Genomic DNA, 57,671 nt, shown 5'->3' on the forward strand with positions numbered 1-57,671 from the left:
TATATGTTGCTGCGACAACTTCCGGCTGGTTACCTGGACTGTATGCGTTCCCATCAGACAGCGTGGATTCTGTACCGTAACGCGGCCAGTCATTGGCGAAATAAGCAAAGCCGAACTTGCGGCTCAGTTCTACATCGTCATGCATTTTACGCTGCTCATCGTTGGCGTAATAGAAGCGGCCCTTTTCATCTACGCTGTATGTTTGATCCTTGATACCCCACTGTACGAGGATCTGATTTTCTTCTTTGAGTAAATTATCAAAATACTTGATAATCCGTTCCGGATCTTTTGCATTCACGCTGATTCCGGTTGCGTAGTTGTTTACGAAGCCGGGAGGATCAATGTATTGATCCTTGATGCTTTTGTCAAAGACGATTGGCAGAGGCGCATAACGCTTCTCGTCAATTCCTGCCGCAAGTAGGTTATTGGTTGCATCTCCAACCTGCCATGCGTAGTTAAAATAACCGAGAACCCGACCCGAGGTCAATTTCGCCAAATACTGATCCTTGTTCATCGTGAATGATTCGGGATCAAGTAAACCTTTTGCGTTAATTTCATTCAGTTTTTTGATCCAGCGTTTCTGCTCTTCCGTGCCCGAAACCGTTCTTGCGACATGGGTTTTCATATCTACCATAACGCCGCCGTCGTTAGGATATCCTGCAAGATGCATGGCCGGATTCTGCAGAGTGAAGAAGTTATTGGCTACACCAGCAAGTGACACAAAACCGATGGTCTCTGCTCCGTCAACCTTCGGATGCTTCTCTTTGTAATCCTCGATCAGATCAAAATATTCATCCAGCGTCGTAATTTTAGGATAATTAAATTCCTTCAGTACAGAACGTTGAATCCAGAAAGCCCCCCCGCCAATGTTAGGGCTACCTGAGTACTCTCCTTGGTTAGCCGTATATGGTAAAGCATAGATTTTACCGTCTTCCGGGTTTCTCATTTTATCAAAGTACGGGCCATACACTTTCTTAATATTCGGACCGTATTTTTCAATCAAATCATCTAATGGAATGTAAGCTCCGGCATCCAGCAATTTGGACATCTCTCCGCTGGAGGCGATGACATCTGGATAGTCACCGCTGGCAATCATAACCCCTGCCTTTGTTGCACTGTCACCAACCAGATATTCCATTTTAAAGTCGACACCCGTCTGCTTCTGCAGCTCTTTACCAATCGCCGTTTCACTTGCCAAAATGTCTTTCTTGCCCGAAGAAAACATATAATACGAGAATGTGACAGGGCTGTTATCGTCTTCTTTTCCTGTAGATGAGGCCCCTGGAGATGAGCTGCCAGACGAGCACCCAGCCAACAGGGATGCCAGCAATACGGCTAGTCCTGTGGTTTTCAAAAGCGGTTTTAACATGTGTTTTGTTCCCCCTTTTTAGTTATACGATGTATGTAAGCATTTTCAATATATCAAGATAACGCTTTCATAGTTACCCATGAAACTGTACATTGTTCTTTAAAAAGTATATCGAACCATCATTTCCCTTCTTATTCCTCCTCATCCAGCGGAAGCCTGATTTGAATGCGTGTCCCCTTGTTTTCCTCTGAATGAATAGAGAAAGAGAATCGCTCGCCGTAGCAAAGTTTCAATCGACTGTAAGCGTTTTTCATGCCGACATGCTCGCCCATATCCATGTTCTGATCCAGATACCGCAGCAATTCTTCCAGTCTAGCCGTAGACATGCCAATACCATTATCCTCCAGCTGAATATGAAGCCCCTGTCCCTGCAATGCAACGAGCAATCGAATAATACCTTTACCTGGTGTCGATTCAACACCGTGAATGCTGGCATTTTCCACAAATGGCAAGATAACCATCTTCGGAATCCGATACTTTAACACGGCAGGATCTGCTTCAATGTAATATTGAAGCTTTTCTCCAAAGCGATATTTCTGGATTTGCAAAAAGCTGTCAATCAGTTCTAGCTCTTCCTTCACGGTCACTTCATGCTGATTCCAGCTAATAGATTTGCGGAACATTTTCGCCATATGATGTACGATCTTGGCGGTCTCCTTCTCTCCTTTGATCAGGCTGCGCATCCGCACGGATTCAAGCGTGTTAAACAGAAAATGCGGATTAATCTGACTATGTAATGCATGAAGCTGTGCCTGTTGCTGTTTAAGCTCCAGATCTTTTTTCTGAATGTCCGCAAGGTAAACTTCATCAATCAGGTTCCGAATCGTCTCGGTCATCCGGTTAAATTCGGTTGTCAATTGACCAATCTCATCCCTTGCATCTTCGGGAGGGATTGTCTGAAAATTTTGAGTTTTTACTTTTTTCATATGCTTGAGAATACGTACCAGTCTGACGTGAAGGGATCGGGACATCGCTGCAATAATAATCGAAGGCAGCACAAAATTAATGCATGCCAGCCAGATAACAAAAGAGCGTGATTTACGAACCTCCTGCAATACGATCTCCTCATCCATAACGCCTTGCAGGGACCACCCTTCCAAATAGTTAATGCCAGAATAGACGCGATCAAATCGAATCGTTTTGTTGGGAAACTCGATCTCGCTGTACCTCTCTCCAATGGGGGTATCCTCAGACTTTGCATCATTCGAAAAACGAATGTGACCCCTAGGATCAACCAAATATACTTTCCCATCAAAGCCACTATTTCGGAATTGCTCTTTAAGCAGATCCATATTAAAGTCTATTTTGAGTAACTGTTCAATCCCTCGTGTGTCCAGATTATTTAAGCGCTGAACGAGACTTAACATCTGATCTGTTGCAATCAAGGTAGGATAAGGGACAACATTATCCTGTAATTGTTTGTACCAGGTTGAGCTACGAACCGTTTCATTTAGATGTTCAATGTAACCTGATGACAAAATCGTTGGGTTATCGGTATACACCTGGTACCATCGAATTCCTTGACTCAGTTGACCGGAAAACTCCCCTTTGAGATAGGAGTTATATGCCCTTATATACTCCGAGTTACTTTCAAACGAACGAGATAACGTGTCATTAAATACAGGATCAGCATAGAGCGAATAAGACAGACCTACCCCTTGGTCAATCGTTACACGCAATTCGTTTTTCAGGTTGTTTAACGCCATTCCGGCATCACGCGTTTTCTGGCTACGGATATTAGCTGTAGTTACTTGATAGAAAACGACATTGGTTACAACAATCGGAATGAACACCGATAACACGTACATTAGCAACAGTTTGTCCCGAAGCTTCATGTAATTCCATTTCCATCTGATCATTGAGCACCTCGTTGTCCTTCCTCTTTCAGAAGATTRCGGTAGGCTGTTGGAGTCATATGGACGATTTTCTCAAACTGTGTCACAAAATAATCCGCATTCTGAAATCCGATTCGAGCTGCCACCTCATACATTCGCAGATCCGTCTGGCGGAGCAGCTTCTGAGCCTCCTGAATACGGAGATTGAGCAGATATTCATTGAAATACTGATTGTAACTTTTACGAAAGAGCCTACCAAGGTAGACCGGATTCATATAAAACTGGGCCGCAATACTTTTGAGACTGATATTCTCCGTGTAATGGGAATCAATATATCGTTTGATCTTGTTGATATCTCCTTTGGACTGTTCCGCGCGCAGCTTCGCAATATATCCCTCAGCTTCCTCCAGTGCATTCAAGAAAGCTTCTTTCAAGAGGCGCAAATTCCACCCCTCCTGACCATCCTCGGCTAACAACTTGAGTTGGTGTAATCCCGCATCCGTACCTCCCATTTCATGCACGACTGCAAGTATACCTGTAATACAACGCAATAGAGAACCTGTAACAGCCTGAGGAGAGAACCGTCGGGAATGAAACATGTTGAACATATCGTCGACAATCGCATGACAAGCCTCGCGATTTCGCTCTTCCAGGCTTAGGATCAAGGGTTCGACCTCTTCCTGATTTACGTTGAATACGTATAACGCTCTATCCTTCACTTCTGAATAATGCACAACACTTCCGGGTTCTGCGAATTTATGCCTGGATGCTTCCTCTGCTTCGGCGTAGGATCGAGGTGCATCAGACATGTCATGGACTAATGTACCTGCATACAAGCCTACATCTGCGCCTAGCTGATCGCTCAACATATTTTGAATCCATTGGATCTTATCTACTACACGGTGATGTGGAGAAGTTTCATTTAATAGAGCGATCAATGCAAATCTACCTAACTGCTCCTCAATAACATAGAGCTTGAAGTGATCATCTGCCAACGAATGAAGGAGATCACTAACCTGATGAAGTGTCACTTTTCTATGCTCCGAGCCTGTCTGTAGTTCAAATAGCACAATAATCATTGAAGTCTGACGTTTGATTCCAAGCATTTCTGCATACCGTATTTCGTCTTCTTTCCGAATCTGGCCTTTGATCATATCTTTTAACATAATACGACTAGCTTGTCCTTCTTCCAAAAATACATGTTTCCGCTTATTCTGGATCAGTTTTGCCGCCTTTTGCAGCGTTGTGGTCATTTCTTCGTCATCAATTGGCTTGAGGATGTAATCCTGGACACCGTACCTTATCGCTTGTTGTGCATACTTGAAATCATGGTAACCGCTAATGATAATAAATATAGGCTCTAGTGTGGGTGACTTATCAATTTCACGGATTAACTCCAATCCATCGAGAATAGGCATTCGGATATCCGTAATAATGATATCGGGACGAAGGCATTCCGCTTTATTCAGCGCCTCCAACCCATTTTCTGCTTCTCCTGCAATCTCCATGCCGAGACTGCGCCAATCAATCAGTTCATGCATTCCTTTACGGATGTACATCTCATCGTCGACGAGCAATACTTTCAACATCTAAACTTCCCCTTTCCTTCATACTAAAAATGAATCACCTACCGCTAATCAACAAAAAAACGGTATGCTCTAATTATAGTTAGAAACCGTTTACATTTCTGCAGCAATTTGCACAATTGTTTTCATTCTATAGTTTGCGATTAGCAAATTCATTGCACGAATCGTCAAATTTATTGCGCGAAAGTATTGTCTGAAGCTCCATAATATAAAAAAAGCGAAACCGAACCAGGTCTAAACCCGGATGTTTCGCTTAAGAAAGATGGACTTTACATTATTCCCCTATTAATAAGGTGTAACAAAAAAAGAAATACATGGACAAGAACATTGTAGTCGCCTTGCGCTGTTCTTTCTTACTTACGTTCATCTTTCTAATCGAGAGGTTTCTTTCAAGTCTTTCCCTTTTAAATCAATTGAATCTTGTTTCCTCTGGAAATTCAGTTCCATATGTTGATCCAGATAAGAAACGCTAACTTTACTTGTCTCGCTTGCACGTATGCTGGCATGAAGCAGCTTCCCTTCGTTCCATTCCATATCCACTTCAAATCCACCGCGCGCTCGCAGTCCTCGAACTGAACCTTTGGGCCATGCCTTTGGCAGCGCAGGAAGTAAACGAACCTCACCGCCATGACTCTGAAGCAACATTTCGGCTATGCCCGCCGTACCTCCAAAGTTACCATCAATCTGAAACGGAGGGTGATCACAGAATAAATTAGGCAGTGTCGAGGAGCGAAGCAACTCCATAACGTTATCATGTGCCTGTTCAGCCTGCTCCAATCTGGCCCACATGTTCAGAATCCAAGCCCGGCTCCAGCCCGTGTGTCCCCCGCCATGTTGCAGTCTGCGATCCAGCGTGATCCGGGCGGCATTTGCCAATTCAGGAGTCGTTTTCGGAGTAATCTGTGATCCCGGATGGAGCGCAAACAAGTGTGATATGTGTCTGTGACCTGGTTCAAGTTCATCATAATCCTTGCTCCATTCTTGAATCTGTCCGTGTTTTCCCACAGCGATATCCGGAATGCGAGTTAATGCTTCTTGCAACTTTGATGCAAATTCCGAATCTTGTTGCAGAATGTGTGCACTTTCGATACACCGCGTGAACAGCTCCCGAATAATCTGGTTATCCATCGATGCCCCGTAACAAAGTGCACCTGACTCCCCATTATCCAGGATGTAGATATTCTCCGGCGAGGATGAAGGACAAATCGTGAGATTCCCCTCCGGGTCTTGCACAAGAAAATCCAGAATAAATAAGGCTGCCTCTCTCATCGTTTCGTACACTTTTCCCAAAAAGTCCTTGTCTCTGCTGTATTCATAATGATCCCACAGGTGAAGAGACAACCATGCGCCGCCCATCGTCCAGAAGGTCGACGTTAGACATACATCCTGCGGAGCAGGATCTGCCCATATATCTGAATTGTGATGTGCTACGAATCCTTTGCAACCATACATCTTGCTTGCAGTTTCCCTTCCACGCACCTGTAATCGCTCGATAAAATCAAATAACGGGATGTGACACTCCGGTAGATTACAGCTCTCCGCTGGCCAGTAGTTCATTTCTGTATTGATATTAATGGTGTATTTACTGTCCCATACCGGAAGCATGTCTTTGTTCCATATGCCCTGTAGATTGGCAGGTAACGAACCGGGCCGACTGCTAGAGATTAGCAAGTATCGTCCAAACTGAAAGTACAGACTGACTAGTTCAGGGTCATCTTGACCTGCTCTAAGACGCTCGAGTCGTTGATTCATCGGCAGACTCATATAACGGGTATCTGTGATTCCCCCCTCCAGATGCAAGTCCATACGTTTAAAAAGCGCCTGATAGTCGGTGATATGATCCTGAAGCAACTGTTCATATGTCTTGGCAGAGGCCGTATCTATTCTTCGTAAGCATTCCGCCTCCAGGTCTTCCTTGGCATAACGAAAATCGGTGCATGCTGCGATAAGCACGGTGGCTGAATCAGCATTTAACAGAGATAGTTGACCACTCGAATACTGAATCTCTCCTTGTTCATGCATGACTCGAATCGCACAGCAGAAACGGATTCCCCCTTCTCCCCCGCTTCTTCCCCGGATGATCATATCGCCATTCCTGCGTTGTTCGATTCGATCAATCAAAGATTGGAATCCGACCGGATGTCTTAGCGGCCCCGATAACGGCGACCATTGTAACACGGAACCTCTGCCAAACAGCGCTGTGAATGATAATTCGCCTGGCACGCTACTAGAGAGACGGACTGCTATGACCTGATCAGGATAACTCGAAAAATATTCTCGTTTGTATTTTGTTTTGCCTGATGTATACTGAACGCCAACAATTCCTTGTTCCAAATCAAGATATCTCTCGTACTCCGTTGCTTCCTCGTCTCCATGATGCATGGCCACATAGAGATCACCAAGCGGCTCGTAATGCCGTTGTCCATCTGGCACTCCAACGAATGAAGTTAGTGCAAGCTCTTCTGCCTGCCGAATATGTCCACGAAACAGAAGTTCCCTTATGTTACCCAGTGATTCAAGTGCTTGCGGATTGTTCCGTTCCATCGGTCCGCCGTACCAAAGGCTATCTTCATTTAACTGCACTCTCTCTAGATGTGTTCTTCCAAATACCATACCACCGAGGGTTCCGTTTCCGATGGGCAAGGCTTCTTCCCACCGCTCCGCAGCATGATCAAACCACAATTGTTTTGAATTCATCATTATACCTCCACTAGAGATGCCAAAGTTCACTGCTGCCCAGCAACATGACAAACAGGACTCAATATGACCCGAAGTGCAGACCACATCATCAGTTTACTTTGTTTACCCAGCTACGTTGAATGAAGAAAACTAACCTAAACCTTCACAATGCTAACCTGTTTGGAGGCATGATCATATCTAATCATTCGCTGGAGGTGACTTGATCCCAGTAGTCACCAACGAGACCTTCGATGATGGAGCCGCTGGCCCACGGCATCAGACAGAACCAAGTGCTTGCCGGCGTACCATCGGCATAAGTCTCCGTAACGAGTCCTTGCGAGTGACAAAAGCGCTCGGACATCCATCCTTTTTTGCCATAACCATATTCACCATCAACACGATTATAGGTTTGACAGCCCCAAGCGACCGTATCATCCATACGCTGACGGATATAGTCATCCTCACGATGCTGAAGATAATATAAAAGCTCATCAACGAGATTGCTCGACATGGGATGAATGTGCGGATTAGCTACCGAAGTGACGCTTCCGCCCGAACTTGACCAGTTCAATGTACTCAGCGGCGGAATCTGCACTGGCGAGTTATAACAAAATTTAAAACTGAACTCGTAACTGATGGCGTCTCTCATATGATGGAGGAACTTCTCCTCACCGGAGAGTGCATGCAGGAAACGGAGAGCTTTGATATATGCCAGAATGCCTTCCGAATCTACTGCTTTGTCCGCATCAAGCGGAGCACCGTAACATTCCATCTGTTTCACATAGGCATTGTAATAATGTGTTTCACTGCGTCTCATTTCCTCCAAATCGGATAAATCATTGGTCAACCAGCTGTAATAAGCTTTCGCAGCGAGGCACCACGCCCCGCTAAAAGCGTCATACTCCAGGCCTGCACCCGTGCGCTCAGACAAGATCGTTGGATATTCGCCATCCGCATTTTTGCTCCGTTCCAGGCGTTTCAGTACTTGCTTCACATAAGCGAGCCAGTCATCATGTCTAATCTGCCTTATGCGGTATTCATAGTCGTAACATTTCAGGATATAATACATGGCTTGTGCAACGAGATAGGATGAGTGCCCTGGTGTACGCATACCGTCAAACCACCAGCCTTTAATGCTCCAATTCCCATCCTCATAAGCATCATACGGAAGTCCTGACTCCGAATTCATCGCATTTTCGATAATGTTGGTGATACAGGACAAAGCCTGCTGACGCATGGGTTCATCGTTCTGACGCAATGCTGCAATCAGCATGGGGGTTGCAATGGTCATGCCGTTGGTCCAACTGATCGAGATAATTTTGTTATATCGATACCCCCCGCTCTCTGCGTCTTCATACACAAAAGTAGAATAGTGACGGTCATCTGGAAGCCAGGCGTAGTCTCGAACAGCAGCGGACATGTCGGATACGGCTGTGCGGATGTCGCTTCCTTGTCTCGGGTGTTCATGATACTTTTGGTAGACATGCTCTAATACAGGATTAATACCCAAGGGCGAAGAGGATTCATAATCATATAGTTCAAGGGTGAACGTTACCGATTCTCCTGCTTCCAACACGAAGACGCTCTCTGCCAAGGCTGAGCGCTCATGCACAAGCCTTGATTTGATAAACATCAACGGTGCATTCTCATACCCTAAGGTGTAACCAACGGTGCCTTTCTCGATCGAACATGTGAAACCTCCATATTGTAGAAAAGTACCTGTTTGACCCGGATACCATGGCTGCTTCTGTCCACTATGCTTGCTTTCCACCCAATATGGGCTTGCGCTTAGCCCGACAATTCGGCCCGAATCATATACAAGTGCAGCCGGATGCGATAAACGATCACTTCGAACCATCCACCAAGGGGATGAAGGACGGGATGGTTTTCCGTCACGAATTCTTGGAAATTCGTTAGGTACATTTTGGGGTACTTCTCCCCGATTACGACCATACATAAAGGCAGGCAGAAAAAATCTGGGTTGCTGTTTGTCAAAAGCAAGCTCTAAATGAATCACTCCACTCCACCGTTGACTGTCTTCATTCTTAATGGTAATCTGTGCCTGCTTTGGATCATCTGCACTGCCCGTCCCGGCAGTCATATTTACGTCAGCCCGAAGATTATGCGTGCTCATACCAGTATAGGCTGTTCCTTCCTGCCATCTACTGCGTGCGGTAAAGATCAGTTCCATAAAACCCTCTCTTTCTGTTTTCCCTGTCACTTCAGAAAACGCTTGCAAATTTTAAACCAAGATGCTAGGATGGTACCATTTTATAGGTTCAGGTTCGCAATTTCATTGCTTAGATCGTGATATTTATTGCGCCAAACGATTAGGAGGCTTTCATGATATGAATGAATCGCTGGAGTACCTGTATGACCCCATTCAGATGGATCTGCTGTATCTGCATCGTGTCACGACCTACAATATGGGCACATTCTATCATCGTCATAATGGGTATGAGTTGTACATTTTTCTTCGTGGCAATGTGAATTTCTATATCGAGAATCGATGTTACCATCTGGAGCGAGGTGATCTTATTGTTTTAAGTCCAGAGGAAATGCACCGGTCCTTTGCACTCGACAAGAATGAATATGAACGGATCACAATTAATCTGCAAAAATCATATCTTAATCGATTATCCACATCATCTACCAACCTCTCTGCCTGTTTTGAACATCGGCCTAAAGGTAAGGGGAATATCATTCATTTGAATGAAGAGGAGTTAGAACAGTTTCTCAATCTTGCAACCCAAGTGGAGCAAATGTTGCTAATCTCAGACTACGGTGCGGATATTATGAGAAATATGCTGATCGCCCGACTGCTTCTCATGACCAATCTGGCTTTTAAACATACGGATTTTGTGCCCACCGACATTATGCCTGAACTGGTTCGTAATACGATGGACTATATCGAAACGAATCTGACCGAATCTCTAACACTTCAGCACTTATCAGAGAAACTATTTACCAACAGCAGTTATATCAGCCGTCAATTCAAAATACACACCGGACTTACAATTCGAAACCATATTCTTACTCGCCGGATTGAGCTCGCCAAAAGTTGCCTAACTGAAGGCATGAGTATTACCGAGGCTTGTTATCAGTCTGGATTCGGCGATTATGCCAATTTTATTCGTACCTTTACCAAGCTGGTCGGAACATCGCCCGGCAAGTTTGCACGTAACCCTTTAGATCCAGAACTTCAATGATAGTTATATAGTGAACATAAGTGTAGATTGAGCATAGTATCCAAGATTGGAGGAAAGAGATGGATATTATAAAAGGTACTTATGGTTTTCGATTTGCCGAAGATCGTGAACTTGACCTATGCAAGCTTTATGCAACGGGAACCGATATCATTACTGAGCCATCCTATTACTGGGATGGACTGGATCGAACGGATGGTCCTCTTCTATTATTTCAGTACACCCTTGCTGGAGAAGGTATTTATGAAAGTAAAGACCGTACATACCGTGTGACCTCCGGACAGGCTTTTCTTGCTGAGATCCCGAGCGCGCATCGATATTATTATCATCCTGAGTGTGCTGAGCCATGGCATTTCATCTTCCTACTCTTCCGTCCTGATCTTATTCAAGCTCATTGGCAGAAGTTTGTGCGAGAAGCAGGTGAGGTTGCTTCTCTCCCCATGGATTCGACTCCCATCCGTCTGCTGCGAATGATTGTAACGGATGCTGCGGCTGGGCGGATAACGGACCCTTTGATTGCCTCATCCAGTGTGTATCAGTTCATGACAGAGCTTGTTCGCTTACAGACGACTGCACGTCATAATCGAGAGAACTGGCCGGAACATATTCAGCAGGCTACGAAGTATATCGAGACCGATTACGCCAGTATGATCAGCGTGGATCAGCTTGCAGAACGTGTTGCTCTATCTAAATATCACTTTATTCGTAGATTCTCGGCCAGCACAGGTCTCACTCCAGGTGCCTATCTCACCCGTGTTCGAATCGAGAAAGCGATGGAATTCCTTCGGGGCACGACACTAAGCATTGAACAGATCGCAGTACAAGTGGGATACTCCAGTGGAAGTTATTTTATCAAAGCTTTTCGAGGATTAACTGGACTCACACCAGGGGAATTTCGAAGCGGTGGCGAGAGTCTGGTATATCGGAAATTATTTTTCGACTAACCGCAATATATTGCTATTGAAGACTTAACATTACTGTAGATTATTGTATTTCTGTTCATTATGATAAATGTGATTAGAGCAATAATTTAAATTACGTTCAGGTAAAGGAGCCTTTCAATGGATCATACTCATGTTGCACCAACACCTCCTCTTGGCTGGAACAGCTGGGACTGCTACGGCGCTGCTGTCACTGAAAAGGAAATTCGTGGCAATGCGGAGTACATGGCTACACATCTGAAAGAATATGGCTGGAGCTACATTACCGTTGATATTCAATGGTATGAACCTCTGGCAAACTCATCACAATACCGCCCGTTCGCTCCACTGATTATGGATGAGTACTCACGTCTGATGCCTGCAGAAAATCGCTTTCCTTCTGCTGCAGAAGGTCAGGGATTCAAACCACTTGCTGATTATGTTCACAGTTTGGGACTAAAATTCGGCATTCATATTATGCGCGGAATTCCAAGGCAAGCTGTTCATGCGAATACAGTTCTATTGGGGACCAACTCTACCGCCCGTGAGATCGCTCATACCAACTCCATCTGTCCTTGGAACACAGATATGTATGGCGTAGATTACAACAAAGAAGGCGCACAAGCCTATTATGATTCGCTATTTGAATTGTATGCTTCATGGGGTGTTGATCTGGTCAAAGTGGATGATATCGCTGCCTCGAGATTATATGACACACATCAGCCTGAGATTGAAATGATTTCGAAGGCGATCAAACGTGCCGGACGTCCCATGGTATTAAGTCTTTCTCCCGGTCCTGCCCCCGTGGAATACGCTGATTTTTTTGCGGAACAGGCTAACATGTGGCGGGTGACCGATGATTTCTGGGATCAATGGCCACTTTTGCTAGATATGTTCGACCGCTGTCGTAAGTGGCAGGGCCTTCCTAAGGAGGGATGTTGGCCGGATTGTGATATGTTGCCTCTGGGGCACATTGGTATTCGCTCTGTGGATGGGGGTGGAGCCGATCGATGGACAAGATTCACTAAGGACGAGCAATTGACAATGATGTCCCTGTGGAGTATCTTCCGTTCTCCTCTCATCTTTGGTGGCGAGTTACGGGATAACGATGACTGGACACTGTCCTTGCTGACGAACCGTGAGGTTCTGCGTATGCATCGTGAGAGCCATAGTGCAAGAGAAGTGTTACGTCAAGGCGATCTGATCGTATGGACCGCAGCTCATGTGGATGGCTCCACTTATATCGCTGTGTTTAATGTTGGTGAGCAGCAAGTGCTCCCGGTGGAACTTCATCTCATTACAGTTGGTTTATCTCCTTCCGTTGCAAGCCAGGGAATTGAATTATGGAGTGGCGATGTGACAGAAGTTAACGGAGATATAATACAAACCAATGTGCCTTCGCATGGTGTGCGCCTGTACCGTTTTACGTGAACCATTTCTCCTGAAACATTCCACTAAGAAGAGGCCTGTCGTTGAGGACAGACCTCTTCTTTTCAATTTTTTAAAAATCAACGGATAAGTAACCGTTTGGCTTGAGTAAACACGTTCAGCTTTTATCAGAACAATGCAGATGATTCATTCATTTCTCCTTGAGACTAACCTCCCTCCATTACCTTTTGAATCAATCTTTGTCAAGTACCTCAACACATTTCTGTTCCATCGCCTGCACAGCAAGTTGGAAAGCTCGAATTCTTCTCTCGAGCAAGGTATATTGAGGTGTTCCCGTTGCAGACTTCCCCATCATTCGTTCAATTGAAGGAAGGAGATTTAGTATAACTTGACGTGCCTCGGATATTTCCAAGCTGTCGTAATGTTGATCTTCTTTCCCATTCCATGTATGTTCCAGTATATCTAAACTGACGATAAACGCATGAAGCCGTTTCTCTATAACAGATGTGTTTGCTCCCTTCTCCACCATATTCTGCAGTGCATTTTTCGACTTGCGGATCACTGACTGAAAGGCTTTGATCGATTGTCTTTGTACAATCTCAGATAGGGATTCGGTCATAGATTAATACTCCTTTTCAGTGGTTTTTTCAAGGGTGTTATAAGGTTGTTAGATACAAATATTTACTGTTTTCAGGAATTCTATTATAGTCTTATATGCAATCAATGACAAAACAAAAAAGCCGCTTTCGCGACTTCTTTGTTCATCAACAATTTATATGAGATTAGAGCACCTTTTCCAAAAAGCTGATCGTCCGTTCATGCTGCGGTTTGCCAAAAATCTGTTCAGGATTACCTTCCTCAACAATATATCCGCCATCCATAAAAATCACCCGATCCGCAACTTCGCGGGCAAAGCCCATCTCATGCGTAACAATGATCATCGTCATACCTTCGCGCGCGAGGTCCTTCATCACACCAAGCACCTCTCCAACCATTTCCGGGTCAAGTGCCGAAGTAGGTTCATCGAATAACATGACGTCAGGATTCATCGCTAACGCACGTGCGATAGCTACACGCTGCTTCTGTCCACCGGAGAGCTGGCTTGGGAAACTGTCTGCTTTATCTGCCAGACCGACACGGTCAAGCAAGCGAAGAGCCGTGTCCCGTGCCTGTGCTTTATTTAATTTGCCAAGTTCCATTGGCGCGAACATTATATTTTTGAGCACACTGAAGTGTGGAAACAGATTAAAATGCTGGAATACCATGCCGATGTTTTCACGGGCTTTATTGATATCGATATCTTTGCTGTTTAAGTCCTGATCATCGACAATAACACGGCCCGCAGTGATATCCTCCAAACAGTTAATACAACGCAGAAATGTACTTTTCCCCGAACCGGAAGGGCCGATCACACATACAACCTCTCCTTCGTTCACAGTAACATCTATTCCTTTCAACACCTGATTGGAACCAAAACTTTTCTTCAGACCTTCTATTCTAATTTTACCCACGACGGATTTTCACCTCCAGATAATCGGCAATTTTAGTCAGTATAACAATAACGATCAAGTACATTATCGCAACCGTTAACCAAATGTCAAACGAGGCCAAGGATCTGGCAATAATGATTTTACCCGACTGTGTAAGCTCAACCAGCCCGATAACGGACAAGATGGACGTATCCTTCAACGTAATAACCATCTGGTTGATAAATGATGGAATCATCACACGGATCGCCTGAGGAATGACAATTTTCATCATCGCTTTGCGATACGGAAGTCCGAGTGAACGAGCCGCCTCCATCTGCCCGCGATCAATCGATTGAATACCCCCACGAATAATCTCGGTAACATATGCTCCGGCATTTAAGCTCAGCGTCAGAATCGCTGCAAGGAACAGCGGCATCGTAAAGCCAAATGCCTGAGGAATACCAAAGTAAATGAAGAACGCGAGTACAAGCAACGGAATACCGCGGAAAATATCAACGAATACGGTGGCAATGCCGCGCAAAACTCTGTTACGCCCTACTTTCATAAAGGCGAAGATCAAACCAATAATAAACGCGAAGAACAGAGACATGATTGTGTATAAAAGAGTTTTACCCAAACCCTTTAGCAGGGCCGGAAGAGACTTGACCACAAGCTCCATTCGTCCTAGGCTTGCAACAGTCTCCGCATTGTCACCTATATATTTATCTACAATACGCTTGTATTCTCCGCTTTCCTTGATGTTTGCAAGGCCTGCATTAAACTTCTGCAGCAGCTCCTGGTTTTTACCTTTACTTACAGCAAAGCCGTAAGGGGCACCTTTTTCTGGTTCAGTTACAACTTTCAGTCCGTTGTTCTGATTCTCCCCATATTTCAACACAGGATAATCATCGAAACATGCTGCCGAATTTCCCGTTTTCACATCTTCATACATTAGCGCCGAATCATCAAAAGGTACAATGGTAAAGCCATACTTTGATGCGTTCGCTTCAGCAAAACGGTACCCCTCCGTCCCCGTTTTTACTGCCACCTTTTTACCACGGAGATCTTCATAGCTTTTTATTGTATCATTGCTCGCTTTAATGCCCATAACAACGCCTGATTCAAAATACATATCAGAAAAATCAAATTGGGTTTTACGTTCATCCGTAATACTCATACCTGCAATGACACCATCTACCTGATTGGATTCCAGTGCCTGCACGGCTGCGTTAAAACCTAAGGCTTTGATCTCATATTTGAAATTCTGGTCCTTCGCAATCGCTGCAAGGATATCCATGTCAATGCCGACAAGTTCTCCGTTTATATCCTCATATTCAAACGGTGCGAAGGTAATGTCGGTACCGATCACATAAGTTTTGCCGGAATCCGATTGTGCCTGCACACTTCCCATCCAACCTGTAAAGCCGGACACCAGAAGCAGCACCATGGTAAGTATAAGTAATGTAATCCTGTTATTCTTCATATGTCCTCCTCGTCTTGACGTCATGCCATACGTATGTCCCGAATCATGCTAGGGTTATTATTCTCAGCTCTTGACCAATCAATGCTCTTTCTACCCACCTTCATTTTTGTTTCCATGGCATTTCTACAATGAACTTGTAAAAGTCCTCTTATACTTACCCTGGAGGTCAGGTTAGCGAAACCTAAACTTTAAATTTGAAACATTAAACGCAAAAAAAGCCGCAAAATGCGACTTTTTAGCTATTTTATGGCTAAGCATGAATTCGCAATCGAAAAACTTTAATTCTTAAGATCGCTCAGCTATTTTTTAAAAACAGTATCATTTTGTATATATCAAGTAACAAGCTTTATTTTAACGTAATCTCAAATACAGACCCGGCTTCACCCGCAAAGACTATGTAGCCTCTCTCGGGCAGTACCATTGCCGTTTGACCACTGACTACGCTATGATTCAGACTGGCACCAGACGCATCATATACAACAAATGAACCATCGGAGGGTAAGTTCACTTTGATTTCTTTCCCTCCAGCCGTACTCGGAATCGAGAACCATTTGGCGTAACCATTCGACTGAATCGTCGTTTTTGATTGCTGACCTTCATACATTGGTTTCACGATATCCTGGCTGGCATATATGTTGCCTCCTTGCGACACATATTCCACACCGTCTTGTTTAAAAAAAGTAAATTCCATCGAGTCACGTCCGGCCACAACCGGGATTTGCAATTGATTCACAGCTCGATCCACATCTGTAATGGCATTCGTATAAATATACCCTGGTAACTCACTGGGGAACTGAATAGGTATAAGCGGCATTGCTGTATTATATAGAGTCGAGGTATGCTTTTCATTCACCAGTACATACGCTTTACCAACACGCGTTTGCCACGCAGCTTTAACCTCATCCGACAATGGATTCGCTTGAAGCTTCTGTGCCTTGTACTCTGATGAAGCAAGCTGTCCGAGTCCAGATACCGATTGATACGACCGTGTCCAAAGATAGGTATTTCCGTTACCTTCCTCAACAAACTCCACTTTCTCTGTACCTGTTGCATTCACAAAAGAACCGTCAGTAGTGTAGGTGTACGTCTGTTTCGGGCTATTCGGTGCCGCTAACATCGACATCGTGAGTTGCCCATTCTCCTGAACATCCAGTTTCATCAACATGTTAGCACCGCCGCCATAGATTCCCGAATAATTCATCTCTTCCTTCGGCATCTCTGCTTTCACAGGTACTCCATGTGACTTCTCCGGTTTACGCTCTGGAATCAGCTTTTTTTCTTCAAGCGCACCGAGTAAGAGCTCCGTTGCAATCAATTGATTCGTTGAACTTGAACCTCCTGAAGATGTAACTGCTGCAGCCATGTTATGCTCAGGAAGTACAATCAGAGAGGCATGATAGGCGATGGTATTACCACCTTTAGTCCACGCCTTGATGCCGTATTGATTGAACGGAAACAAGTTTACACTGTCCCATCCAAGCCCATAGGCAATTGATGAATCACCGTCCTCCGGCCATATTCCCCGTTTGTACTCTTCCTGTCCGGTAGCTTTCGCTGATTCTTTGGATAGAACACCATTCTTCTCATTCGTGAATACCTGTGACAGCTTCACCAAATCTTCGGCTGTGGAATAGATACCGCCTGAAGCAATCATGTTCGTTGTCTCCAATGGCTGTTGTTCTTTCTTGGCGGAGTATGTTGTTGCCATTTGTTTCAGATTCAACGGATCTTGCGGAGTTTTGGTATAATTCATGCCAAGAGGTGTCGTGATGTTACGGTGCAAGAATTCCGTAAAACTCAAACCGCTAACTTGCTCCACCAGAATCTCAGCTAAAGAAAATCCATCATTACTATAGACCGAATAGGCTCCAGGATCTGCCTTCAAATGCTGTGTGGCTAACTGATTCAGTAATGTATCATGTGCGTGCGTATCCGGATCTTCGAACAGAATAGCACTGTTACTGGATGTGCCGAGCAGTCCTGCTGAATGATTTAATAACATACGTACTGTAATTTGACTATAACGTTTGTCCTTCATTTTAAAATCAGGAATATAGTTAACCACTGGATCATCCAGTTTCACTTTACCCTCGTCCACCAGCTTCATTACCGCGGTTGTGAGGAACATTTTACTTGTTGATCCTATGCCATACATCGTTTCTGACGTAAGTGGTATACTCTTGGCAGGATCGTTGATCCCTGTTTGTCCTGAGAGAACGATCTCTCCTCCATCCATAAGTGTGTACTGTACACTTGCAACACCGTAGGTTTCGGTTAGTGTGTTGGTTTTCGCGGTGACTGCTTTTTGAGTCAACCCGTAGTCTAGTTTACCAGGAACCTCGGCTGCATATGCAGCTGTGGGAGTTAACATTGCAAATACCAAGGTCATGGCGACGAGGGACGTTCTTTTTTTTCGTGTCAAATTCATCTTCTCCTATTCTGCTCCGCTCAATGGTCGTCGTGTTTGAGCTGTTACCTAACGCAGTATAAGTGATGAAAATGAACTATCCGCGTCCTGAATATGAACTCAAAATGAACAGTCAAATAAATATATAATCGTGATTCATCATTGCAGCTTGAACCATTGTCATGATAATATTCCCTATAATGGAATGCCCGAAATTTTATCATGTTCAATTCATATACAATCCATAAATTCAACAACAACGGAGTTGTTACAATGTTAAAAGTGAACCGAAATGATGATCGTCCGATCTGGCAGCAGTTGCTCGACCAGGCTATTCATAACATTACAACCGGGAACTGGCCTCCAGGTGAACTGCTGCTTCCGTCACGTGAGTTAGCCGGGCGGATCGGTGTTTCACGGTCTACAATTCAGATCGTTTACGAAGAATTATTCAGCCGGGGGTATACGGTAACCTCACGTCGCGGTGGAACAAGAGTCAGCCATTCGATCCAGGTGCTTCGTTCTCTAGAAGAGGAGCCACAGTCTGGGCCTGTACCTCCCGTACTGCCTTTAGTACACGAATCCATTGCCAAACTGCAGAGCTGGTTTGGAGATCATGATGCACCGCAGCTGGACATTGATTTCAACCCTCACGAGCCTTACATCGATGAGACGTTCACGCAATCTTGGAGAAAATCTTTTTTGCAGGTGTCTGCTGAATCCAACCTTGATATCTGGTCGTATGGCAATGCCCAAGGTTTCCTGCCGCTGCGTGAACAGATCCAGCGTTACTTGTCACTAGAACGAGGAATTCATATTGAAGTTGATCAGATACTGTTAACTTCAGGTGCACAACACAGCATTGATTTGATTGCGCAGGCACTTCTAATTGAAGGAGACAGAGTATCTGTGGAGGACCCCGGGTTTCCTGCTGCCTGGACCACCATGAAGTACCGCAATATGCAGATTGATGCCGTACCTGTTGATGAGCAGGGACTATGTGTAGATCGCATCCATCCAGAATCAAGGCTCGTATTTGTCACCCCTTCACACCAATGCGCGACTGGAATCATCATGTCAGAGCCGCGCAGACAGCAGTTCATGCAATTGGCCGGAGAACGTGGCATGTGGATTATCGAGGACGATTACGATAGCGAGTTCAGATATCGTGGCGAGCCGATTCCCACCCTGTTCAGCCAACTGCCTCAGAATACGCTATATATGATGAGTTTCTCCAAAATGATCGCGCCCGGTATACGTTTATCCGCAATTATAGGACCTCAAGCAGCGATTGAGCGGCTTACCCAGATTCATGAACTGACTTATCGCCATCTCCCCATAATGGAGCAGCTAACGCTAAATCATTTTATTGAGCGGGGGCAATTTATGCGCCATATGAGAAGGGTTCGTAACGTTTATCGCCGTAGACACGAGGTCATGACCAAAGCTATCCATTCTTCCGGTCTTAGTTCGCGTTTTAGATTAAGCGGAGTAGAAACGGGATTACATATGCTTCTTGAAGCAGATGATTCATGTGACGAAGCAGCAATAACCTCTGCTGCCCGCAAGCAGGGTGTGTGTGTTTATCCTCTAAGTAGATACTGTCTGAAGAGTGATCGTAAGGGGTGGGTATTAGGTTTTGCAAAAGTAAATGAAGAACGAATCGAAGAAGGCATCTCTCGATTTGCCCGGACCGTTTTATAACAATGGAATAGAGCCCGCTTGCAATCAAAATTTAGAGAAGATTGCAAGCGGGTTCGATTTATTTATGAAGTGAACGTTGTCCCTGTTTCGTACAGAGGAAATCGTGAGGTGATCTCGCGTACACAACCTGATATGTGCTGCTTTACTTTAGTGTTCGCTGGATTTTTAAAAGCAAGTGCGATCAGCTCGGCAATTTCTTTCATCTCCCCGGCACCAAGTCCTCTGGTTGTCATGGCTGGCGTTCCAAACCGAATGCCGCTTGTAACTAATGGACTTGCTGTATCGTAAGGAATCGAATTTTTGTTTGCCGTAATGCCTGCTTCATCCAGCATAATTTGAGCGTCTTTCCCAGTAAGGCCAACGCTGCGCAGATCAACGAGAATGAGGTGATTATCGGTACCTCCAGAAACAAGAGAAAGTCCTTCATTGATTAGCGTTTCCGCCATTACTTTCGCATTATTCAAAACATTTCTCATATAGACAGTGAAATCAGATTGCATTGCTTCCCCAAAAGCGACTGCTTTTCCCGCAATAATATGCATAAATGGCCCTCCCTGCGTTCCCGGAAAAACAGCTTTATCGATGGCCCCTGCCCAGGATTCTTTACACAATATAGCACCTCCACGCGGACCTCGCAGCGTCTTATGTGTCGTGGTTGATACAATATGTGCATGCGGTACGGGGTTAGGGTGTAATCCTGCTGCAACAATGCCCGCGATGTGTGCCATATCTACAAACAGTAAGGCTCCCACTTCGGAAGCAATTTGAGCAAAAAGCTCAAAATCAATACGCCTCGGGTATGCGCTTCCGCCTGCAACGATCATTCGTGGACGATGTTTGTGAGCCAGTTTTCGAACTTCGTCAAAGTCAATAAGACCTGTTTCTGGATCAACACCATAGGGAACAAAGTGATAAAATCTTCCTGAAAAATTAACAAGATTTCCATGCGTCAGATGACCGCCATGAGCAAGATTCATTCCAAGAATCGTATCACCCATCGCGACTGAGGCAAGATATACAGCCATATTCGCCTGTGAACCGGAATGCGGCTGCACATTCGCATGTTCAGCACCAAATAGTTGTTTCAACCGATGATTAGCAATATCCTCTACCGTATCAACATGCTCGCATCCACCATAATATCTTCTGCCCGAATAGCCCTCTGCATATTTATTGGTTAATACGCTGGCCGTGGCCTCCATTACGGCTTGGCTCACAAAATTCTCTGAAGCAATAAGTTCTATCGTATCCCGCTGCCTTGCCAGCTCGTGACGAGTTGCTGCAGCCACTGTTTTATCTTGATTCTCTATATGTTTTAACATCTTGACCATCATCCCTTCCTTATTTCTTAAGCATTCGTTCCAAGTTGTTTTTTGGCAAATTTATGATGAATTATAAGATGTGCCATGACTCCAGCCACAAGTCCCCAAAATGCACCACCGATACMAAACAAAGTTACATTAGCGGCTGTTGCTAAAAATGTAATCAATGCCGTTTCTCGTCCGTTCGGGTCCGCCAGAGCGTTAGCCAGGCTACCGCCGATCGTTCCAAGCAAAGCCAGCCCTGCTAAGGTGGCGATAAAAGCTGCAGGAAGAATTAAAAATAATGCGGCTAAGGTCACGCCAAAAATTCCGACAGTTATGTAGAAGACTCCGCAGGCAATGCCCGCAATATAACGCTTGGACTTATCTTCATGCGCATCTTTGCCTGTACATATGGCTGCGGTAATGGCTGCCACGTTAAATGCATGTGAGCCGAATGGTGCAGCGATTAGTGAACCCAGACCAGTTACCGTTAAGATAGGGTTGGCACTCGTTCGAAAACCATCATTGCGAAGAATCAGCATACCTGGCATGTACTGCCCCGTCAGCGTAATAATAAATAACGGCAGGGCCACACCGAGCAACGCTTGAATTGAGAATTCAGGCGCAGTGAATACAGGTAAAGCGACCGCGAGCTGAATGGAGCTAAAATCGGTTTTCCCCATAATCATCAGATAGATCAGGCCGAGAACCAATATACCAACGATTGCATAGCGAGATGTAAACCGTTTTAACGCGATGTAAGCAGTGAACAACAGAATAACCAATCCAGGTTCGACCTTGGCCCCTTCAAACGCGGAGATACCAAACTGGAGTAAAATGCCTGCAAGTAAACCGGAAGCGATCCCTGGCGGAATTAATCGCACGAACCGTTCGAACAAGCCAGACATGCCCAAAATGACAAAACCCACGGCGGATATCATATAAGCACCTATGGCTTCAGAATAAGGAGTTACAGCCAGCATGGAGACAAGGAAGGCTGCAGCTGGAGTAGACCACGCTGTTATGATAGGTTCTTTGTAGCGGTAACTAAGCCAAATCCCCGTGATCCCGACGCCAATCGAAATGGACCATATCCAGGAAGCGGTCATTTCCGGGCTTAACCCTGCTGCTTTGGCCGCTTGAAACACAAGAATGAAGGTCCCTCCATAATTGACAATTACAGAAATTAAAGCGGCGGTCACTGGCGATATCAAATCGCGCCCGCGAATCCTATTAGATGCTGTTTTCAATGTAAACCCCTGCCCCTCAACTAATCTTCTATCTTTGTATGTTCATTCCAGTAATATTCATCGGGCAGATAACGTGGGCCAAACACATTGGTTCCCACACGAACGATCGTCGCTCCCTCTTCAATCGCCATACTGAAATCACCGGACATGCCCATCGATAACATTTCCATCTCGACACGTGGGATGTTTCTCTCTCTGATCTGTGTGCTGAGCTGTTTCAACAAGCGAAAACATTGGCGGGTCTCATCGGCTGATGCATGCAGCTTCCCTATCGTCATTAATCCTTTTACATGCAGCGTTTCAAATTGAGACAATTGTTCAACGAGCTCCACTGCATCCTCTGGAGAAGCACCGAATTTACTTTCCTCATAGGACGTATTGATTTGTACCAGAATGTCCATCGACCGCTGTTCTTTGACAAGCTGGTCATGTAACACCTGCCCGAGCTTCAGACGATCCACCGAATGGATCATTGTCACATACTTCACAACCTCCTTAACTTTATTCGTCTGCAGATGTCCGATAAAATGCCATTCCACCGCTTTGGACTGTTCCATAAGAGGATATTTATCTCGCAATTCCTGCACCTTGTTTTCTCCAAACAAATGTTCACCTGCCTGCACGGCTATCTGTAACTTCTCAAGCGGTACCGTTTTCGTAGCTAAAAGCAGCTGCACATCGTTAACATTTCGTCCAGAAGCCTTGCAAGCCAGTGCCATTTGTTTTCTAACCATTTTTAAATTTTCTTCCACCGGATGATCCAAGCCGGATGCCCCTTTCTACTCATCATTTGATTGACAGTATAACAATCTATGGACTGAATATGTATATCCAAATATGTGATATTTCCGCAATCCAAAACTTGTAATATGTAATTGTAGTCAGGTATGAGCCTAATTCGAGTTAAACTATCTATGATTTTCACGATAAAAAATCCCGTTCCGGCTTTCTCAGCCAGAGCGGGATTCGTGTATTTCCTTATAAATATTAAATTATTGATTCACGTTTTCCTTCGTTACCAGTTTCAACTCAGCCGGGATGGATTTCTCCACTTGTTTACCACTCAGCACATCCAGTGCGGCTTGCAATGCAAGCTGTCCGATCAACTCCGGCTGTTGAGCTACGGTTGCCGTGAGCTTACCATCCTGAATCGATTTAATGGCATCATCATTACCGTCAAATCCGATCACCGGGATATCTTTACCCGAACTTTGGATTGCTTCAATGGCACCGAGAGCCATTTCGTCATTGTGAGCAAACACGGCTTGCACTTCTGGGTTACCTTGCAACAAGTTCTCCATGACATTCAACCCTTTGGAACGGTCAAAGTCAGCGGATTGTTTCGCAACCACGTCCAGCTTTTGGTCTGCAATCTCGTGGAAACCTTTGCCACGCTCACGGGTAGCTGAGGCACCTGGTACACCTTCAAGCTCGATCACTTTGGCGCCTTCACCTAATTGCTTCACGATATATTCGGCAGCCATGCGTCCACCCTTTGCATTATCGGAAGCTACAAGTGCTGCAACTTCACCTTTATCTGCCGAGCGGTCAAGCGTAATCACTGGAATGCCAACACTATTGGCGGATTGAACCGCTGTAGATATTGCAGCGGAATCTGCCGGGTTAATGAGCAAGGCATCAACGCCCTGCTGAATCAGATCGTCCACATCGTTCGTTTGCTTCGCAGAATCGTTCTGTGCATCTACGACAACAACCTGAATATCTTGTTTCTGTGCTTCTGCTACGACACCATCTTTCAGTGAAACGAAGAACGGATTGTTCAGTGTCGAGATCGACAAACCGATTTTCTTCTGTTCCTTACCTCCGGCTGACTTTGGTTTCGCCCAGCCTGGCGGCTCCAGCGAACATCCGGCTAGAACAACGATCAGAATTATGCTAACAAGCGTTAGTGTCCATTTTTTCATGTTGTTTTCTCTCCCTTAAGCGGTTTTCTTGCGGTCCAGCAGGACAGCGATAGCAATAACGACACCCTTCACGACCATCTGGTAGAAGGAGTTCACACCGAGCAGGTTCAGACCATTATTCAGTACACCGATGATCAGCACACCAATCAATGTACCTACAATGCGTCCGCGGCCGCCAGAAAGGCTTGTTCCACCCAGCACAACTGCAGCGATGGCATCCAGCTCATAAGATGTACCTGCTGTAGGTTGAGCGGAATTCAGACGCGATGTCAGAATCGCGCCGGCCAGCGCAGCAAGCATACCTGCAAGGGAGTAGATCATAATTTTGACGCGGGATACTTTGATACCCGAGATGATGGAAGCTTTTTCATTACCGCCGATGGCGTACGTTTTGCGGCCGAAGGCCGTTTTATGCAAAATGGTCCACAGAATGACAAAGGTAATCAGCATCGTAATCGCCGGTACCGGAATGCCAAGCAGGTAACCGCGTCCAAACAACTGGAACAGCAGGCTATCCCCCAGACCTGTTATCGGGTTACCGTTGGTGTATACCAGCGTCAAACCTCGGAAAATGGTCATTGTAGCAAGGGTTGCGATAAATGGCGCCATATTCCCCTTGGTAATCATAAGTCCATTCACCATACCCATGACTCCACCAAGGGCCACCCCGATGATGATGGACAGAATTGGATCAAGACCGGATAACATCATATTGGCTACGAACGCACTGGATAAGGCAAGTATAGAGCCAACCGACAAGTCAATCCCGCCAGTGAGAATAACAAACGTCATGCCAAATGCAATCAAGGCATTAATGGAAACCTGACGTAGCAGGTTCAGAATGTTAAGCGGTTCCAAGAAACTTGGATTAAGCACCGAAACAATCACAATCAGGATGATTAATCCGAGTAATGGACCGAGTTTTTGTGTTACGCTAGACAAGCGGAACCCGCTTTTGGCTGTTTTAGTGTCCTGCATTGTTGTCATGTTACTGTCCCCCTGTAGCTAGAGTCATAATGTGTTCCTGTGTCGCTTGTTCCTTCGGTAATACACCGGTAATGTGACCTTCATGCACAACGGCAATGCGGTCGCTCATTCCCAGCACTTCAGGCAGTTCGGACGAAACCATGATAATCGCGACACCGCGGTCTGTCAGTTCGTTCATGAGCTGATAGATCTCACGTTTCGCTCCAACGTCTACCCCGCGTGTAGGCTCGTCCAGAATGAGTACACTTGGACCAATACCCACCCATTTGGCAATGACAACCTTCTGCTGGTTCCCCCCGGACAAGTTACGAGCCGCGGTTTCCGAGGATTGGGTTTTGATCTGCAGCCGTTTGATCAGTGTGTCAACAAACTCCTGTTCTTTGGAGGTCGAGATGAAACCTTTGCTTGAAAAGCTGAACAGATTTGTCAGTGCCATATTCTCACGGATGGAAAAGTCGAGCACCAGCCCTTCATCCTTCCGGTCTTCAGTAATAAAACCGATTCCATGCTTCACCGCATCGGACGGTTTGCGAATGTTCACCTTTTTACCGCGAATTTTGATCTCTCCATTGTCCAAACGATCCAGACCAAATATCGCTCTCATGATCTCTGTTCGCCCTGAGCCCATCAGACCAGAGAATCCTAGTATTTCGCCAGCTTTCACATCAAAGCTGACATTTTCGAACAATTCCTTCCGGTTCGCGTTTCGAACTTCCAGTATCACTTCACCATACTTTGGCTTACGGGAAGGATAACGCTCGGTCAGCTCACGGCCAACCATCTTGCGCACAACTTCATCGAAGTTCGTATCAGGAATCGCCTTGGTATCGACGGTTCGCCCGTCACGCATAATGGTGATACGATCACAGATCGTGAAGATTTCCTCCATCCGGTGAGAGATGTATACAATGGATACGCCGTTCTTTTGCAAGGAACGTATGACACCAAACAGCTTCTGGATCTCACGTTCGGTCAAAGCAGCCGTAGGCTCGTCCATAATAATGACTTTGGCCTCGGTCATAAGCGCTTTGGCAATCTCAATCATCTGCTGTTGTCCGACAGAACACTCTCCTGCAGGACGCTCAAGCGGAATATCCACTGATAGTTTGGCGAATTGTTCACTGGCAAGCGCTTTCATTTGTTTTGTGTTAAGCAACCCCATGGAGGACGATATCTCTTTACCTATAAATAGGTTATCCAGTACCGTCATCTCTGGCCAGACATTCAATTCTTGATGAATAAACGTAAGCCCAAGCTGCTCAGCTTCTTTTGGACTTCCAAAATACGTTTCCTTACCATCAATCTCAATCGTCCCTTGATCACGCTGGTGCAGCCCAATCAGAATATTCATGAGCGTTGATTTGCCGGCCCCGTTCTCCCCCATCAGGGCATGAACCTCGCCTTCTTTTAATTCGAAATCCACACCGCTTAATACTTGATTTGTGCCAAACGCTTTATGGATATGATGCATCTGAATGTGCATGGTGCTGCCTCCTTTTAACCGAAATGAACTCCCGATTGTAAAATGCAATTGGCATACGGTGTAGCCTCACCTGTACGAATAACCGCCTTCACGTGCCGGGTTAACGCTTTAAACTGCTCATGGTTCTGGCTATCGTCGATGACCTGCGAATCAAATTTCTGATTCAAGTATGCAAGTGTCTGCGGATTTCCTTCATGGATCTCACTTGCTACGATGACTTTCTCAATCACCATATCTTCCGCTATGACGTCCAGTACTTCACGAAAGCTTGGTGTACCGAGTTTGAGTGCCAGATCAATCTTGAGCACACCATCCGGAACGGGCAAGCCCGCATCCGCAATGGCGATTTGATCCGTGTGACCCAGATCAGACAAGATTTTAGAGATGTGACTGTTCAAGATGCCGTTTTTTTTCATATAAAGTTCCCCTTTATTTCATTTGCAGACTTCCCTTTAGTACGTTATAGGCTCTCCTCTACTTCGTCCCTGGTTGGCATACCGCCCTGTGCTCCAAACTTGGTTACGGATAACGATGCCGCCCGATTGGCAAAACGCACACTGTCCTGAATCGATTTTCCCTCAGCCAGAGCGACTGCAAATGCTGCATTAAACGTATCGCCAGCTCCGGTTGTATCTATAGCATCCACTTTATAAGTTGGCACAAGGACCTCTTCATTACCGTCAAAATATCGAACACCCTTGCTGCCTTCCGTTATGAATAATTTGTTTGGATATTGACGTAGAGCTTCCGCAGGCTTCATGCCTTTGAACAAAATTTCGGCCTCATGCTCATTGGGTGTAATATAAGATGCGTTGTCAATCACCTCTTGTGGAACCGCACGGGCAGGAGCCGGATTGAGTAATAAAGGTGTTTTGTATTCGGCACATAATTGGCTGACATGAATCACTGTTTCTTCTGGAATCTCCTGCTGGATCAGCACAATATCCGCGTTGCGAATCGCTTCAGCAGCCTCATCCACATAAGCAGGTGTCACTTCACGATTGGCCGCTTCAACCACCACAATGCTATTATCTCCCTCTGCCAAAATGATATGAGCCGTACCGCTTTCGGAATGTGTAACCGGTTTCACATTGCTTGTATTTACACGATTCGCTTTAAAGTTCTCTAAAATATCTGTACCGAATGTATCATCTCCAACACGGCCGATCATGACAACTTCGGCTCCCATACGAGCTGCCGCCACAGCTTGATTGGCGCCTTTCCCGCCGGGTACTGTCTTAAAGCTTTCACCAAGCACGGTTTCTCCCGCGCCCGGTCTTCTGGAAGATGTCACGACCAAGTCCATTGAACTGCTTCCAATCACACAAATGTTAGCCATCGTTTCTCACCTTTCTCGTTGTTCCCCGTTCAATGAAGGACACAGGCAACTGTATGTTTTTATTCTCCATGTTATTTTGCTCTACTAACTGAATAAGTAATCCTGCCGCTTCTCTGCCCATTTCATATGCCGGCTGACGAATTGTAGACAATGCAGGTGACAATAAACCACTCATCGGAATGTCGTCAAACCCGATAACCTGCACGTCCTGCGGAACATTCTTCCCGATTCGATAGGCTTCATGTAATACAGCCATTGCAGCGATGTCATTACTGGCAATAACACCATCCGTATCCGGATATTTTCTAAACAGTTCCTCCGCCCATACCCCTGCTTCATTAAATGAAAACGAGGTTGTTTGAATGACTTCATGATCGAGGCCTGCTTCACGGATGACTTCAATCGCTCCTTCAAACCGATCTTGAGCCGGCCGAATATGGGATGGTCCTTGCATAACGGTAATTCGTTTGCTACCCCGTTTGATGATCTCTTTGGCAGCAAGCCTTCCGCCTTCTCTGCCATCGGCATAGACCGAAGGTCGATCCAGCGAAGTTCTGTCCAAAAAGACGACGGGAATCTTCAGCTTTTCATATATCGAAGAGTGAGGGTAGTTGGTGGATGAGATCACACCCACTACGTTATTCTGGATAAACGTCTGGATGTAATCCTGCTCCTTCCGTTCATCCTCATCACTGTTTCCAAATATTAAGCGGTAATCCTGCTCTTGCATCCGATCCTCCACCCCCCTCGCAAGCTGAGGGAAATAAGGATTCGCAATGTCTGGAAGCAGTAAACCAATCAGTTTCGACTTGCGTGTGTATAGTGAACGTGCCACTTCATTCGGTGAAAAGTGAAGTGCCTTGACAGCATCTTCAACTTTCTTGCGAGTATCTGCGTGCACATAGCCCCTGTCATTAATCACTCTGGATACCGTGGCTACGGATACACCGGCCAGATTTGCTACGTCTTTAATTGTTGTCATGGAATGTTCTCCTTATGTGTAACCGGTTACAGACATAAATTATCACATTCTTTTTCATTTGGCAAGGGGTCTTTTGTTGGAAAATTACCCCGGAGTACTTTAATTTCAAAAATACCCTCCAATTTAAGCTGCTTTAATTATGCACTAGAGCTGGATTACCTCTTTCTCCATCTTTTCTCCCAACACAAACGCTGTATTTTATGATATGGTCTATAAGGCATGACATTATCATCATACATACAGGTGTGCACAACAAGCGAGGAGAAGATTAAGCGTGATTGAAAGAGAGTCAACACTTACCAGTTCAAAGGCAATAGAGAATGCAAAACAAGATATTACAGCAACAGAAAGCACCATTTCAGGCGTACAGGAACATCGAAGCAAATTTAGCGATCCGTTCGTCGTCATGCTCGTTGCAGGCTTATGCTGTTTATTATGGGGAAGTGCCTATCCTTCCATTAAACTCGGTTACGTAGCTTTTCATATTCTGCCCGAAGATATCGCTTCAAAGTACGTTTTTGCCGGGTATCGATTCAGCTTGGCAGGAATATTGCTTCTACTTCTTTACCGTGTTGGATTTAGACGCAGGCTCAAGCTTAGCGGACGTGAATGGGCAAGTTTGAGCATACTCGGCGTGCTGCAGACAGGACTGCAATATATGTTTTTTTATGTAGGCGTAGCGAACACCACTGGTGTCAAAGGCTCCATCATGAATGCAACAACGACGTTTTTCAGCGTTGTTCTGGCCCATTTTATCTATAAAAATGATAAGCTGAGCCGTAACAAAATCATGGGCTGTGTGCTCGGGTTCATTGGTGTCATTATCGTCAACTTTCATGCAGACTTGCTTACCTTTTCATTCTCTTTCACAGGAGAAGGGTTTATTATTATGGCTGCCCTCGTTTTCTCGATCACAGCCATATATGCGAAGCGTTTAACTGCAGCAATTGATGTTATGATGATCACAGGTGTCAGCCTGCTGGTTGGCGGACTGGTACTGACTTTGCTCGGCCTCTCGCTCGGCGGTCAAGTTACACATTTTACATGGGAATCCACACTGAATCTGGTTTATCTGGCCTTGCTGTCATCCGTGGCCTTCTGCCTGTGGAATCTGCTTCTCAAATACAACAAAGTTGGCAAAGTATCGGTCTACAACTTCCTAATCCCTATCTTTGGCGCACTGTTATCTGCACTTTTTCTCGGAGAAACGATATGGGAACTGAAAAACCTTGTTGCGTTAATATTAGTTTCTGTTGGCATTTATTTGGTCAACCGGGTACGTTCACTTCGAATGACAAAAAGCCGCTAATTAGCGGCTTTTCTTTATACAGTAGCACCACGATTATGTCTGCTGAAATTAGAAAATGAGATACTTTGTGATCTTTTAGCTTGTACTTTTATGTTTTAAACAGGACTAGATTAGTAAATTACAGTGTAATCAATCAAGTCTTCTTTTTCTTCATAATTGAACATAATACCATGCTTACCCCATTTATATATCATCTCGTATCCGCCAACGGCTTCATTGTAATATTCCGAAGACGGTTTTCCGAGCCACATCTTTATATCACCAGGGGAAAGATACTGCTTCTCATTGTAAAGCTCAATGACGGAAACGCGAGATTTGCTTTTCAATTCATGCAGGTAGGAATCAAATCCGATACCAAAGTTAGCATAATTGTATAAAGCACCCCACTCTCCATTAGACCTGGATTTAGGTTTACCCAGTTTCTTTTGCACCGTTTGCAACGTCAGGCCTGTTGTAATATCTGTCCGTCCAGGTAGCTGTCCTTTGGAGGCAGCATCCTTGAGACTCTTCAGGTAAGCACGATTCCCGACTCCAGAATTAGGCCAGTCTGCAACCTTTTGATTTCGATTATCATCGATACGCATCTGTAATTGCTTTACATTCATTTTAAAGGTATAGAATTCGTAAATACCCTGCCCATTATTATAATACCTGAACTGTACACGACCACCTGACAGTGCCCGAATACCCCCATCTCTCATCGCAATAAAAGAGTTCCCTATGGATTTGCCATTGTGCTGAAAATAATTTACACGCTTCAACTCACCCGATTGAATCACAAACGTTTTAATCATATTTACATTTGATGCACCCCACTCTGTAATCATCAAAAGATCAGGAACACCATTCTCCTTGCTATTCACCACAAAATTCCAAGTTTGAGGTAATATAATCTTATTTAATCCCAATTTAACATTCTGCACCGTTCCGAATGGGGCTCCCGACTTGAGAAGTGCTGCACGATATGTACCGGAATAACTTACATCTCCAGCTTTATTTTTGGTCTGGCTATCTGGCCCGATTAATGTGCTAGCTTCTTCGTCATCGGCAAAAATATAAACCGTATATGCAGTCTGCTGTGCATCTCGTAGTGTAAACGAAAGTCTACTCTGTTGCTTCAGCTGTTCAGCTGCAATCTGCTTTCCTTTAGCGCTAACGTCTCCTGGAACGAGAAACAATGCACTAAGCATAGGAGCAATCAAAGTTAAGAGCATCAGAATTGCCCATTTCGTATGATGTTTCGTATAAGTCATGATGTAAGCTCCTTTATGTATTTAATATTTAATTAATTTCTACAAACCTGAGTATTTCTTTTACGTTTAGTCTCCTTATATTGATATTTCTAATTAGATCCGAGTTAATTATCCTCTCTCTCTCTCGTTCGCTCTCTCCTTTCGGTGTTATTTGATCTGGAGGAAACATCTCCCTCTAGTTCCAATTGCCTAAACTATAATATCATACTTTCTCTTACGAAAATATATAAAGAACAGGGAATACGTAGCCGGTCTCCTATACCATTTAATACAAACAAAAACCCCACTGTTATTCCTCAGCAGGGTTTGAAATGAATTAATAGTACTTAAGCAAGCATACATCTATAGAGCTGTCTTAAAGGCAAGAGTACACGGCGTTACGCAAACGACGCTGAACATAATGCTCCTGACTGTTCAAGAGATGCTGCGCATACATTACTGTCAGCCCGGAATCCGGGTCCATAATGGCCATACAGCCGGCCGCACCGGCCCATCCAAATTCGCCAACCGGACTCAGTGATCCACTGCCTGCTGGGGAGATATGTGTGCGAACGCCGAGCCCATATCCGTAACCATACATATGATCCCATGAAAAGTCTGGTCGTGTCATGTCATTCAGATGATCGGCTCTCATGAGCTCCACGGAAGCCCGGGACAAAATTCGCACGCCTTCAGGGCTTATGCCAAATCCGGTCAGTGCATTCAGGAACTTGGCGTAATCGTTCACGGTGGATAACAATCCGGCACCGCCACTATCCAGTTCCGTACCTACGCGGAAACCGTTGCCGTCCATTCGTACCGCTTTATCTTGCTCTTCATCAAAAAGATATTGCGGAATCAAGCGAGACTGTTGATCTTCGTTCAGATCAAAGGTGGTATCATGCATACCAAGCGGTTTAATAATCTCATCTTGCAAATAAGTGCCGAATCGTTTTCCACTTACGACTTCGACCAGTGCACCAAGCACGTCATGACACATGCTGTAATTCCAGTGTGTGCCCGGCTCAAACATCAGCGGTTCCTTGGCCACAGCTCTCGCAAACTCCCGCGTCGGCATCTTGCCTTGGGTACGTTCCACCGCTTCCTTGATACTCGGCGAATGGATATCATATGAAAAACCAGCAGTCATCGTAAACAAATCACGCACGGTAATAGGTCTTATCGCTTTCTCATAGTACACCTCGCCATTAGGCAATGCCTTCTTCACCTGCATTTCTTTAAATTCAGGTAAATACTGAGACAACGGGTCAAGTAAAAGGATATCCCCTTTCTCAACCAGTTGCAATGCAGCAACACAGGTCATAATCTTGGTCATGGAGTAGAGATTAAAGATTGCGTTGTCGCGAATTGGCGTCTTCTCCTCCAGATTTTCGAATCCATTGCGATACTGGAAAACGGTTTCGTTTTGATGCATAATAAGCACTTCTGCCCATGGAACTCTCCATGAGGTTAAGCGATCAATTAATGAAGCAACCGGTTTAAAGTCCATATTTCCCCATCCTTATATGTAAAATTGTTTTGTTTGTGCCACGAGGAGCACTTCGTGAAATATACTTCTCTTCCCTACGACATATACTACTATACGACCTTTTGAACCTGTTGACTAGTTTGATTAAATGTTAATTTCGTCAGGCGAGGTATTGCTTTTCAAATGCAAAAAGCTGATCCATAACCGGACCAGCTAATTACCTCACCACCATATTTGTACGTTAATTTGGATAAGCTCTTCTATTCTCAACCGATTTCATACGGTTCTGGTCATCCGTTACGTGATCCTGACTAAATTCCTGCCCTGCTTCCATCTCACCATGACCGGACACGTTACGGGAGAAATTGGTGAATTGTCTTTTGTGTTCGTCTTGTTCATGCTTCTGTTTCAAAAGTTCCTGCGGGTCCTGCTTCGTCATCACACTAACCTCCTTATTGAAAATGTCATGTATGTCTTCGCACTATATAAGTTGAACTAAAAAGGGCTTGCACACCAATCAAGTTCAACTTATATACAAAAGCTTTCCATACAGAAGCCCTACTTATGCAAGTATTCTAAGTACGCACAAAGGAAAGGAGATCATTCCCAATATGACGCGCCTTCTCTTGTCTTATCCGCTGGGTGTGAACACCCCGGTATACAAAGGTAATCCTCCCGTTGTGATAGAGCAGCAATCCAGTATCGCTCAAGGTGATGCTTACAACCAGTTTGTTATCTCAAGCCTCAATCATAATGGAACACATATTGATGCACCGTGGCATTTTAATCCTCAAGGCAAGAAAATCAGTGAGATTCCGATARATGATTTTATTTTTGCACATCCCGTGGTGATTGATATTCCCAAAAGTGATGATGAGTTGATCACCAAAGCTGATCTGAAGCCTTATGAGCATCAGATCGCTGGAGCTGACCTGCTGCTGATTCGCACGGGATTTGGCAAAATCCGCTCATCTGATCCCGAACAGTACGCCAATCATAACCCAGGTTTATCTGCCTCTGCAGCACAGTACCTGATGATTTTTCATTCCCTGCGCGCTATTGGTATCGATGTGATATCCGCTGGTGCAGCGAATCATCCAGGGGAAGCCGTTGCTTTTCACCAGATTATTCTGGGCAAAGGCCGGGTCGATGGTAAGTACATTCTAGTCATTGAAGATCTGAATCTGAATCAGGATCTTTCCCACATCTCCAGAATTTACGCGATCCCTCTCTACATCGAAGGTGTTGATAGCAGCTTTGCTACTGTTTTTACCGAAGATTAACCCTGAAAGACTACAATAGTAGGTTGATTGATTTTTTTGAAAAAAAGATAAGAAAAAGCGCTGACAAGAGGGTTTCTCTTATCAACGCTTGTTCTTAGTGAATGTCTTTCTTCTTGAAATTGCCGCCCTTCACTTCGGCTACATCGTAGACAACAACAAAGGCTGTAGGGTCGATCTCGTTAATAATTTCTTTGATTTTACTCTCTTCCATCCGGTTAATGACACAAGTAATTTCCTTGAACTGCTCGTTAGAGTATCCACCATATGCCTCAGTGTACGTTGCTCCCCGTCCGAGTCGATCACGAATCGTTTCCACCATGACTTCCGGTTGTGTCGTAATAATCTTGAATGTCTTCGAACCACTCAAACCTTCTTCGACAATATGTATCACTTTAGAAGCAATAAAGTATGCCAGTCCAGACAAAATCGCGCCTTGAAGACCAAATACGGTCGAAACAACAATAAATACAAACATGTTCAGGAATAGAATCAGGTCACTCGTTCCGAACGGCAGTTTACGTGATAACAACACGGCAAGCATATCAATGCCATCAAGCGCTCCGCCATTACGTAGTGCAAGACCCATACCAAAACCGATAATGATACCACCTACAACCGTAACCAGCAATGTATCCCCTTTAATAATCGTAGGCACATGATGCATCAGACTGGCACTGATCGCCAGTGAAGCAATTCCGATGATGGAGTAAAGTGCAAAGCTTTTACCAATTTGCTTGTAACCGAGCCACACAAACGGAATGTTCAACAATCCAATTAGTAATCCGAGTGGCAATCCGAACAAATTCGAGCCGACGATACTGAGACCGGTTACGCCACCATCGGATACCTGGTTTGGAATTAAGATGGCCTCCAGACCATAGGCCGTGATGAATCCCCCGATAATGATGAGTAGCACTTTGGAAAGGATTTTGAGCTGGTTCGACTTGTGCGCTTTGTGTTGATGCATTCCATTTCCCCCTTGATAAACGATAAACACGATGAATTTTAACAAACATAAAAAATAGTCTATAACAAAAATCACACATTTGGCAATAGAAGGGCAATGCAAAAGGCAGTTCAGTCAGCCGATCGCATGTAATCTCCGTTACATTATTTCCCGATAAAGGATCGATATGCTGTAATTTTAAGTTCAAGCATTTCGTTCGCCGCATGGAGGGTATTCATCTGATCTTCAACGGCTTTTTTGTGGTTTTCAAGCAGCTTTAAACGTTCCGGAGCCGTATGTTCCCCTTCTTGAAATAAAGAAGCATACTGTTTGATAACAGCAATCGGCATTTGTGTTTCTTTTAGCTTGATGACAAACTGCAGCCATTTAAGATGCGACTCATTATAGCGTCTGTCCCCACTAGCATCCCGCAAAGGGATTATAATTTGCTCCTTCTCATAATAACGTAATGTGTGTGCACTAATACCCAGCATCTCCGCTACTTCTCCGATCGTATGCATGATTGTTTTCACCTCCTCCTTCAGATGGCTTGACTTAGAGTAAACTCTAATCAGTATAATCAATTCGTGCTCATCCCACAATATAGATTAAATTTATCCCAGGAGGAATTCACATGAAATATACCGTTATTACTGGTGCCAGCTCAGGTATTGGATATGAAGCCGCTTTGGCATTTGCTGCCAGAGGCAAACATCTCATTTTAGCAGCCCGCAGGACTGAAGCTTTGGATATGTTGAAAAATAAAATTGCCGGAATCAACCCGGAACTGGATGTTGTTGTTCGTACAGTGGACCTGTCCATTGCCGCAGATGTACATGCTTTTTATGAAAGCTTGAAAGGTTACTCCATTGAAACATGGATCAACAACGCAGGATTTGGCAACTTTGCTTCGGTCGGTGAACAGCATCTGCCTAAAATCGAGCAAATGCTTCATTTAAATATTGAAGCACTGACGATTCTCTCCACTCTTTATGTTCGGGATTATGCCAATACTCCGGGTACGCAGATCATCAACATCTCTTCAGGAGGCGGCTATACCATCGTTCCTGATGCGGTGACATATTGCGCCACCAAGTTTTATGTGAGCGCCTTTACCGAAGGGCTGGCACAAGAACTCCAGAGCAAAGGCGCTCCAATGCAAGCCAAAGTATTGGCACCTGCAGCCACAGAAACTGAATTCGCCGAACGTGCCTTTGATCTGGATCAGTTCCAATATGAAGGCCGTGTGCCCAAGTTCCATACAGCTGAGCAAATGGCAGGATTTTTACTCGACCTGTATGACAGCAAACATGTTGTAGGAATTGTGAATGGGCTCACGTATGAATTCGAGCTGAAAGACCCGATCTTCCCCTATGCTACAAGAGCTGCAAGCAAACCTGTTGATTCAAACGAATAATCGAAGTAGCAAAAAAGGCTGTCCTCTGGTCAACGAAGTCGTGACCTTAGACAGCCTTTTTTACTTGTACTGCAATATGATTATCGCTATTGTAATATCTCTATATTGCTCGGATATATAATAAAGTATTATGCCAAGCGCATTTTAAAATCTTGATATCCGAATTCCCGTACAACTTCGCAATCGCCATCTTTGCGTTTAACCGCAATGGCAGGCAGTGGCATGCCGTTAAACGTATTGGTTTTAACCATCGAGTAGATCGCCATGTCTTCAAATACAAGACGGTCGCCTTCTTTCAAAGGCTCATCAAATGAATAGTCGCCAATGACGTCACCAGACAGACATGTTTGGCCACCTAGACGATACAGGTGCGCTTTCTCACCCACTTCACCCGACCCGATCAATGGCGGACGATAAGGCATCTCCAGCACATCTGGCATATGACAAGTTGCGGAAGTATCCAAAATGGCAATATCCATGCCGTTTTTGTGGAAGTCCAGAACAGAAGTCACCAGATAACCTGCATTAAGGGCAACCGCTTCTCCCGGCTCCAGATACACTTCCAGACCATAATCATCTTGCATCCGTTTAATGCAAGCTTCCAGTCTTGGAATGTCGTAATCTTCACGGGTAATATGGTGTCCTCCGCCGAAGTTAATCCATTCCATCTGTGGCAGCCACTGCCCGAACTTCTCAACAACTGCATTCAGCGTTGTTTCCAAGTCGTCCGAGTTTTGCTGGCACAGTGTATGGAAGTGCAGTCCAGATACCCCTTCAAGCAACTCTGCACGGAAATCCTCCTGCTTCGCGCCGAAGCGTGAACCTGGAGCACACGGATCATAGATCTCGTGTCCTTCCTGAGTGGAGCATTCTGGATTCACACGCAAACCAACCTTACAGCCCGCTTGCAGTGCTTTATCCTTGAATTTTGCCAGTTGTGAAAAGGAATTAAAAATGATGTGATCACAGATCGAAACAATCTCATCCATCTCTTCCTCACGAAAAGCCGGAGCAAAGACATGATTCTCTTTGCCCATCTCTTCGTGACCGAGACGCGCTTCATACAAACCGCTCGCAGTCGCACCGCTCAGGTACTCTCCAATGAGCGGATACATCGCCGTCATAGAGAACGCCTTCTGCGCGAGTACGATCTTCGCTCCTGTACGTTGCATTACACCGTTCAGGATTTTCAAGTTTTTCTCAATCAGACCTTCGTCAACAACAAAACAGGGTGTCGGTAATTGCTCGAACCGCATGTTAGCGAACAAGCTCCGATTCTTTAGCTTTGGACTCTTCTGGCAGCTCATCCACGAGAACCGGATTGAAGTCTTCTACCCAAGGAAGTCCCCATTTGTTCAGTTCTTCCATGAATGGATCCGGGTTGAACTCTTCCACGTTGTATACGCCTGGTTTGTTCCACTTGCCTGTCATGACCATAGCTGCACCGATCATTGCCGGAACACCAGTTGTGTAAGAGATCGCTTGGGAACCTACTTCTTTGTAACACTCTTGGTGGTCACAGATGTTGTATACATAATATGTTTTGTCTTGACCGTCTTTTTTACCTTTGAAGATACAACCGATGTTCGTTTTACCTACTGTACGAGGTCCGAGCGATGCCGGATCAGGCAGTACAGCTTTCAGGAATTGCAAAGGAATGATTTGTTTGCCTTCGAACTCGATCGGCTCGATGGAAGTCATGCCTACGTTTTCCAGAGCTTTCAGGTGAGTCAGATAGCTTTGACCAAATGTCATGAAGAAACGGATGCGTTTCAAGCCAGGCATGTTTTTCGCCAGGGACTCCAGCTCTTCATGGTACAACAGGTACATATCTTTTTCGCCGACTTCTTTGAAGTCGTATACACGTTTGATTTCCATCGGTTTGGTTTCAATCCATTCACCATTCTCCCAGTATCTTCCGTTCGCAGAAACTTCACGAATGTTAATCTCAGGGTTGAAGTTGGTAGCAAATGGGTAACCATGGTCGCCGCCATTGCAGTCGAGGATATCGATATATTCGATTTCGTCAAAATAGTGTTTCAATGCGTATGCAGAGAATACGCCAGTTACGCCTGGGTCAAATCCGCTACCCAGCAGTGCAGTAATACCTGCTTTTTCGAAACGCTCTTTGTAATCCCATTGCCAGCTGTATTCGAATTTTGCCGTATCTTCCGGCTCATAGTTTGCTGTATCCATGTAGTTTGTTTTCGTAGCCAGGCAAGCATCCATGATCGTCAGATCCTGGTATGGCAATGCCAAGTTCATTACGATATCCGGTTGGAACTCGTTAATCAATGCAATTAGCTCTTCAACATTGTCCGCGTCCACTTGAGCTGTCGAAATTTTTGTTTTGCCTCCATCCAATTTTGCTTTCAGTTCATCACATTTGGATTTGGTACGGCTTGCGATACAGATTTCTTCAAAAACCTCGCTGTTTTGAACGCATTTGTATACTGCTACAGAAGCCACGCCGCCGGCGCCGATGATTAGTGCTTTTCCCATTTCCTCATTCTCCTATCCCCATAATTAGGATTTTTTAGTTTTGTTTTTTTCGTAAAATTCCAAGACGTTCGCAGTTGTATTGATTCATTATGCAACGTCCACCCGCTCCTGATACAATAAAAAAAGCAAGGTGAAAAATGTCGCATTTTTGCGCACACCATCACACTTGCTTGTCGATATACATCATAAAAAAGACGTGAAGACTCCTTGACCAAAAAAGTCCATAAGAACCCCTTCAGCGGAAAGCTTCTTCATGTATATCAATATTGGATCAGAGTCTATATAGCAAATAATTCGCCTTTACCACTCTTATTGACCGTTTCACAAGTTGATGTGCAGATGCACTGGTTGTAAAGTAACCAACTTATAAAATTTGAGCTTTGAACTCAATCAATAAGGCAACAGAAGTTGCCAATCGGCATTTGACCCGGCTGTCCGTATGGCCTTAACTCCGTAGTAGAAGTGGTCAAAAATTATCTGCTGGAAAGCTCTAATTCATATTGATAAATCAACTTTCCAAAATCACAGGTATTACACTATCAGACGTTTCCCGAAAAATCAAGGGATATTTCAAAATTTATTTTTCAGTTTGTTTTGATCAGGTTTGAACCATTCGTCATAACCTCTAAAATCATCTTCAGCGTTCTTCATTTGAGATCATCGTTTCTGCATAAATATGCTCCCTCATTAATTCAAGCCCACTTCTCGCGCAATTATAGATAAAGTAATGACTGTTATATTTTCACTTTAACCTCTATCCTTCCGTATTGATTTAATCGATATATTCTCCTAATGAAGCCATACTTTTTCGAAAAAATGTTTCTCCATTTGTCTATATAGTTCTCAGACAGCGATTTACGAATAATTCAAACAATTTACGGGGATGTAATCCAAAGAGTATCAAAGCTTGCACTGTGTCTATAAAGTACAAATTTCAAATCGAAATAAAGTGCATATTAATAAACTATTATTGGATATTCATTCAGGCCAAAACTTTGCACAATGAGTAAATTTGCACATTGAGCAAATTGTGTTATGATTATTTTCACAAATGAGATACTTAGATATTATCCTTTAATCCATCTTAAGGAGGTGAACGCATAGGCGGTATAACATTATGAAACGAACGTTGCGACACTTAAAAAAAAAAGCTACAGAAAAAGCACTTGCCGGAGTTGCTTTTAACCTGACGCTGGAGCATGGACTCGATGGATTCACGGTAGAAGATATCGTGCAGCAGGTTGGATGCTCGCGTAGAACATTTGCCAACTACTTTACATGCAAGGAAGAAGCCGTTGCGCTTGGAGCTCTATCTGTGCCAAATACGGCTGAGCTTGAACTTCTGATCACAGAGATTCCGGACCATGCCTCACTGCTGGAAATTATGTATGAACTGGTTAAAATGCAACTCACTTCCGAATTAATTGGCAGACTGCATCAACTTGTCATCTTGTCTCGAACTTATCCCGTGCTTGAACCTCACTACTTGGCTGCGATGCACAGACTGCAAACTCAGGCTCAGGAAACCCTGCTCGACCTGTCGAACGGCCAAAACGACGAGATCTACACGTACTTGCTGATCAGTGCCATTTATGGCACCGTGTTGCCCTTGATTGAAGGAAGACTCAATGTACTGTTGCCTGGAAAGCAAATGCCTGCCGGATCAGGTTCAGACGCAGTCCCTTTTGAACAGTTTATGGAAACGGTGTTTGATCATTTGCGAAAAGGATTTTAAGCCCCTTCTTTTATCTTCTTTTAATCATAATCCACCATCAGAATTGTCATACTTATAATAGAAGGAGTGTAAAAAAGAGAAATGTCTACCTTATTATATAAAATAGGAAAAACCGCTTTTCGCAAACCCGGATATTTCATCATTGGCTGGGTGATCATTCTGGGGATCGTCATCTCCATGATCAGCATCAACGGCATCCATATCAGTTCAGAAATGAAAATTGAAGGAACAGAATCACAGAAAGTTTTGGATCAGCTTGCCAAAGAACTGCCTGCCGCCTCCGGCGGTCAAGGAAGCGTTGTGTTCAAAGCGCCGGACAAAGAGCGGCTGGATACACCTGAACGTACAGCTGCCATTATGAAAGGTGTCAGCGAAGTATATGGGCTGGATAAAGTGATTAATCCAGCCGACTATGCAGCTGCGCAAGCGAACAACTCAGGGGCTTCTGCGGACGCAGCTCAAGCGATGAATATGGCTCAGTCGGCAACGGCCTCTCCGCCTCCATACGGACCATTCATAGTGAACAACGTTCCCGTGCCAGGAGTGTTGATCTCTTCGGATGGAAGCACAGCGCTATTTCAATTCCAATTCACGATTGAACAATCCGCGATTACACAAGATGTGTTTGATTCTGTTATTCAATCGGTCATGAAGGTTGAACAAGGAACACAAATCAAAGTATTGCCTGGTGAAACACTCAAATCGGTGTCCATCGGGGTTGGTTCCGCTGAAATTGTGGGCTTAGTTATCGCGGTAATCGTACTGCTCATTACGCTTGGTTCCGTTGTGGCAGCTGGCCTGCCACTGATCACAGCCCTTCTTGGTGTCGCTATTGGGGTTGGGGGAGCATTCTCGATCTCCAAATTTGTTGATATGCCAAGTGTCACATCCGTTCTGGCTCTAATGGTAGGTTTAGCTGTCGGCATCGACTATGCACTTTTCATCGTCAACCGTCAGCGCCGGATGATTATTGACCAACGCCTGAGTGCACAGGAAGCTACAGCACGCGCAATTGGCACATCAGGCAGTGCTGTATTTTTTGCCGGCTTAACCGTCATTATCGCCCTCTGTGGTATGCTCGTTATCGGACTCACTTTCTTATCCACGATGGCACTTGTCGCAGCTGCCACGGTGCTAATCAACGTATTCGTTGCATTAACTCTGCTACCAGCCTTGCTCGGTCTTGTTGGTGAACGAATCTGTTCGAAGAAAGCTCGTGCGAAAGCTGCCAACTCATCAGAAGTATCAAGTCATGGGGTGGCCAACAGATGGGTAAAATTTGTCATTAAACATCGCTGGGCGACCGTTATTGCGATTATTCTTGTCCTTGGTTTTGCCGCAACTCCAATTACAAAAATGGAAATGGGCATCCCGGGAGCTTCCTCAGCGAATCTGGATACGGATGCAAGACAGAGCTATGATGCCATCTCGAAAGGTTTCGGAGAAGGCTTTAACGGGCCGCTGATCCTGGTGGCTGAACCACGCAATGCCTCTGCCAAAATGACACCAGAGCTTCTGGGCGGACTCGCTATGGAGCTGCAGGGCCAGAATAATGTGGCTCAAGTCTCACCTTTAGGAATGACAGAGGATTTGGCTATTTTCAGTCTCATTCCCAAGACAGGTCCTAACGATCAATTGACCAAGACGTTGGTTAACGACCTGCGGTCAGCAGACTCTAATATGTCCAGGACATATGACGTCAAACTTGGCGTAACCGGACTTACCGCCGTAAATATTGATATGTCCGCCAAGCTGGCTCAGGTTTTCCCGATCTATGTAGGTATCATCATTCTACTTTCATTGATTATCTTGTTGCTTGTGTTCCGCTCGATCATCGTTCCGATCAAAGCAACGATTGGTTTCCTGCTTAGCATTATAGCAACGTTCGGCATGACAACCGCTGTGTTCCAATGGGGCTGGTTGCACTCCCTCTTTGGTTTCGATACAGGCGGCCCGCTACTTAGCTTCATGCCAATTATCGTAACAGGTATTCTCTATGGTCTTGCGATGGATTATCAGGTATTCTTGGTTAGCTCGATGCGCGAATCCTATGTTCATGGTCACCGCGGAACTGAATCCGTCGTACATGGTTATAATCAGGTTAGTCGTGTCGTTGTTGCCGCAGCGGTTATTATGGTTTCCGTATTCGCTGGTTTTATCTTTACTGATGATGTCATGATTAAACAGATTGGGTTTACACTCGCGATAGGTATTTTAGTTGATGCTTTTATCATTCGCATGGCTCTCGTTCCTGCCATTATGGCGATGTTTGGCGATAAAGCTTGGTCTCTTCCGAAATGGCTGGATCGCATCCTTCCTAACCTCGATGTTGAAGGTGAAAAGCTGATTGCTTCCCTCAATGCCCAAAACGAAGTTAAGTCGCAGTCGGGTTCCAAATCATAATGGATCTTCAATAACGAATTTTCAATAATGAATCTTCAATAACAAATCCTAAAGTAAAAGACCTCCTCAGTTCATGAGGAGGTCTTTACTTTAACCCTATTATCTAAAACAAAAACTCACACCCCTAAATACATGCTATAGCATGTATTTAGGGCGCTTTAACATCCTAGCTTAAATTCACCTAATCCTCTCGCACATTCATATACAATTTTTCTAATATGGCTTTGAGCTGTTCGAGTTCCTCGGGTTCTATCCCTCGGGTAACATAGTTATGAGCGTCTTTGACTGTTAACAACAACTTTTGTTTCACTTCTTCCCCTTTTGGAGACAAATACAAATGGTGTGAACGTTTATCTTGATCATTAACAATACGTCGAACCATTCCTTTTCGTTCTAATGAATGAATCATTCGAACGACAGTCGTTTGATCCCGATCGATAGCCTCAGCCAGCTCTTTTTGAGTTGTAGCTTTATCGATATCCATATAAGAAATAATACTCCATTGTTCAGGCGTGACCTCGTAAGGTTTCAATTGTTTGATAAAGTAATTCGTAAGCTTGAGATCCGTCCGGTGAATTAAAAAACCAGTCACATTGTATAAGTCCATTGTTGTACCCTCATTCATCATTTTCTTACACCCAATTATAGGTGATCTGAACGAATGTTACAAACGACACTCATCAAGGAATGAGGCGGCTTTAATGATTGTGTTTAGCTGATTTCTTCAGCGTTTTCAGACACACCCTAATCAATTTCAAATTTATATCCTAATCCCCATATGGTTTTGATCATAGAGGATGAACCCGCCGAAATGTCATCAAGCTTTTCCCGAATTCGTTTGATGTGTGTGTCTACGGTGCGATAGTCCACACTATAATCATAGTTCCATACATGTTGAAGTATATTCTCTCTCGAAAATAACTTATCTGGTGACGTCGCTAAATAAAATAACAATTCGTATTCTTTAGGAGTCAAATGAATCTCTTTTCCTCTGGAAGACAATTTGTGATCCTCTTCCACAATGAAATCACGCAATTTCAATCTTCGATGAGAAGTAAGATTTTCGTTATTCACCCCTTGCATTCTCCGAACGACACTTCTAATACGATGAACGACTTCACGAGGACTAAACGGTTTGGTGACATAATCATCCGCTCCTGACTCAAAACCTCGAATAACATCCTTTTCACTATCTTTTGCAGTTAAGATTAGGATGGGCGTTGTCTTATATTGACGTATTCGTGAGGTTACGAAAAAACCATCCATGCCGGGTAACATGACATCAAGGATCAACAGATCGTAGTCAAAACGAAGTGCTTTCTCCAGACCACTCTCTCCTGTGGTAGCTTCATCTACCTGAAAACCTTCTCTCTCTAGATACAACCGCAGAAGATTTCGAATTCTCAGTTCATCTTCAACAATTAAAATTTGCTGCGATTGCAGTCCCATCTGACGTCTCCTCCTTATTCAGCACTTAAAAGAAATGATACAGTGATACCGTCATACTAAGAACAAACAGAACAATGGCAGGAACGGCCTTTTCGATTGGATCCTTAGCCAAAACAATCAATGTAGAGGCTCCAGCAAGCATTGTACCTGCCAGTAGCAAACCTGCCCAAAATGCAACACCAGGTATCCATATGCCGGCAAGCATACCAATAGCTCCAACAATCTCAAACGATCCGGTCAATACATTAAAAAACGAGGGCAATCCAAAACGTTTGAATTCATCGGCCATCTTCCCCGAAATAATTTTGCTTCCTGTGACCAGGAAAAAGAGGCCTAACAGAACCTGTAAAACCGCAATAAAAATGAACATAACGAGCCTTCTTTCATTTTTTATTACATATAGATCGCAGATCAAATACATGCTATACCATGTATTATGCTTGTAAGTCTGCAATCAAAATATGTTAATTGATTTGCGAGCACCTACATTTTTTATTGCCCGTTTTATTTTGCAATCTATATGCTATGGCATATATTTTGTTTTAAATTTTACATATTGTCAACCTTAATATTAAACTTTATAGAATGACGTCTCTTAGATTCTTTGAAATTTAAAAAAAGGAATTGAATTTTCACAAATTAAGTTATATGCTAATGCATGTTAATTTTAAGATAGGGAGTTTGATGATGAAATGATTATTGATTGGTCAGCAACTTCAATGTATAACACATTGATGTCCGTTGCTACAGGAGTAGCCTTGTTAATGATTTTAAAATTTAGCGCAGACGTATTTCGATCTAAGGTTACTCACTTGGAAGGCTGGGCTGTAGGGTTTGGGATTACCGGATTCATTTTAACCCTTACGGGTGCGCACATGACATTGACGTGGCCTTTATCCAAGGTCGGATTTCCTTTCGATGATATTATTTTCGGTGAACCTGTTTTGGCATTTGGTGCCTTATTATGGGGTGCCACGTTCATTCTTTGGAGAAAATCCAATCAATATCACAAAGCAGGTTTAAACATGGAGGATGCAAACTTAATATCCGGAAAACTTCGAGCTGAATTGCCCTATCTCCTTAGACCACTTTCTTACTTTGCAGCGGCTATGGGACTCGCTCTGATCTCCATCAGCTTCGCAGGGGTTGGTTTTCAGTTATTCGCAGCTCCCCCGGAAGAACCGATCTCAGGCTGGTTTGCTGATTATCCGATGATCGAAGCAACATTTATGTCTCTATTAATTGCCATTACGGGTATTGGAGCATGTATTTTCCCCTTTATTTTAAAAGATAAACCTAATCTCAAGCTAATCCGCACTGTGAAGTACTTGTGGCTTATCGCTGGTATTATTTTTGTTGGTTTTGGAGTTCTTAACTACTTCACCCACATTGGTTTGATTGTTCATACGATGAAATAAACTAAACCAAATAAACCACACTCTAATGTCCTTTAGAACAGCTAATCACTTTCAAGTACATGCTATAACATATACTTGAAAGTGATTTATGTTCTATCTCCATATCCATCGAACTAGAATCAAGCCGTAATGTTCTGCACAGGCCTGCTCAATCGTGCTGAACTACAGGCACTGACAAAAGCCGCAAATAACTTCTGACTGTACCCGTCAACGGCATAACTATACTCCGGATGCCACTGAACTGCGAGTACGAACGAATAGCCGGGCATGACGACAGATTCAACCAATCCATCCTCCGCAATGGCAACAGCCACTAATTGATCGGACAACGTTTTGATGCCCTGATGGTGATAGCTGTTAACCTGAATCTGATCCGTCTGCAAGATATCATGCAGCAGATTATCTTTTTCAATATGTACGGAATGTACGAGATTCGTATACGGGGGTTTTTGTTGGTGAATAACTTTCCGCTCGGCACCCATATCTGTCGGGATATCCTGATATAACGTTCCCCCTAATATTGCGTTAAAGAGCTGTAACCCACGGCATATACCGAAGGCTGGTTTACCGTGAGCTATCACTTTTTGAAAAAGAACAGCCTCCATCCGATCCCGCTCTATACACAACTCGCCACAGACGCTCTGCAACCTTTCATTGTAAAGTTCCGGATTGACATCATGACCGCCGGTAAACAGAAACCCGTCAAAGGCGTTCGCCAGTGTTGTGATCATGTCCTCATCCGTCGTTAATGGCAACATCACCGGTATACCCCCTGAATCTTCTATGGCCTTCATATAGTCAGGAAGCATCCAGTAACTTTTTTTGTCCGTATCATACAAGGGCAGTACCCCAATCATTGGTTTGTTCATCTCAAGCTACCTCCTGCTTTATATTGTATTCAGTGCTTCATTCGTTGTTTAATTGATGTATGTTGTTTTAGATTTATATTCATATGTTTGCTTTATTTTATCAGACTTCCGGTTGAACAAAATGTACAAAATCTTGCATTCCCTTACCCGTTACATTCGTTGTTAGCATTAGGGAAATTAGAGAATAACGCCAAAAAAGCCGCTATTGTAGCGACTCTCTTATGGCGTTATTAAAAGCGAAACTCGTTGAATCAACTGTTGCATCTGGACAGCTGCATGTCAGCCGTTTTAAATAAATTCGCAGTTGAGGCAGAAATTTATACTATGGAAAAGGAGAACTTATACACTTTTTAAATGATACAATTTTTCAGGCAATACCTGCACAAAAGGCGACCATTCCTTCAACGAATATAGATGTAACCTATGCATAGCGCGAGTACAAGCTGTGTAAAGAAGTTTGCGGTCATATTCTTCCCCGTATCGAACTGCGGAGGCATCATATACAAGCACTGCATCGAATTCCACACCTTTGGCAAGGTACACTGGAATAACCATCACGCCCTTCTCAAACTGCTCCGTGTCTTTCGTAATCAGCTTTAGTCCCTCTACGCCGATCTCTCGTAAACGTTCATATGCAAGGTAACTCTCGGCTGCCGTTTTGGTTATGATGGCAATCGAACGGAAACCCTCTGTCTGAAGCGCCTCAACGTCAGATTGGATCAACTCATCACAACGCTCAATCCCTCCTGCTTCTACCCGGATTAAAGCCGGTTTCTGTTCCCTTCTGTCAAAAGCCACAATCTCATTGCCACCCGGTAGCATCGCCCTCGTGAATTCAACAATTTCACGAGTCGAGCGATAGCTCTGGACAAGACGAATAAGTGTTGTTTCTTTGTCTCCATATAGCCCGATTAAAGGAGAATCGACCGCAGCAAGTTCTGTAGCCTGCATATAGATCGCTTGACCGAAATCACCGAGGACCGTCATACGGGCACGAGGAAACAGCTTTTTGAGATATTCATATTGAAACGCCGAATAATCCTGACCCTCGTCAACGAACACATAACGGATATCCGTGTTGATTCTAATGCCTTCGATCATTTCTTTTACATATAAATACGGGGTAGCATCTTCATGGAATAACTTGTTCTGACGCAACATGTCTTTGGTTTGTTTACAGATTTCATCCCAGTGAGGTGGAACTGCCGCTACATTCGTACGTTCTTGATAAGCTACGGCATCTACAAATAGTTGTTCATAAGCTGACTGAACATTGACGAACTTGAACTTTCGTACACGCTTCCTTAACGGCTTGAACGTCTGTTTCACTATTTTTCGCCGTAACAATTCTTCTTCTCGCTCCAGAAAATCAAATGAGCCTTCATCCAGGTCAGGGTGTTTGCCAGAATTCTCCCGTGCTGCATACTGCTCTGCCACTTCGAACACGGCCTTTTCCTTGTGCAGCTTACCGTATGCATCCGCGTAGTCATCCGTGTCGAGGTAATTCAACTCTTCCTCCACCCAATCCGCTTGTCGTTCCTGTTGCTCTAGAATAGCCAGCTGTTTCAGTAACCATTCCTGTAATAACAATATACGACTTGGTAGCGAAAGGTGGATATCATACGTAGAGAATTGTGCCTTCATTTGAGTTGCAGTAATAAACTCACGTTCACGGAACCGGATGCCGATAAAGTTTAACCCTTCCCGTCCAAGCCATTCCCCATAGTTCTTCAAAGCTTTCATAAATTCCGCGGATGCTTTATAGCGAATACCTTCCATACGAGCAGCGTAACTTGGTTGCCCACCAGCAGTAAGCACATATTCCATTTGGTCAAGCGGATCTTCCGGACTCAAACTAGATCCCAGCCAATAATTCAAATACTCCTGAAACGTCGTCTGTTGAATGTTCTCTTCACCTAGCTCAGGCAATACACTCGAGATGTAACTGGAAAACATCGGATTTGGCGAAAAAAGAACCATCTGATCAGCCTTGATCGTCTGGCGATGTTTATATAATAGATAGGCCACTCGCTGAAGCGCAGCGGATGTCTTCCCGCTACCTGCTGCTCCTTGCACAATCAGCATTCGACTGCGATCATCCCGGATGATGGCATTCTGTTCCTTTTGAATCGTTGCTACAATGCTTTTCATCTGAGAATTCGCACCTTTGGAGAGCACCTCCTGGAGCATGACATCCCCGATTGTTTCACTCGCATCAAACATGCCCAGCAACTGACCATCCTGAATTTGAAACTGACGTTTCAGTTCAACCGTCCCCTCGATTTTCCCCATAGGTGTCTCATAATCTGCCGAACCGGAGCCATAGTCGTAATAAAGACTCGCTATCGGCGTACGCCAATCATAAATTAGAAAATTCAACCCTTCTTTGTCCGTAAAAGAAGACACACCGATGTAAATTTGCTCCGTGATACTAAGACCCTTTTCCTTAAAATCAATACGTCCGAAGTAAGGTAAAGGCAACAAACGGTTTACATTTTTCCACTGTTGCAATAACAACTTATGTCCACGTTCTCGCTCAGCCAGAACTCTCGCTTGCTGATTAATTGTATAAAAGGCTTCTTCAAAATCCGTGTATGAACCCGTATTAATCGTGACTTCTTCCCAGAAACGTTTGCGAATTTCGGAGGCCTGATCCGCAAGACCTTCAACTTGGGGTTCAAGTTCATCAAGTCTCGCCTGCAGTTCGTTTCGCACGTGAACTAATCTTTCTTTTTCCAATTGCCACTCGTTCGTTTCTGCCATATCCGTTAACCACACTCCTCAACCCATTTTTTAGATAAAAAAACGCATTGACAAATCGAAGAATTCGATGTATGATTATTATAGAGTAAATAATGATACATCAAATACATATGCCACAAAAATCAACTGCGCTCATGATTATATCACAGCGTATTTTCGCGTTCAATCTTTTTTTGTTATTTACAGTCATGGGACCTCTGCATTTCAAAGCCACAACATTTTAAATGATAACTTACTCTTCTTAAAGCCCTTTGGTATATTCCAAGGGGCTTTATTTTGTTAGGTGCTCTACGTTTCTATACGTAAAGGACTGACTCCTACTCCACATGTTGATCGGATCAGGCAAACTTTTGATTGAAATGAACTACAGTTTCATTAGAGAATCATGACATAATAGAACAGAAAACAGCCATCCTATTAAATATGTGGAATACGTGGCAATTTTGAGTAGAAAGGAAATGTGATTACGATGGAATACGTTAAGCTTGGCAATACAGGACTCGATATCTCGCGCTTCTGTCTCGGATGTATGGGCTTTGGAGACGCCAGTAAATGGGTTCATGAGTGGGTTCTAAATGAAGAAGACTCCCGATCCGTTATTCGTAAGGCACTGGATCTAGGTATTAATTTTTTTGATACGGCCAATATCTACTCTCTCGGGACAAGTGAAGAATATTTAGGACGCGCATTAAAGGACTATGCGAGCCGGGATGAAGTCGTGATTGCGACCAAGGTTCATGGCCGAATGCATGAAGGTCCCAACGGTTCCGGGTTGTCCAGGAAAGCMATTTTAAGTGAAATTGACAAAAGTCTCAAACGACTCGAAACCGATTATGTGGATTTGTATATCATTCATCGCTGGGACTATAACACCCCTATTGAAGAAACAATGGAAGCACTCCATGATGTAGTGAAGTCCGGTAAAGCCAGATATATTGGCGCTTCCGCCATGTTTGCGTGGCAGTTCCAGAAAGCATTATATACAGCGGAGAAAAATGGCTGGACCAAATTCGTTTCGATGCAGAACCATTTGAACCTGATTTACCGTGAAGAGGAACGGGAGATGCTGCCACTTTGCAAAGAGGAAAAGATTGGTGTTACGCCGTATAGTCCACTCGCTTCCGGCAGGTTGACAAGAGATTGGTCTGTGACCACACATCGGTCAGAGACGGATATGATCCAGAAATCAAAGTACAATGCCACAAGTGACGCGGACCGCATTGTTGTCGAACGGGTGGCGGCTATTGCCGAGAAGTATGATGTGCCTCGTACACACATTGCTTTGGCATGGCTGCTTCAGAAAGAGACCGTGACTGCTCCAATTATCGGCGCAACGAAACATTCACATCTCGATGTTGCGGTGGGTGCATTGTCTGTAAAGCTGAATTCAGAGGATGTCGCTTTTCTGGAAGAGCCTTATATTCCGCATCCTGTCGTGGGCGCACAATAAACAACATGGATGGAGCACAATAAAGCTTCTTATGATCCGTCTACGATATGCCACTATGGTGTACGTTCTTCAAAATATCATCGTAACAACAAACAGCCCCTCCTTTCCTTATCCGGAAATGGGGGCTATTGCTGATTCTAATATTTTGTTTGATTCAAAAGCAAAGACGTTGACTAAGCTCTCTTCACCTCTGCACTCTTAAATGGTGCTAGTATCAATAACGAAACGATATTTAACATCTGAAGCAAGTACACGCTTGTATGCTTCATCAATCTGGTCTGCCGAAATAACCTCAATGCTAGGTGTAATATCATGCTCGGCACAGAAATCAAGCATTTCCTGTGTCTCACGTATGCCACCAATCATCGAACCGGCGAATGAACGACGATGTCCGATCAGCGAGAATGCATTGACGGGGAGTGGCTCAGGCGGAGCCCCTACATTAACGAGTGTGCCGTCCAACTTGAGCAGCGAGAAATAAGCATTGATATCAATGCTGGCACTTACTGTATTAATGATCAGGTCTAATGAGCCTGCCAGCTTTTCGAATGTTTCCGGATCGCTCGTTGCGTAGTAATGATCCGCACCAAACTGCAAACCATCTTCTTTTTTGCTTAGCGTTTGGGAGAGAACGGTAACCTCAGCTCCCATCGCATGTGCGATTTTAACCGCCATATGTCCAAGTCCACCCATCCCTACGACTGCAACCTTCTTACCCGGACCAGCACCCCAGTGATGCAACGGAGAATAGGTAGTAATACCAGCACATAACAGCGGTGCAGCAGCATCCAGCTCAATATTGTCGGGAATACGCACCACAAAATCTTCGGTTACCACAATATGTGTGGAATAGCCGCCTTGGGTTGGCTCACCGTATTTGTCTACTCCTGCATACGTTGGAATATTACCTTTCAGGCAGTACTGCTCTTCTCCTTTACGGCAATTCTCACATTCGCCGCAAGAGTCGACCATACATCCAACGCCTACTCGGTCGCCTACTTTATATTTTTTTACACCACTACCTACTTCGGTCACAATACCGGCAATTTCGTGGCCAGGTACGAGCGGATAATTGACGGGTCCCCACTCCCCATGAGCGGTATGAATATCCGAGTGGCAGATACCGGCAAACTTAATCTCAATTAATACATCCGTGGTATCCAGATCACGGCGGTTAATTTCTGCGGAACGGAAAGCTTGATCGGGTCCATCCACGGCTCTGGCTTTAGCTGTAATCAATAGTATAACCTCCTCATGATTTTGGAATCCTCTTTATCTTACGCCCTATAGTTAACTCTAGGTCAAATGTTTTGCTCTACTTTTTTTTAAATAGAGTGCATTTTGACATCACTCCAGACCACATGATAAAATTCACTCGCATCAAAGAAAGCGGTATACCATACCAGCTTTCATCTTGATCTGATCTAGAACTGAAAGGAACAAACTCGATATGACATATTCCATTAGTGAAGTCGCTAAAAAATTGGATCTGACTGTGTATACATTGCGCTATTATGACAAAGAGGGTCTCATGCCCTTCGTCGAACGCAATTCGACCGGAACGAGGCAATTCAAGGACTCCGATATTGATTTCCTAAAAATAATCCAATGTCTGAAAGCTACCGGAATGCCTATCAAGGATATCCGAGAATTCATAGCCTGGTGCTCGGAAGGTGATGCAACCTTGCATCAGAGGTATGACATGTTTACCGAGCRCAAAGCCAGCGTCGAGGCTCAGATGGAGGAACTCAGGAGAACAATGGCCGTTATTGAGCATAAGCGCAGTTATTATCAGCAAGCCATTGAAGCTGGAACGGAGAACATTCATAAAACTGTACTGGCTCCTAAGCCTGAGCACGCAGCAAGCTCCTAGCGTTAAACGAAAGGATCTTATCCTATGACTATGCCATATCAGCAGCAGTTAGATGAACTCGCCAGACTTATACATCAGCACACGGTCAATGAAGGTGTCAATTCAACCGAACTTCCCTCTCTTTCTTTGATTCGTGAATCTGACATCACTGAGCCAATCTTCAGGTTGAACGAAGCTTCTTTTTGTATCGTCGTCCAGGGTCAAAAGGAAATGCTGCTCGGACAAGAACGCTTCCAGTACGGACCTGGCAGCTATATTGTAGCTACGATGGATCTGCCTGTAAGCGGCCAAGTAATAGAGGCTTCGCCTGTCGCTCCTTATCTCGCATTAAAGCTTGAATTCACAAACAGTGAAATTCTGGAGGTAGTTCAACATACCCGTCTCTCCCCAAAATCGAACGATGATACCAGACGAGCCATGTATGTCAGTAAAACCTCTCCAGAACTGCTGAATGCCGTGATTCGATTAGCTCAGTTGCTTGAAGGGGACACGGAGGATATCTTCATGCTCTTCCCGTTGTTTAAAAAGGAGATTTTATACAGAGTGCTCAAAGGACCCCAGGGCAGTGCACTGAGGCAGATGGCACAAGAAGGATCACACACGTATCGTATTCGTAACGTGATCGAACACATCGTGACACATGTTAGACTGCCCGTCCGGATTGAAGAACTGGCAGAGCTGGCGAATATGAGCCAGGCTTCCTTCCATCGTCATTTTAAAGCCGTCACTGCGATGAGCCCACTTCAGTTCATCAAACAACTGCGTTTACAAGAAGCTCGTCGTCTGTTAATGTCTCAAGCTGTGGACGCATCAGAGGCTGCTTATCAGGTTGGATACGAGAGCCCGTCACAATTCAGCCGTGAGTATTCCCGCTTGTTTGGTTGTCCTCCAATGGAAGATATTAAACGATTGAGAGGAAGTTTGTACTAATATCCTCCCCTGACGTTATCTCGATCCACGTAAAGAGGCTCCCACCTAAACGGTGAGAGCCTCTTTTTTCGCTCGCTTCATACTCTTCTAAATACAGTCTCCCTACTGAAACTACTTGGATGCCGAAAGTAAGCTATCCGTAATAAATTTAAGTTGTCCTTCCAACGATACCGGATCGTTATAGGTGTCAGACGATGGATCTAACTGAAATACATGATTGGCTTTCACAGCCGGGAGGTTTTTCCACAACGTATTTTCATATACCTTCTTGGCATCACTTTGATCTCCAGACCACGGGCTGGTGAAAATAATGTCCCCTGCATACTCCGACAGCACCTCCATTGAGATAGAAGCCCAGCCTGTTCCGCTATCAATCGCTTCCGCTTGGGCCTTGGTTGGTGCTTTAAGTCCAAACTCGCCGTAGATGATCTCACCCCCGCGACCATAATTATGACCGAACACAAATAACCCTTTTTCATATGGGTTCAAAATGGATACGGTACGATTGCCTACAGCAGCTAAGACTTTTGGCTTCAGCTCGTTAATCTTAGCACTCCATTGGGTAACCCACGCTTTGGCCGCATCTTCTCTGTTCGTGAGTTTGCCCATCTCCAGCATCAAATCTTTGTAATTGCGCTTACCGTATTCCATCTGCACAACAGGTGCAATCTGTGACAGCTTGTCGATGCCTTCTGTACCTGTGTACACAAAAATCAGATCAGGTTTCAAAGCAAGCAGCTGCTCTGGCGTAGGCGCCTGTTCACCTAAATCTGTTGTTCCTTGTGCAGCAAGTTGCTCTTTGATGTATTTGTTATTCATCGCGCCTGAATTTGCTCCAACGACAGGAGCATCCAGTGCTACAAAGTATCCTGTAGAGAAGGCTGTCAGATCTACAATCCGCTTGGGATTTTTCGGCACTTGTACTTCACCAGCGTCAGACTGGAATGAAACCATCTCTTCCTCTGAACCTGCTCCAGTGTTGGTCGAAGCATTTGAGTTGTTACCTGTCTTGCTTCCAGCATCCGAAGAAGCATTTGTCTGATCTGCTCCATCTGTAGCTGTATTTGAAGCAGACTGACCGCATGCACTCAGGATGAGCACGAACACCAACGCCATCATCATCCATATTGAACTTCTTTTCGTACTACGCAAAAATAACCCCACCTTTAATGTATTGGATTCAATACTATAAATGATATTGATAATCGTTATCAACGATATCACGACTCTATCTTTTTGACAATACAAGTTTAATATTTTCATTCCGAACTTCGTCTACTCCTTGCAAAAATAGCACTTCCCTTACATTTCTACTGGAAATTTCATTCCAAACTTGCCATCTAGTAAGTTAAAAGGCTATCATCATTAGAGTGGATAGAGAGATTTAACAAAGAGAATGATTTTAGAACATGATTTTTGAGAATGTAGAGAAATGTTTCAAGGAGGACAAGATGGATCAGATTATACTGTGGTTAAAGTACTTTTTTTTGGGTATTGTTCAAGGGGCAACGGAGCCGATTCCGGTCTCCTCCAGCGGTCATCTAATTATTGCCCAGCGACTAATGGGACTGAAGCAAAATGGCCTTTCGTTTGAAATTTTGACGAACACCGCTTCATTAATTGCCATTGTTTTTATTTTTCGGGAAGACATCATGAAGCTGATTACCGGTGGATGGGGTTACTTGCGTACCCGCAAACCGGAATATCGGGCAGACTTTATGTTTTGCTTATATATCGTCATCGGTACGATTCCTGCTGCCGTTGCTGCAGTACTGTTCAAGGATCAGATTGAGAGCATCTTCTCATCTGTTTATACGGTTGCAGTGGCCCTGCTAATTACGGGTGTAGCCCTCTGGCTTATTCGTAATCTGCGCGGCCGCAAACAGGACGGCGATTTGAAGATGAAAGATGCTGTGCTGGTTGGACTCGCCCAGGCGGTTGCACTTATTCCTGGAATCAGCCGTTCGGGTGCTACCGTTATTTCGTCCATTGCAGTAGGCATGAAACAGGAAACGGCGTTAAAGTTCTCCTTTATGCTTTACATCCCGATCAGTATCGGCGGTGTGATTCTGGGAGCTTCAGATATAGCGCATGATCCTAACCGTGCTCAGCTCGCTATTCCTTACCTGATCGCGTTTATCACGACACTGGTCGTTACCTATTTCTCGATGAGATGGTTTATGGGCATTATGGCCAGAGGCAATCTGAAGTATTTTTCATATTACTGTTTTGCGGCAGGAACATTGTTACTTATCTTTTTATAAAAGAGATTCTCTATACACAGCAAAGGGACAACTATCGCGGTTGTCCCTCTTTTATTAGGATTCATRACAACCGTATCTTTTGGCAGTCCCTATTCGTTTACTTAAGAAATGTAAAGATCTATTGAAACTTGTGATTAGGAGGTTTGATATTGATGTTAATTTCGAAAGGAATCCAGCTGCTTGAACTCGATTTCGAAGGGGTTATGATTCATCCTGTTCTGATATGGGATGAAGAAACAGCCGTGTTAATTGATTCCGGTTTTCCGGGACAATATGACGATTTATGTCTTGCATTAGAGAAGATAGGCGTGCCGATCAGCCAACTAAAAGCAGTGATTTTGACGCATCAGGATGTGGACCATATAGGCTGTCTTCCCGAGATTTTGCAGGAGTGTGGTACGGGGGTCAGGATATATGCACACGAACTGGATAAGCCGTATATTGAGGGACATCTCCCACTCCTCAAAGACGACCACCTGGAACATCCTCCAAAAGGCAAGATTGATGAAACTGTAACGGATGGTCAGGAGCTGCCGTTTTGCGGCGGAATTCGCGTTATTCACACGCCTGGGCATACTCCTGGTCATATCAGTCTTTATTTAATGCGTAGCAAAACGCTCATTGCCGGAGATTCCATGTACAGTGTTAACGGCCAGCTTGGAGGTATTCACGTTCCGACTACACTGGATGTAGAGGCAGCGCGCTTCTCCTTGAAAAAATATCTGGAACTCGACATTTCATCCGTAATTTGTTATCACGGTGGTCTCAGTGATATGCATATAAAGGAACAGATCTCACGGCTGATTTAGAATTAAACAATGCCGATTCCGGTTTATATTTTCATATATTAAGGTTTGGCATACTGTAAAATGGCTGTCGCCGCTTGYACTCGCAGCACTTCTTCTTCGCTTTGCAGGGCTTCTTTCAGTACTTGAAGTGCCGCTTGAATCAATGCTTCATCCACAATTGCTGTGAGAGCGTTGCTTGCTTCGGCTGCATTGCTGACTGCAAGCGCGCGATCC

The 57,671-nt window shown here is 44.4% G+C and carries 48 protein-coding genes (2 of these 48 cut by a window edge); 15 read left to right on the forward strand and 33 right to left on the reverse strand.

Annotation, left to right across the window (positions count from 1 at the left end):
- From AB4Z30_RS03375 to AB4Z30_RS03395, 5 genes are all read right to left on the reverse strand, one after another.
- A protein-coding gene (locus AB4Z30_RS03375) for an ABC transporter substrate-binding protein (protein ID WP_441923286.1) crosses the window boundary here: on the reverse strand, positions 1 to 1,369 show its 5' portion. Its footprint begins 311 nt before the window's first position; the window shows 1,369 of its 1,680 coding nt (coding positions 1-1,369); it begins with the start codon at positions 1,367 to 1,369; its stop codon lies beyond the left edge, outside the window.
- A 131-nt stretch (positions 1,370 to 1,500) separates the two neighbouring features.
- Positions 1,501 to 3,228, reverse strand: a complete 1,728-nt coding sequence (locus AB4Z30_RS03380; protein ID WP_441923288.1) for a sensor histidine kinase — start codon at positions 3,226 to 3,228, stop codon at positions 1,501 to 1,503.
- Positions 3,225 to 4,793, reverse strand: coding sequence for a response regulator (locus AB4Z30_RS03385; protein WP_441923290.1), 1,569 nt, complete (start codon positions 4,791 to 4,793; stop codon positions 3,225 to 3,227). Before AB4Z30_RS03385 ends, AB4Z30_RS03380 begins: the two co-directional genes overlap by 4 nt.
- 360 nt (positions 4,794 to 5,153) lie before the next feature.
- Complete coding sequence (locus AB4Z30_RS03390; RefSeq protein WP_441923292.1) at positions 5,154 to 7,490, reverse strand: glycoside hydrolase family 95 protein; 2,337 nt, start codon at positions 7,488 to 7,490, stop codon at positions 5,154 to 5,156.
- Positions 7,491 to 7,671: 181 nt separating this feature from the next.
- Positions 7,672 to 9,660, reverse strand: coding sequence for a hypothetical protein (locus tag AB4Z30_RS03395; RefSeq protein ID WP_441923294.1), 1,989 nt, complete (start codon positions 9,658 to 9,660; stop codon positions 7,672 to 7,674).
- A gap of 157 nt (positions 9,661 to 9,817) precedes the next feature.
- On the opposite strand from AB4Z30_RS03395, the gene AB4Z30_RS03400 reads away from it, so the two are divergent.
- The 3 genes from AB4Z30_RS03400 to AB4Z30_RS03410 all read left to right on the forward strand — a co-directional run bounded on the left by AB4Z30_RS03400 (position 9,818) and on the right by AB4Z30_RS03410 (position 13,026).
- A complete protein-coding gene (locus AB4Z30_RS03400; RefSeq protein ID WP_441923296.1) occupies positions 9,818 to 10,678 on the forward strand; it encodes a helix-turn-helix domain-containing protein in 861 nt (286 codons plus the stop codon).
- A gap of 59 nt (positions 10,679 to 10,737) precedes the next feature.
- Entirely contained in the window at positions 10,738 to 11,619 is an 882-nt protein-coding gene (locus AB4Z30_RS03405) for a helix-turn-helix domain-containing protein (protein ID WP_441923298.1), read from the forward strand.
- 117 nt (positions 11,620 to 11,736) lie between these two features.
- Positions 11,737 to 13,026, forward strand: a complete 1,290-nt coding sequence (locus AB4Z30_RS03410; protein ID WP_441923300.1) for a glycoside hydrolase family 27 protein — start codon at positions 11,737 to 11,739, stop codon at positions 13,024 to 13,026.
- A gap of 190 nt (positions 13,027 to 13,216) precedes the next feature.
- Here the strand turns inward: AB4Z30_RS03410 and AB4Z30_RS03415 are convergent, their stop codons facing one another.
- The 4 genes from AB4Z30_RS03415 to AB4Z30_RS03430 all read right to left on the reverse strand — a co-directional run bounded on the left by AB4Z30_RS03415 (position 13,217) and on the right by AB4Z30_RS03430 (position 18,364).
- Positions 13,217 to 13,603 carry a hypothetical protein gene (locus tag AB4Z30_RS03415; protein ID WP_441923302.1) on the reverse strand — a complete coding sequence of 129 codons (387 nt, stop codon included), beginning with the start codon at positions 13,601 to 13,603 and terminating at the stop codon, positions 13,217 to 13,219.
- 163 nt (positions 13,604 to 13,766) lie between these two features.
- Positions 13,767 to 14,495 carry an amino acid ABC transporter ATP-binding protein gene (locus tag AB4Z30_RS03420; protein WP_441923304.1) on the reverse strand — a complete coding sequence of 243 codons (729 nt, stop codon included), beginning with the start codon at positions 14,493 to 14,495 and terminating at the stop codon, positions 13,767 to 13,769.
- Positions 14,488 to 15,936, reverse strand: a complete 1,449-nt coding sequence (locus AB4Z30_RS03425) for an amino acid ABC transporter substrate-binding protein/permease (RefSeq protein ID WP_441923306.1) — start codon at positions 15,934 to 15,936, stop codon at positions 14,488 to 14,490. Before AB4Z30_RS03425 ends, AB4Z30_RS03420 begins: the two co-directional genes overlap by 8 nt.
- Before the next feature lie 346 nt (positions 15,937 to 16,282).
- A complete protein-coding gene (locus AB4Z30_RS03430; protein ID WP_441923307.1) occupies positions 16,283 to 18,364 on the reverse strand; it encodes a serine hydrolase domain-containing protein in 2,082 nt (693 codons plus the stop codon).
- 252 nt (positions 18,365 to 18,616) lie between these two features.
- On the opposite strand from AB4Z30_RS03430, the gene pdxR reads away from it, so the two are divergent.
- Positions 18,617 to 20,047, forward strand: coding sequence for a MocR-like pyridoxine biosynthesis transcription factor PdxR (gene pdxR, locus AB4Z30_RS03435; protein WP_441923308.1), 1,431 nt, complete (start codon positions 18,617 to 18,619; stop codon positions 20,045 to 20,047).
- 62 nt (positions 20,048 to 20,109) lie between these two features.
- Here pdxR and glyA read toward each other — a convergent pair whose 3' ends face one another.
- The 9 genes from glyA to AB4Z30_RS03480 all read right to left on the reverse strand — a co-directional run bounded on the left by glyA (position 20,110) and on the right by AB4Z30_RS03480 (position 29,317).
- The gene (gene glyA, locus AB4Z30_RS03440) at positions 20,110 to 21,369 is read right to left on the reverse strand and encodes a serine hydroxymethyltransferase (protein WP_441923309.1); all 1,260 of its coding nucleotides are present in this window, start codon (positions 21,367 to 21,369) and stop codon (positions 20,110 to 20,112) included.
- A gap of 26 nt (positions 21,370 to 21,395) precedes the next feature.
- Entirely contained in the window at positions 21,396 to 22,601 is a 1,206-nt protein-coding gene (locus AB4Z30_RS03445) for a benzoate/H(+) symporter BenE family transporter (protein WP_441923310.1), read from the reverse strand.
- A 20-nt stretch (positions 22,602 to 22,621) separates the two neighbouring features.
- Positions 22,622 to 23,365 carry a YggS family pyridoxal phosphate-dependent enzyme gene (locus tag AB4Z30_RS03450; RefSeq protein ID WP_441923312.1) on the reverse strand — a complete coding sequence of 248 codons (744 nt, stop codon included), beginning with the start codon at positions 23,363 to 23,365 and terminating at the stop codon, positions 22,622 to 22,624.
- A 228-nt stretch (positions 23,366 to 23,593) separates the two neighbouring features.
- A complete protein-coding gene (gene rbsB, locus AB4Z30_RS03455; protein ID WP_441923314.1) occupies positions 23,594 to 24,526 on the reverse strand; it encodes a ribose ABC transporter substrate-binding protein RbsB in 933 nt (310 codons plus the stop codon).
- A 15-nt stretch (positions 24,527 to 24,541) separates the two neighbouring features.
- Positions 24,542 to 25,513 carry an ABC transporter permease subunit gene (locus AB4Z30_RS03460; RefSeq protein WP_090915883.1) on the reverse strand — a complete coding sequence of 324 codons (972 nt, stop codon included), beginning with the start codon at positions 25,511 to 25,513 and terminating at the stop codon, positions 24,542 to 24,544.
- A gap of 1 nt (position 25,514) precedes the next feature.
- Positions 25,515 to 26,996 carry a sugar ABC transporter ATP-binding protein gene (locus AB4Z30_RS03465; protein WP_441923316.1) on the reverse strand — a complete coding sequence of 494 codons (1,482 nt, stop codon included), beginning with the start codon at positions 26,994 to 26,996 and terminating at the stop codon, positions 25,515 to 25,517.
- A 14-nt stretch (positions 26,997 to 27,010) separates the two neighbouring features.
- On the reverse strand, positions 27,011 to 27,412 hold the full coding sequence (gene rbsD, locus AB4Z30_RS03470) for a D-ribose pyranase (RefSeq protein WP_441923319.1): 402 nt from the start codon (positions 27,410 to 27,412) through the stop codon (positions 27,011 to 27,013).
- Positions 27,413 to 27,456: 44 nt separating this feature from the next.
- A complete protein-coding gene (rbsK, locus tag AB4Z30_RS03475; RefSeq protein WP_441923321.1) occupies positions 27,457 to 28,335 on the reverse strand; it encodes a ribokinase in 879 nt (292 codons plus the stop codon).
- Complete coding sequence (locus AB4Z30_RS03480; protein WP_441923323.1) at positions 28,328 to 29,317, reverse strand: LacI family DNA-binding transcriptional regulator; 990 nt, start codon at positions 29,315 to 29,317, stop codon at positions 28,328 to 28,330. Before AB4Z30_RS03480 ends, rbsK begins: the two co-directional genes overlap by 8 nt.
- Positions 29,318 to 29,591: 274 nt before the next feature.
- Here AB4Z30_RS03480 and AB4Z30_RS03485 point away from each other — a divergent pair, with 274 nt between their 5' ends.
- Positions 29,592 to 30,626, forward strand: coding sequence for a DMT family transporter (locus tag AB4Z30_RS03485; RefSeq protein ID WP_441923325.1), 1,035 nt, complete (start codon positions 29,592 to 29,594; stop codon positions 30,624 to 30,626).
- Between the two features lie 110 nt (positions 30,627 to 30,736).
- Here AB4Z30_RS03485 and AB4Z30_RS03490 read toward each other — a convergent pair whose 3' ends face one another.
- From AB4Z30_RS03490 to AB4Z30_RS03500, 3 genes are all read right to left on the reverse strand, one after another.
- Complete coding sequence (locus AB4Z30_RS03490) at positions 30,737 to 31,879, reverse strand: DUF4309 domain-containing protein (RefSeq protein WP_441923326.1); 1,143 nt, start codon at positions 31,877 to 31,879, stop codon at positions 30,737 to 30,739.
- A 355-nt stretch (positions 31,880 to 32,234) separates the two neighbouring features.
- Complete coding sequence (locus tag AB4Z30_RS03495; RefSeq protein WP_441923328.1) at positions 32,235 to 33,368, reverse strand: serine hydrolase domain-containing protein; 1,134 nt, start codon at positions 33,366 to 33,368, stop codon at positions 32,235 to 32,237.
- A 220-nt stretch (positions 33,369 to 33,588) separates the two neighbouring features.
- Entirely contained in the window at positions 33,589 to 33,786 is a 198-nt protein-coding gene (locus AB4Z30_RS03500; protein ID WP_240036701.1) for a hypothetical protein, read from the reverse strand.
- Between the two features lie 172 nt (positions 33,787 to 33,958).
- Here AB4Z30_RS03500 and AB4Z30_RS03505 point away from each other — a divergent pair, with 172 nt between their 5' ends.
- Positions 33,959 to 34,630: a cyclase family protein gene (locus AB4Z30_RS03505; RefSeq protein WP_441923330.1), complete on the forward strand. Its 672-nt coding sequence runs from the start codon at positions 33,959 to 33,961 to the stop codon at positions 34,628 to 34,630.
- 94 nt (positions 34,631 to 34,724) lie between these two features.
- On the opposite strand, the gene AB4Z30_RS03510 is transcribed toward AB4Z30_RS03505, so the two are convergent.
- Both AB4Z30_RS03510 and AB4Z30_RS03515 read right to left on the reverse strand, forming a co-directional pair.
- Positions 34,725 to 35,597 carry a YitT family protein gene (locus tag AB4Z30_RS03510; RefSeq protein ID WP_441923332.1) on the reverse strand — a complete coding sequence of 291 codons (873 nt, stop codon included), beginning with the start codon at positions 35,595 to 35,597 and terminating at the stop codon, positions 34,725 to 34,727.
- Between the two features lie 143 nt (positions 35,598 to 35,740).
- A complete protein-coding gene (locus tag AB4Z30_RS03515; protein ID WP_441923334.1) occupies positions 35,741 to 36,097 on the reverse strand; it encodes a MerR family transcriptional regulator in 357 nt (118 codons plus the stop codon).
- A gap of 113 nt (positions 36,098 to 36,210) precedes the next feature.
- On the opposite strand from AB4Z30_RS03515, the gene AB4Z30_RS03520 reads away from it, so the two are divergent.
- The gene (locus tag AB4Z30_RS03520) at positions 36,211 to 36,993 is read left to right on the forward strand and encodes an SDR family NAD(P)-dependent oxidoreductase (protein WP_441923336.1); all 783 of its coding nucleotides are present in this window, start codon (positions 36,211 to 36,213) and stop codon (positions 36,991 to 36,993) included.
- A 128-nt stretch (positions 36,994 to 37,121) separates the two neighbouring features.
- Here AB4Z30_RS03520 and nspC read toward each other — a convergent pair whose 3' ends face one another.
- Positions 37,122 to 38,249, reverse strand: a complete 1,128-nt coding sequence (nspC, locus tag AB4Z30_RS03525) for a carboxynorspermidine decarboxylase (protein ID WP_441923337.1) — start codon at positions 38,247 to 38,249, stop codon at positions 37,122 to 37,124.
- 1 nt (position 38,250) lies between these two features.
- The gene (locus AB4Z30_RS03530; protein WP_441923338.1) at positions 38,251 to 39,495 is read right to left on the reverse strand and encodes a saccharopine dehydrogenase family protein; all 1,245 of its coding nucleotides are present in this window, start codon (positions 39,493 to 39,495) and stop codon (positions 38,251 to 38,253) included.
- 1,117 nt (positions 39,496 to 40,612) lie between these two features.
- On the opposite strand from AB4Z30_RS03530, the gene AB4Z30_RS03535 reads away from it, so the two are divergent.
- Together AB4Z30_RS03535 and AB4Z30_RS03540 are read left to right on the forward strand one after the other, a co-directional pair.
- Entirely contained in the window at positions 40,613 to 41,230 is a 618-nt protein-coding gene (locus tag AB4Z30_RS03535) for a TetR/AcrR family transcriptional regulator (RefSeq protein ID WP_441923339.1), read from the forward strand.
- Positions 41,231 to 41,311: 81 nt separating this feature from the next.
- Positions 41,312 to 43,633, forward strand: coding sequence for an MMPL family transporter (locus AB4Z30_RS03540; protein ID WP_441923340.1), 2,322 nt, complete (start codon positions 41,312 to 41,314; stop codon positions 43,631 to 43,633).
- A gap of 181 nt (positions 43,634 to 43,814) precedes the next feature.
- Here AB4Z30_RS03540 and AB4Z30_RS03545 read toward each other — a convergent pair whose 3' ends face one another.
- The 3 genes from AB4Z30_RS03545 to AB4Z30_RS03555 all read right to left on the reverse strand — a co-directional run bounded on the left by AB4Z30_RS03545 (position 43,815) and on the right by AB4Z30_RS03555 (position 45,452).
- Complete coding sequence (locus tag AB4Z30_RS03545) at positions 43,815 to 44,240, reverse strand: MarR family winged helix-turn-helix transcriptional regulator (RefSeq protein ID WP_441923341.1); 426 nt, start codon at positions 44,238 to 44,240, stop codon at positions 43,815 to 43,817.
- A 137-nt stretch (positions 44,241 to 44,377) separates the two neighbouring features.
- Entirely contained in the window at positions 44,378 to 45,082 is a 705-nt protein-coding gene (locus AB4Z30_RS03550; protein WP_441923342.1) for a response regulator transcription factor, read from the reverse strand.
- 25 nt (positions 45,083 to 45,107) lie between these two features.
- Positions 45,108 to 45,452, reverse strand: a complete 345-nt coding sequence (locus tag AB4Z30_RS03555) for a DoxX family protein (RefSeq protein ID WP_441923344.1) — start codon at positions 45,450 to 45,452, stop codon at positions 45,108 to 45,110.
- Positions 45,453 to 45,774: 322 nt separating this feature from the next.
- On the opposite strand from AB4Z30_RS03555, the gene AB4Z30_RS03560 reads away from it, so the two are divergent.
- A complete protein-coding gene (locus AB4Z30_RS03560; RefSeq protein WP_441923346.1) occupies positions 45,775 to 46,500 on the forward strand; it encodes a DUF981 family protein in 726 nt (241 codons plus the stop codon).
- A 119-nt stretch (positions 46,501 to 46,619) separates the two neighbouring features.
- On the opposite strand, the gene AB4Z30_RS03565 is transcribed toward AB4Z30_RS03560, so the two are convergent.
- Together AB4Z30_RS03565 and helD are read right to left on the reverse strand one after the other, a co-directional pair.
- Positions 46,620 to 47,369, reverse strand: a complete 750-nt coding sequence (locus AB4Z30_RS03565; RefSeq protein WP_441923348.1) for a gamma-glutamyl-gamma-aminobutyrate hydrolase family protein — start codon at positions 47,367 to 47,369, stop codon at positions 46,620 to 46,622.
- Positions 47,370 to 47,708: 339 nt separating this feature from the next.
- Positions 47,709 to 50,132, reverse strand: coding sequence for an RNA polymerase recycling motor HelD (gene helD, locus AB4Z30_RS03570; RefSeq protein ID WP_441923350.1), 2,424 nt, complete (start codon positions 50,130 to 50,132; stop codon positions 47,709 to 47,711).
- A 469-nt stretch (positions 50,133 to 50,601) separates the two neighbouring features.
- On the opposite strand from helD, the gene AB4Z30_RS03575 reads away from it, so the two are divergent.
- On the forward strand, positions 50,602 to 51,582 hold the full coding sequence (locus AB4Z30_RS03575; protein WP_441923352.1) for an aldo/keto reductase: 981 nt from the start codon (positions 50,602 to 50,604) through the stop codon (positions 51,580 to 51,582).
- Positions 51,583 to 51,780: 198 nt separating this feature from the next.
- Here AB4Z30_RS03575 and AB4Z30_RS03580 read toward each other — a convergent pair whose 3' ends face one another.
- Complete coding sequence (locus AB4Z30_RS03580) at positions 51,781 to 52,821, reverse strand: NAD(P)-dependent alcohol dehydrogenase (protein WP_441923354.1); 1,041 nt, start codon at positions 52,819 to 52,821, stop codon at positions 51,781 to 51,783.
- 211 nt (positions 52,822 to 53,032) lie between these two features.
- On the opposite strand from AB4Z30_RS03580, the gene AB4Z30_RS03585 reads away from it, so the two are divergent.
- Both AB4Z30_RS03585 and AB4Z30_RS03590 read left to right on the forward strand, forming a co-directional pair.
- On the forward strand, positions 53,033 to 53,455 hold the full coding sequence (locus AB4Z30_RS03585; protein WP_441923356.1) for a MerR family transcriptional regulator: 423 nt from the start codon (positions 53,033 to 53,035) through the stop codon (positions 53,453 to 53,455).
- 24 nt (positions 53,456 to 53,479) lie between these two features.
- A complete protein-coding gene (locus tag AB4Z30_RS03590; protein WP_441923358.1) occupies positions 53,480 to 54,385 on the forward strand; it encodes an AraC family transcriptional regulator N-terminal domain-containing protein in 906 nt (301 codons plus the stop codon).
- Positions 54,386 to 54,496: 111 nt separating this feature from the next.
- On the opposite strand, the gene AB4Z30_RS03595 is transcribed toward AB4Z30_RS03590, so the two are convergent.
- Entirely contained in the window at positions 54,497 to 55,537 is a 1,041-nt protein-coding gene (locus tag AB4Z30_RS03595) for an ABC transporter substrate-binding protein (RefSeq protein WP_441923359.1), read from the reverse strand.
- A 299-nt stretch (positions 55,538 to 55,836) separates the two neighbouring features.
- On the opposite strand from AB4Z30_RS03595, the gene AB4Z30_RS03600 reads away from it, so the two are divergent.
- A complete protein-coding gene (locus AB4Z30_RS03600) occupies positions 55,837 to 56,649 on the forward strand; it encodes an undecaprenyl-diphosphate phosphatase (RefSeq protein WP_434751232.1) in 813 nt (270 codons plus the stop codon).
- A 152-nt stretch (positions 56,650 to 56,801) separates the two neighbouring features.
- A complete protein-coding gene (locus tag AB4Z30_RS03605) occupies positions 56,802 to 57,458 on the forward strand; it encodes an MBL fold metallo-hydrolase (RefSeq protein WP_441923360.1) in 657 nt (218 codons plus the stop codon).
- Positions 57,459 to 57,496: 38 nt separating this feature from the next.
- Here AB4Z30_RS03605 and AB4Z30_RS03610 read toward each other — a convergent pair whose 3' ends face one another.
- A protein-coding gene (locus AB4Z30_RS03610) for a hypothetical protein (protein WP_441923362.1) crosses the window boundary here: on the reverse strand, positions 57,497 to 57,671 show its 3' end. The gene runs 449 nt beyond the window's last position; the window shows 175 of its 624 coding nt (coding positions 450-624); its start codon lies off the right edge, out of view; the stop codon is at positions 57,497 to 57,499.

The organism is Paenibacillus sp. 2TAF8, from assembly GCF_052114825.1.
Classification (GTDB): Bacteria; Bacillota; Bacilli; order Paenibacillales; family Paenibacillaceae; genus Paenibacillus.

Bases quoted from the DNA above. Each gene is read 5' to 3' on its own strand.
- AB4Z30_RS03380 (WP_441923288.1), bottom strand. From the start codon at position 3,228: ATGATCAGATGGAAATGGAATTACATGAAGCTTCGGGACAAACTGTTG.
- AB4Z30_RS03390 (WP_441923292.1), bottom strand. From the start codon at position 7,490: ATGATGAATTCAAAACAATTGTGGTTTGATCATGCTGCGGAGCGGTGG.
- AB4Z30_RS03395 (WP_441923294.1), bottom strand. From the start codon at position 9,660: ATGGAACTGATCTTTACCGCACGCAGTAGATGGCAGGAAGGAACAGCC.
- AB4Z30_RS03400 (WP_441923296.1), top strand. From the start codon at position 9,818: ATGAATGAATCGCTGGAGTACCTGTATGACCCCATTCAGATGGATCTG.
- AB4Z30_RS03405 (WP_441923298.1), top strand. From the start codon at position 10,738: ATGGATATTATAAAAGGTACTTATGGTTTTCGATTTGCCGAAGATCGT.
- AB4Z30_RS03410 (WP_441923300.1), top strand. From the start codon at position 11,737: ATGGATCATACTCATGTTGCACCAACACCTCCTCTTGGCTGGAACAGC.
- AB4Z30_RS03415 (WP_441923302.1), bottom strand. From the start codon at position 13,603: ATGACCGAATCCCTATCTGAGATTGTACAAAGACAATCGATCAAAGCC.
- AB4Z30_RS03425 (WP_441923306.1), bottom strand. From the start codon at position 15,936: ATGAAGAATAACAGGATTACATTACTTATACTTACCATGGTGCTGCTT.
- AB4Z30_RS03430 (WP_441923307.1), bottom strand. From the start codon at position 18,364: ATGAATTTGACACGAAAAAAAAGAACGTCCCTCGTCGCCATGACCTTG.
- pdxR (WP_441923308.1), top strand. From the start codon at position 18,617: ATGTTAAAAGTGAACCGAAATGATGATCGTCCGATCTGGCAGCAGTTG.
- glyA (WP_441923309.1), bottom strand. From the start codon at position 21,369: ATGTTAAAACATATAGAGAATCAAGATAAAACAGTGGCTGCAGCAACT.
- rbsB (WP_441923314.1), bottom strand. From the start codon at position 24,526: ATGAAAAAATGGACACTAACGCTTGTTAGCATAATTCTGATCGTTGTT.
- AB4Z30_RS03460 (WP_090915883.1), bottom strand. From the start codon at position 25,513: ATGACAACAATGCAGGACACTAAAACAGCCAAAAGCGGGTTCCGCTTG.
- AB4Z30_RS03465 (WP_441923316.1), bottom strand. From the start codon at position 26,996: ATGCACATTCAGATGCATCATATCCATAAAGCGTTTGGCACAAATCAA.
- rbsD (WP_441923319.1), bottom strand. From the start codon at position 27,412: ATGAAAAAAAACGGCATCTTGAACAGTCACATCTCTAAAATCTTGTCT.
- rbsK (WP_441923321.1), bottom strand. From the start codon at position 28,335: ATGGCTAACATTTGTGTGATTGGAAGCAGTTCAATGGACTTGGTCGTG.
- AB4Z30_RS03480 (WP_441923323.1), bottom strand. From the start codon at position 29,317: ATGACAACAATTAAAGACGTAGCAAATCTGGCCGGTGTATCCGTAGCC.
- AB4Z30_RS03490 (WP_441923326.1), bottom strand. From the start codon at position 31,879: ATGACTTATACGAAACATCATACGAAATGGGCAATTCTGATGCTCTTA.
- AB4Z30_RS03495 (WP_441923328.1), bottom strand. From the start codon at position 33,368: ATGGACTTTAAACCGGTTGCTTCATTAATTGATCGCTTAACCTCATGG.
- AB4Z30_RS03500 (WP_240036701.1), bottom strand. From the start codon at position 33,786: ATGACGAAGCAGGACCCGCAGGAACTTTTGAAACAGAAGCATGAACAA.
- AB4Z30_RS03510 (WP_441923332.1), bottom strand. From the start codon at position 35,597: ATGCATCAACACAAAGCGCACAAGTCGAACCAGCTCAAAATCCTTTCC.
- AB4Z30_RS03515 (WP_441923334.1), bottom strand. From the start codon at position 36,097: ATGCATACGATCGGAGAAGTAGCGGAGATGCTGGGTATTAGTGCACAC.
- AB4Z30_RS03520 (WP_441923336.1), top strand. From the start codon at position 36,211: ATGAAATATACCGTTATTACTGGTGCCAGCTCAGGTATTGGATATGAA.
- nspC (WP_441923337.1), bottom strand. From the start codon at position 38,249: ATGCGGTTCGAGCAATTACCGACACCCTGTTTTGTTGTTGACGAAGGT.
- AB4Z30_RS03530 (WP_441923338.1), bottom strand. From the start codon at position 39,495: ATGGGAAAAGCACTAATCATCGGCGCCGGCGGCGTGGCTTCTGTAGCA.
- AB4Z30_RS03535 (WP_441923339.1), top strand. From the start codon at position 40,613: ATGAAACGAACGTTGCGACACTTAAAAAAAAAAGCTACAGAAAAAGCA.
- AB4Z30_RS03540 (WP_441923340.1), top strand. From the start codon at position 41,312: ATGTCTACCTTATTATATAAAATAGGAAAAACCGCTTTTCGCAAACCC.
- AB4Z30_RS03545 (WP_441923341.1), bottom strand. From the start codon at position 44,240: ATGGACTTATACAATGTGACTGGTTTTTTAATTCACCGGACGGATCTC.
- AB4Z30_RS03550 (WP_441923342.1), bottom strand. From the start codon at position 45,082: ATGGGACTGCAATCGCAGCAAATTTTAATTGTTGAAGATGAACTGAGA.
- AB4Z30_RS03555 (WP_441923344.1), bottom strand. From the start codon at position 45,452: ATGTTCATTTTTATTGCGGTTTTACAGGTTCTGTTAGGCCTCTTTTTC.
- AB4Z30_RS03560 (WP_441923346.1), top strand. From the start codon at position 45,775: ATGATTATTGATTGGTCAGCAACTTCAATGTATAACACATTGATGTCC.
- AB4Z30_RS03565 (WP_441923348.1), bottom strand. From the start codon at position 47,369: ATGAACAAACCAATGATTGGGGTACTGCCCTTGTATGATACGGACAAA.
- helD (WP_441923350.1), bottom strand. From the start codon at position 50,132: ATGGCAGAAACGAACGAGTGGCAATTGGAAAAAGAAAGATTAGTTCAC.
- AB4Z30_RS03590 (WP_441923358.1), top strand. From the start codon at position 53,480: ATGACTATGCCATATCAGCAGCAGTTAGATGAACTCGCCAGACTTATA.
- AB4Z30_RS03600 (WP_434751232.1), top strand. From the start codon at position 55,837: ATGGATCAGATTATACTGTGGTTAAAGTACTTTTTTTTGGGTATTGTT.
- AB4Z30_RS03605 (WP_441923360.1), top strand. From the start codon at position 56,802: ATGTTAATTTCGAAAGGAATCCAGCTGCTTGAACTCGATTTCGAAGGG.